Genomic DNA, 57671 nt, shown 5'->3' on the forward strand with positions numbered 1-57671 from the left:
CCATGGATGGGAGGTTAGCGTGTACCCCTTGAGCCGCGAGACAAGCCGCAGGTGTTGCCCATGCGAAGACTGCGAGCGGTATATTTATACAAGCCAATGAATATTAATAACTTTTTGCAGTAGAATCATAAGGTGGTTATGAATATACAAAACGCTGGCAAAGGAAAAAGCGGACGGCCGAAGACCGCCCTTACAATGCCTTGCAGTCGCTATTAAGGTTGCTGCGCCTGATTCCGGAACGACACGGGGGTCGTTCCCTACATACCCTTTAGTCGCTATTAAGTTTGCTGAGCGATATATTTTTACAAGCCAATGAATATTAATAACTTTTTGCAGTTAAATCAAAGATCAATTAAGCGGACATGTTTAGGCTTGATGCTTCACTAGCCCGAAGGCTTTGGAAAATTCCAGGACTAATACCGGAACCAGGGCCAGGCCCAGGGCGTAGAAGTACATAACAGCAGACAACTGCGTCAAGCCAAAGGCGAAGGCCACCGGGGGAAGAAAGGCCACCAGAGCCAGCAAGGCCAGGGAAATAAAGGCAGCGCCATTCAAGTAGCGATTGGTGAAAATGCCGGTTTTAAACAACGAGTGGCTGGAGCGCATGTTGAAGGAATGAATTACCTGCGAAAGCGCCATTACCAGAAACGCCATGCTGCGCCCGGCCACGATATCCCCGGTGCTTTGCCAGACCATAAAGAAGCCAATAAGGGTTAAAAGCGCAAACATGGCCCCCTGCAGTATTATGCGGGTGCCCATACCATGAGCAAAAATACTCTCCTCTTTGGGCTTGGGCTTGCGCTCCATAACATCACTTTCCACCGGTTCCAGGCCCAGTGCAATAGCAGGCAGGCCATCGGTAACCAGGTTAATCAGCAAAAGCTGCATAGCCAGGAATGGTGAGGCTTTCCATAATATCATAGCCATAAAGACAGCCAGTACTTCACCCACATTGGTTCCCAGCAGGAAGCCCACGGTTTTTTTGATATTATCATAAATACCCCGGCCTTCCTTTACCGCATCCACGATGGTGGCGAAATTATCATCCGTCAGTATCATATCGGCGGCGCCTTTGGCTACATCAGTACCGGTAATACCCATGGCACAGCCGATATCTGCGGCTTTTAAAGCCGGAGCATCATTTACCCCATCGCCGGTCATGGACACGATTTCACCCTGATGCTGCCAGGCGCGAACAATGCGGATTTTATCTTCCGGTGAAACCCGGGCATAGACCGAAATCTGCCGCACCTGCTCATCCAGCTCGCTAGCGGATAAATTAGCCAGTTCACTGCCGGTAATGGCCTGGTCTCCCTCAAGCATTATGCCCAGGTCTTTAGCAATGGCAGAAGCGGTTTCTACATGGTCGCCGGTTATCATGACCGGTTTGATTCCGGCCCGCTGGCAGACGGCCACCGCCTCCCGCGCTTCCGGCCGGGGTGGGTCAATCATGCCCAGCAAACCCATGAAAATAAGATCCTTTTCCAGTTCTTCGCTGCTGGCTGTTTCGGGCAGAGTTTCAATTTCTTTATAAGCTACCGCCAGTACGCGCAAAGCCTGCCGGCTCATTTCATTGTTGAATCTTCGTGCTGCTTCCAGGTCTCCGGCTATGCACCTGGCGGCTAAAACATCGAAGGCGCCTTTGACAATTACCATGTATTTGCCATCAATTCGATTAACCGTTGTCATTAACTTGCGCTCAGAATCAAAGGGCAATTCAGCCAATCGCGGGTACAGGCGGTTTAACTCATCCTTGGGCAGGTGGTTTTTATGAGCAGCCAGGACGATGGAGGTCTCGGTAGGGTCACCAATATGGCGTTCCTTGCCATCCTCAAACTCTACCGTACCATCACAGCATAGCGCAGCATATTGCAAGAGTTTTTTAATAACGGCAGAATTGCTTTCACCAATATCCTCCAAAACAGAAGCGCCGTCAGCCAAGGCTTTTACCAGGGTCATTTGGTTTTGGGTCAAGGTACCCGTTTTATCAGAGCAAATAACTGAGGCGCTGCCCAGGGTCTCCACCGCCGGCAATCTTCTGATAATAGCGTTCTTTTTTACCATTCGCTGTACCCCAATGGCCAGAACAATAGTAACAATCGCCGGCAGGCCTTCGGGAATAGCCGAAACAGCCAGTGCCACTGCTATCATGAAGATTTCCATGACTTTCATGCCATCGATTAAACCGATAATAAAAATGACGGCGCATATCCCCAGGGCCAAAAGCCCCAGATATTTACCCAGCACCGCCAGCCGGTGCTGCAAAGGGGTTTGCCTATCATTGGCGGCATCCAGGAGCCTGGCTATTTTACCTATTTCCGTATTCATTCCCGTGGCAGTAATCACCGCCCGGGCATTACCATAGGTAATGCTGCACCCGGCATAAACCATGTTGAAGCGATCGCCTAAAGGCGCGTTGGCTGCTACCTCGGCAGCCGCATCCTTTTCGCTGGGAACCGATTCCCCGGTCAGGGCCGATTCCTCAGACTTTAAACTGTTGGAATGAATAAGTCTGGCATCAGCAGGAACACTGTCTCCCGCTTCTAGTTTAATAATATCCCCCGGCACTAAAAAAGAGGCCTCGATAATGCTTTCCTTGCCATCACGCATGACTCGTGCATTAGGGGCGGAGAGCTCTTGCAAGGACTCCAAGGCTTTTTCCGCTCTGCTTTCCTGAACCACACCCAATATGGCATTAAGTACGACAATCAACAGGATTAAAACCGGTTCATAGAAACCTTCTCCTTCATAGCAAGCAACTACAAATGAAATTGCCGCTGCCAGGATTAAGATTAGAATCATGACATCATAAAACTGCTCCCAGAATCGCTGCAGCATACTTTTCTTCTTTTTCGCCTGTAGTTTGTTTTCACCGTATTCCGCCAGGCGTTTGGAGGCTTCTGTGGAGCTTAAACCCTTATCGGGGTTCACCTGCAAATGATTTAACAATTCTTCATTATTTGCTGTATATGGTATCAAGTTGCGATACTCCTCCGATCTATGTAATAATGCCGGCCGTTCCCAAGCTCCAGAATAGTCCAATGGCCAGTTCCCATAGCTTGTCCCCAACTATCATAAGCTATTATTACCTGCTGAACAGCGCAATAAAGCCCCTAATATATCCCGGGTGAAAAGAATAACCCCGTGCATTTTTATTATATCCCATCTCCATCCGGCAACCTCAGCCCTTGGAGCAGAGCAGGGAGCAATGAAGGCGATAAAAAGCTGGTTAATATTATACCCTATAAACATCCATTTTGTGCCTGCTTATTAATATGGTACGGGAAGCAGGGCTGGGGCAGGGACTCAGCTCCTATTGCGTCTACCTGATTATCAGCGGGCGGTAGTCAGCGGTATGAGCTGCAAACTCACAGCGAGGCATTATCTGTTCCTCGCTTTCCTGCCAGGTATGACTCTCCGGATTCGGGCGTCTTATGCCAACAAAGTTAAAGCGTGATGAAGAATAGATTACGATCCCTTTTTCCATACAGTCCTTTAAGAACCAGAGGTCTTCTCCCACACTAAAATCCCGGAACTTCACCTCTTGAAACACTTCCCGCTTAATTACCAGGCTGGCTCCGGTAAGATATTCTTCGTGGGAATTCTCATGATTAGGGTTGAAAATTGCCAGGATCTGACTGTTTTCAAAGTAGATAAACCAGCTTGATTTCCCCACCACATGTGCACCGCTAACCGGAAACACTTCCATTTGTTCTTGCAAATAGCCCGGGGCATAATAATCGTCATCGTCAAATTTTGCGGCATAGCCCATATTGATATAGTTTAAGGCATAATTCAGACAGGCCCCTTGAGATTGAGATTCATCTACTTGAAACACCCTTACCGCAGGAAAACCTGCCGTCCACATTCTCCATTCCCGCAAGTTCATGCTGTTCGAGTTTAGTATAATTAATAGTTCTTTGGGCGAGAAATCCTGGCGGAAGAAATTAGCCAAAATATTATCTCGGCATTCGGGCCGGTTGGTGCAAGTAATAATGGAGACTCCTTGCTGTCGCATATGTAGTTTATCCCTATTAAGCCGTACGGTATTAGTGGAATAATGCATCTGCAAATGAATCACTCCTTAGCTTTATACTATGCTGCAGCGCTTTCATTGGTTTAGGAAGAAAGGTGAGGAGTGAGGAGGGTGTCAAAAGGACCGTCCCCTTGATACCCTTGGCACCTGCCGTAAGAAAATGTATAAAAGCCATAAGCCTAAAGCAGAATATTAAAAGCAATTTAAAAGGAGGTTATTATTTTGCAGGTGAAAGTATCAGAATTTGTCGGGGAATCAAGAAGAAGCTGGCAGGATGCGGTGGAAAATGCAGTGAGTGAGGCCTCACGGGATGTTAACAATATTTCCGGTGTTGAGGTTGTCAATTGGACAGCCAACTGCGCAGATAACAAGATTGTAGAATACAAAGCCAATATCAGGATAGCCTATTTAGGCTAGCTATCGTGTTGAGGGACGGCCCTTTGCCAAGTTTTCTGAATGTGACTCTGCCGCAAAATCCCTTTTGTTGCATAAGGGTTGCATAAATATACAAAGCGAGCATTGGCGAAGCATGGATGCAGCACCCTTCGGGTACTCCTGGTGTTCCACCCTACGGGTGTCACTATTAAGGTTGCACCGGCGAAGGCGAGCAGGCGAAAGGGAACCGTCCCTTCAATACCCTGCAAAGCTAACATTCGCATAATCTCAGGCCATAAAGTAAATAATACCCTGGCAAGGAGGAAAATTGGTGAATACACCTGATCCGAAGCGATGGAAGAAGATTGAAGTAGAGGAATACGAAAACCTGGTACAGCAGACAAAACCCAAACCTCCCCTCCTTAAGCACTGTATTTGGGCATTTATTGTAGGAGGGCTTATCTGTCTCCTGGCCCAGCTAATAATGAATTATCTTCTCAACCAGGGTATAGGCAAAGTTGATGCTTCTTCTTATACATCGGTAATTATGATATTCCTGGGAGCCTTTCTTACCGGTATCGGAATCTATGATGAACTGGGGAAAAAAGCTGGTGCCGGTTCTATTGTTCCCATTACCGGCTTCGCCAACGCAATAGTAGCTTCAGCTATGGAATTCAAGCGGGAAGGCTACATATTCGGGGTGGGTGCCCGGATTTTTACGGTAGCAGGCCCCACCTTGCTTTTTGGTTTTGTTGTGGCGGTCCTGATAGGTTTAATCAAGGTCTTCCTTAGCAGCTAAACACAAATAGAGGGGGATAATATGCCGGCTAAAAAGAAAAGAGGGGCGCAAACGCTGGTTTTTGACAAGCCCCCGGTTATTACTTCCTGGGCTTCCATAGCAGGACCCAAGGAAGGGCAGGGACCCTGGGGCCAGGATTTTGATTGGAGCATGGAAGATTATCTTTTCGGGGAAGAATCCTGGGAAAAAGCCGAAAACAAGATGCTCCGGGAGACGGTCAAAAAGGCCTTGAACAAAAGGAATTTCGATGAAGCTGATGCGGAAATACTGATGGCGGGAGACCTGCTGAATCAACTGGTTTCCTCCAATTATGCAGCTCGCGAATTGGGGATTCCGTTTTTAGGGCTTTACGGCGCTTGCTCCACTATGGCGGAGGCCCTTTTATTAGCAGCTATTCTAGTGGATGGCGAATTTTTTGAACGGGTGATTGCTGCCGCCTGCAGCCATCATTATACGGCGGAAAGACAATTTCGCTTTCCTACTGAGCAAGGAGTGCAAAAGACCCCCAGCTCTCAATGGACAGCAACTGCTGCCGGAGCAGTACTGCTGGAACCTGTTGGAACCGGTCCCCGTATAACTGCAGTAAGTATAGGAAAAGTTATTGATATGGATCAAAAAGATATCAGCGATATGGGCAGTGCTATGGCCCCGGCGGCCGCCCATACCATAAAGACGCACTTTAATGACCTGAACCGGTCTTCTGATTATTATGACTTGATTGTAACCGGCGACCTGGGAAAAGTAGGGATGGCTATTACCCGGGAGCTATTTATAAAAGACGGGCTGCAGCCTGAGCCCAACTACAGTGACTGTGGCGTTTTGCTTTATGATGATTTTCAGGAAGTAAATGCCGGGGGCAGCGGCTGCGGTTGTTCCGCCTGTATCTTGTGCGGTCCTTTACTAAAAAAAATGACAGCCGGGGAGATAAATAAACTGCTTTTTGTCGCTACTGGCGCTCTTATGAGTCCGATCACCAGTTTTCAGGGTGAAAGTATTCCCGCGATTGCTCATGCCGTGGCTATAGAAAACTAACGCTGGAGGGGCAAATATGGTACCGCTATATATGGCGTTTCTTATCGGAGGTCTTCTTTGTCTTCTGGGACAGCTAATAATGGATCTGACCAGGGCCAGTATAACCCCGGGGCATATACTGGTAGGTTATATTTCCGGTGGGGCCGTTCTCAGCGGGCTAGGGCTGTACGAGCCTTTGGTAAAAATCGGAGGGGCCGGGGCTACTATACCCTTATCCGGTTTTGGCCATCTCCTGACCCAGGGAACTCTGAAAGCCGTGGAACAAAAGGGATTGCTGGGAGCTTTCAGCGGGGGAGTAGAAGCTGCTGCTGCCGGGATCACAGCGGCCGTAGTTTTCGGCTACCTGGCCGCAGTTTTATTTAACCCGAAGGGATGATTTTTGTTTGTTTAAAAAAGGTCCCCATCTTTATTTGGGTAAAGATTATGATATAAACCTGGATATTATGAAGAAGGAACTGGCCGAAGGGGAGAATTTTGACCTGATCGTGCGGGAAGTACGGGTGGGAGGCAGGAAAGCTGCCTTCATATGCCTGGACGGTTTTGTCAAGGACGACATCATGACGGAATGCATGAAATCTTTGTTAGCCCTGAAGAAAGAAGTATTTCTTTCCAGTACGGTGAAGAGCATTTTGGAAAAAGGTGTTCCCTATGTGGAACTGACTACGGAGAACAAAATAGATGAACTGCTTTATTCGGTATTATCCGGTTCAGTTCTCTTCATTATAGATGGCAGTGAAGAAGCATTTATTATAGACCCTCGCACCTACCCGGCCCGCAACCCCGAAGAACCGGACATAGAAAGGGTTGTTAGAGGTTCCCGGGATGGCTTTACCGAGACGATTGTCTTTAATACCGCCCTCTTGCGGCGGCGGGTGAGGGACCCCAAACTGCGGATTGAACTGCTGCAGGCGGGTAAAAGGTCCAAGACCGATATCTGCGTCTGCTATTTAAAAGATGTGGCTGACCCGGCCCTGGTAGAAGATATCAAGTCCAAAATATCCGGCATTGCCATTGATGCCCTGCCCATGGCGGAGAAATCGGTGGAAGAACTGATTATGCCCGGCAACTGGTGGAATCCCTTCCCCAAGGTCCGCTATACGGAAAGGCCGGATGTAGCCGCAGTGCATTTATTGGAAGGCCATGTACTGGTAATGGTGGACACCTCTCCCAGTGTTATGATTCTTCCCGTAACTTTTTTTCACCACCTGCAACATGCCGAAGAATACCGGCAAAGCCCCAGTGTAGGCGTATACATAAGGTGGGTGCGTTTTATAGCGGTGCTGGCTTCCATAATTATTACCCCGTTGTGGCTTTTACTGGCCCTGTCTCCCGAGATTCTGCCCGCTTCATTGAAGTTTATCGGGCCCAAAGAAGTGGGGAATGTCCCCATCTTCCTGCAATTTGTTATAGCTGAAATCAGCCTGGATATGATGCGGATGGCTGCCATACACACCCCCTCGCCTCTGGCTACGGCTCTGGGGGTCATTGCCGCTTTATTAATCGGAGATGTGGCAGTAAAAATTGGCCTCCTGGTACCGGAAGTAATACTTTATACCGCTATGGTAGCGGTTGGCTCTTATTGCACTCCCAGCTATGAAATGGCTATGGCCAACCGTTTAGCGAGGTTTTTTATCCTTCTGGGAACCGGATTTTTCCGTTTGCCCGGCTTTATCGTTGCCAGCATTTTGGTAATACTCCTGGCTGCTTTTACTAAATCACTTAAGGTACCCTATTTATGGCCCTTAATTCCCTTTAACTACCGGGCTCTAAAAGGTATTTTGGTGCGTTCCCCGGTTCCCATCCAGAACCTGCGCCCGGAAATTTTAAATACCCAGGACCAGAGCCGGCAACCCAGCCCGGCTTTTAAAAGGAGGAGAGAAGAAAAATGAGCAGGGTGGGTATACCCCGCAGTTTATTTTATTACTATTACTATCCCCTGTGGAAAAGCTTTTTTTTGGATTTGGGAGTCGAAGTACTTACTTCCTCACCCAGCAACCGGAATACGGTAGAACGAGGAATTGAGCTGGCTGTAGATGAAACCTGCTTCCCTATCAAGGTCTACCTGGGCCATGTGGCGGAATTATGCCGGGAAGAACCGGATTATCTCTTTGTACCCCGGCTGGTCAGTGTGGAAGCCCGCAGCTATATCTGCCCCAAATTCATGGGTTTGCCGGATATGGTAAGGGCCTTGATAAAGGATACCCCTCCCCTGATAGATATAACGGTTGACTTGAGCCGTGATGAAAAATGCTTTAAGAAGGACATAATCCGAGTGGGCCGTCTCTTTACCCGCCAGGTGCCTAAAATCCAACTGGCTTACCAGCACGGCTGCGAGGAGCTGCGTTTATGTCGTTCTCTGGCCAGCCAGGGATTCACCATGGAGGAGGCCATCAAGATTTGGGAGGGGGGAGCAATGGAGGCAGAGCGGGAAACAGACCTGAATATAGGGGTTTTAGGACATGGTTATTCGCTTTATGACGAGCGTATCAGCATGAACCTGGTTAAACGCTTGCGGGCTATGAACTGCAAAGTTCTCCTGCCCGAGCATTTGGGCAGCCAGGAGGTGGAAGCAGAAGCGGCCACGGTACCGAAAAGGGTTTTCTGGACCCTGGGGCGCAAAATGCTGGGAAGTGCTCTGCACCTGAGCCAAAGAGAGGATGTTGACGGAATTATTTACCTGGCTTGTTTTGGCTGTGGTCCCGATTCTCTCGTTGGGGAAATAATTGAACGCAAAATCCGGGATAAGAAGCCCTTCATTCTTCTTACCGTTGATGAGCATAGCGGGGAAGCTGGAATTATAACCAGACTGGAGGCTTTTTGCGATATGTTGCGGCGAAGGAGGAACTGCGGGAGTGAAAGTAAGCTTTCCCCATATGGGGCATCTCTACATTCCTTTGAAAACACTGTTTAAAGGCTTGAAGCTGGAGGTAATAGCACCGCCGCCGATAAGCCAGAAGACCATGGAACTGGGAGTGAAATACTCGCCGGAATTTGCCTGCCTGCCGCTGAAGATTAATATGGGCAATTTTATTGAAGCTCTGGAACAGGGAGCTGATACCATTGTTATGGCCGGAGGCTGGGGACCTTGCCGCTTTGGCTATTATGCCCAGGTGGAAAGAGAGATTCTGCAGGAGTTAGGTTATGATTTTAAAATGGTTGTCCTGGAAGCCCCTGATTCGCGTATTTCTGAATTATTGCTGCAGTTAAAAGCCCTGGGGGAGAAGGCTTCAGTCCGGGAAGCCTACAAGGCCATTCGTTTTGCCTGGAAAAAACTCGTTGCTATTGAAAAACTGGAAAAAACCTTGGAATACTGCCTGCCCCGGGCTATAGATAAAAATTATATGGAAACAGTATTTGAACGGGCTCTGCAGGCGATCGATGAGGCGGAGAGCCAGCAGGAGGTGGAGAAAATCGCCCAGGAAAGCTTAAGGGAAATGGAAAAGAGCCCCTGCAAAGGCGCCGAGGTATTAAAGATTGGCCTGGTAGGTGAAATATATACTATTCTGGAACCGGCCAGCAACTGCCATGTGGCTCGTTGCCTGGGACGGCTGGATGCGCAGGTTAGCCGCTCCATCTATGTTAGCGATTGGGTTAATGATCATCTTTTTGGAGGTTACTTACGCAAATCCAATCATAAACAGATTATTCAGTCTTCCCGTCCTTATTTAAACTATGAAGTTGGAGGCCATGGGCGGGAAACAGTTGGTTCTACGGTAGATTTTGCCCGCCGGGACTATAACGGCATAATTCAGATAGCCCCCTTGACCTGTATGCCGGAGATTGTAGCCCAATCCATACTGGGAAAGGTCAGTGAAGAACTTGAAATACCCTGTATGACGCTGTATTTTGACGAGCATTCGGGAGCAGCCGGGGTATATACGAGGTTGGAAGCCTTTGTAGATATGCTGCAAAGAAAGAAGAATTTATCGTCAAGCCCCCTGTTATTAGAAGCTCGGGCATAATAATTTAGAAAGAAGGGAAGATGGATTGAACCTTTATCTGGGTGTGGATATCGGCTCCGTCAGCAGCAATTTTATTCTGCTGGATCAGAACGGCAGGCTATACCGAAAACTCTATTTGCGAACCCTGGGCAATCCGGTGAAGGCCTTGAAAGATGGCTATGCCAGCATCAGCGATGGTTTAGATAAGCAGCACGGAAAAATAAGAGCGGTAGGCAGCACCGGCAGCGGTCGTCACCTGGCCGCCGTTTTGCTGGGGGCCGATGTGGTAAAAAACGAAATAACCGCCCATGCGGTAGCGGCATCCCATCTTTTTCCCGGTGCTAAAACTATTATTGAAATAGGGGGACAAGACTCCAAGATAATAATCTTGCGCAACAACATTGTACATGACTTTGCTATGAATACCGTATGTGCTGCCGGTACCGGCTCGTTTTTAGACCAACAATCAGCCCGCCTCAATATTCCCATTCAGGAGTTCGGTGATTATGCGGTAAAATCCGGCCATCCGGTAAGAATTGCCGGTCGCTGCGGAGTTTTTGCCGAATCGGATATGATTCACAAACAACAAATGGGTTTTCCCGTAGAAGACATTATAATGGGCCTTTGTGAAGCCCTGGTAAGAAATTACCTGAACAATGTCGGCAAAGGCAAAAAAATTGAGGAACCGGTGGTATTCCAGGGCGGAGTCGCGGCCAACCGTGGTTTGGCCAAAGCCTTTGAAAAAATACTGGGCTTGAAAATAAATGTACCTGCTCATTATGAAGTTATGGGAGCCATAGGAGCGGCTATCCTGGCCCGGGAACAGATTGAGCTAAGCCATAGCCCCACCCGCTTCCGGGGGGACAATTTTGTCCTGGAAGGCAATTTTACTTCCAACAGTCATGAGTGCTCGGGCTGTCCCAATCTCTGTGAAGTGGTTTGTATTAAACGAGACAATGAGGTCTTGGCTTACTGGGGTGATCGCTGCAAAAAATGGGAAAGCTCCATAAAACAACCCCGCGAAAAATTGAAAGTAGTATAATAATGGTGCCAGGCACTTAAGTTGTTAACTTATTGAGAGTAGCCATTGACAAGGGGCCGGGGTTGTTCAAACACGATCCCTTTAGGTGCTATTAAGGTCTTTACTCCTCACTTCTCTTACTAACCCCCATGGCCCAGGGGCAAAAACACCGATGAAAAGTGAGTTAGTAGAGGCTTGAATAGTAAGATGTCATAAAATAAATTAACCCCTCACTCCTCACTTTTCTCACTAAGTATTGCCCAGATGGCAAAGCCGGATGCGGGAAAAGGGATTAGCTGCCGCCGGGATTATGTTTCTGGTATCAAAAACTAAAGGAGTTCGCATGTCTGCGGCCAGCTCATCATAATCCAAATGGCGAAATTCATCATGTTCAGTTAATATTAGAATCAAATCGCTGTCTTTAACTGCTGCTGGCGCTGAGTTTTCCCCGGAAACACTTCTTACATGGGGGTCAAAGACCTTGATAGAATAACCTTCCTGCCTTAATGCCTTAACGATCTCCCAAGCTGGACTTTCCCTTAAATCTCCTATATTACCCTTGTAACTCAGGCCAAAAACCGCAATATGCGGCTTATCCATGCCAGCAACCAGGTTTTGGACCTTTTCTACTATGAAAGCAGGCATACTGGCATTGACTTCTCGGGCAGTTTTGATTAGCGGAGTTAGTGAGGGAGCTTTTTCCACAATAAAATAGGGGTCCACTGCCAGGCAATGGCCTCCTACACCGGGACCAGGTTGCAGCAGCTTGACCCGGGGATGTTTATTGGCCAGGCGAATCACCTCCAAGACATCAATACCCAGGTGGCTGCATATCCGGGTCATTTCGTTGACCAGTGCTATATTGACATCGCGGAAAGTGTTTTCCAGTAATTTAGTCATTTCGGCCGTTTTCAGGTCGCTCAAAGATATCTCGCCCTGGAGAAAACTGCCGTAAAACTTGGCTGCCTCCTGGGCGCATCGGCGGGTAAAGCCCCCAATAACCCGATTGTTCACCAGCAACTCCCGCACTATATCCCCGGGTAAAACCCGTTCAGGACAAAAGGCCAGAAAAAGATTTTCCCCCACTTTATGACCGGCCTCTTCCAGCAACGGTTTTATAATTTCTTCACAGCTCAAGGGTGGAATAGTGGACTCAATAATAAGCAGGTTGCCCGTTTGCAGCTGGGGTAGAATACTTTCTACTGCCTGCAGAACATTAGTCATATCACAGCTTTTGTCCGCCCGGGCCGGAGTAGGAACTGCAATTATGAATATATCGGCATTTTCCGGCTGGGGAGAGAAGCGAAGCTTTTTTTCGCTGCGAACTTGCTGAAACAACAGATTCAGATTAGGCTCCTCAATATGGATTTTTCCCTGTTCCAGCTCCTGCAAAAGCTTAATATCCCGGTCCACACCCGTAACCCGGTAAGCGTTTGCCGCCAGAATTACGGCGGTGGGCAGCCCGATGTAACCCAATCCCATTACTATTACTTGTTTCACATCTCTTCTCTCCTGTCGATAAAAACAAAACCGCATCTTACCATATAATTTATTCATTTCCGCTCCGGCGAGTTACCAAATTGAGGGCTAACGTATAAATTCATCCCTCTAATCCTCCAGGGTGCGGAAGATAAGTTTTAAGACCACCTTATAAATTTTCATAAAAATGACTCCACTGCAAAAACCCCTTTTTTTGCATAGGGTTGCATAAATATGCAAAGAGAGCGTTGGCGAAGCATGGATGCAACACCAGGCGAAGGCGAGCAGGCGAAAGGGGGCGAGCGACAGGACGTCGCGAGAGCGCTACTGACCAGGATGGGAGATTAGCGCGGCACCCCTTGAGCCGCGAGACAAGCCGCAGGTGTTGCCCATGCGAAGACTGCGAGCGGTATATTTATGCAAGCTAATGCATATTTATAACTTTTTGCAGTGACATCAAAAATAAGCCTATCTGTTTTAATAGGCTGTTATGCTAGAATTATAGTGGTTGTTGGTGAAGACCCTCGATTCCTGGTGTAGATGCCGGGAGAGGGGGTGAAAGGATTGAACACAGTAGAATTACTGTTGCTTCTCTCTTTAATCGTCTCGATTATCGCAGTAACGAAGAAAGACTGATGCCCCACATCAGCCTTTCCGAATAGAACACTTCAGAACATATTCGCACCAGGAATTGTATTACTTTTCCCGATGGCCGGAGAGGTTTTCAAGTGACCGCTTGAGAACCTCTCATTTATTATTATATACATATTTTCGGAAAATACCAGTAGATTAAATATTGTCTTATTGAACATATTTCTAAAGCCTTTAATGATTCACTGCCTAATCTATAAGGTGGTTCCATTTATCTTGCTTTCATTTACTCACCCTGGTGAAATTGAACTCATATAATAAAAAGGCAAAAAGTATTCACGCAAAATCAAGAGTAGGGAATTGCGGAGGTGCATTGCATGAAAATCCTGGTTACCGGAGGCAAGGGCGTAGTAGGCTCCAGCCTGGTTCGTGAACTGCGGGCCCAGGGGGAGCAGGTCTGGGCCTGTGATCTTTTTCACAGTCATGAAAACAACTATTATCGTTGCGATATAAGCAAGTTTCGGCAATTGCAGATTCTGTTCGAGCAAGAGGAATTTGACCTGGTCTATCACCTGGCGGCTGAATTTGGCCGCTGGAATGGGGAGGACTATTATGAACAAATGTGGACAAGCAACGCTGTTGGCACCAAGAACCTTTTGCGACTGCAAGAACAGTTCGGCTTTAGAATGATCTTTAGCAGCAGCTCCGAAGTATATGGTGACTACGATGGGATAATGGCCGAAGAAGTCATGAACGAAGTGGCGATTAAACAGATGAATGATTATGCCATCTCCAAGTGGGCCAATGAAATGCAGATTCTCAACTCGGCCCTGATGGCAGGGACGCAAACGGTCAGAGTCAGGTTGTTCAACACCTATGGACCGGGCGAATTCTATGCTCCTTACCGCAGCGCCCTTTGCGTTTTTATCTATCGTGCCCTGCATTCCTTGCCTTATACCGTATACCGCCAGCACCAGAGGACTTCCCTGTATATAGATGATTGTATTCGTGCCCTGGCCAGTATCCCGGACAATTTCCAAGCCGGGGAGGTATACAATATTGCCGGAATTGAGCTGCATGATATGAAGAGCGTTTCCGATATGATACTGGATTACCTGGGGCAGGATGATAGCCTGGTCACCTATAAAGATGAGGAAAATTTTACTACCCGGGTTAAAAAACCGGATATAAGCAAGGCGGTAAAGGAGTTAAACTACCAGCCCAAAACCCTGTTGGAGGAGGGCATCCCGGCCACTATCCAATGGATGCGGGAAACCTATCGATTGGGAAAATAGAGAGGAGGAATGGGGAGCTTGAAAGCCTTGGTTTCCATAATCATACCCAGTTTGCTCCGGGCAGATCTCTTAAAATGGAATCTTTTTTCGCTGGCGCAACAGAAAATACCCTATCCTTTTGAAACTATCGTTCTCAATGACGGCATCCCGGATGATACCGAACGGGTTTGCCGGGAATACGAACAAAGCCTGAACCTCAAATATTTTTTCAGCGGAAAAAGAAATCTGGATGGAAATATCAAGTGGCGGGGTCAGGGATTTGCCATGAATATAGGGGCCCGTATCGCTGCTGGCAGCATTTTGATACTCTGTGACGCGGAAATGTACCATTTGAATGATACCGTGTTTTATCTGGCGGAACCATTGCTGCAGAAGCCTAATCTTATTGCTATACCAGGGTTAGGCAAGAATGATTGGAGTGGAGAATTTTTACGCCATATTGAGGAACGGCAAGGAAAATATGAGCCTCAAGCATTGGAGCTTTGTGATGATTTGCGTATTAGACTCCCTTTTTTGATGGCGGTCAGCCGGAGTGAATTCTATTCCATAGGCGGTTTCGATGAGGACTTTGTAGGGGTTTGGTATGAAGACGATGACCTGGTGGGGCGCTTGCAGATGAACGCTTGTTCCTATTTTGAAACCGGGGCGGAAACGGTGCATCTATTCCATCCCCGGGACAAGGGCAAAGGAGTAGAAGAGCGCATTGCCCTAAATGAAAAACTATACTTTGAAAAGATGTCTCAAATCGTCCGCAACCAGGGCCGCGAATGGGGGAAACTGGAATAAGACTCAAGAATCCCCTCAACCATCTCCAGCAATTGCGCTGCGCGCCGGGTGCTAGAGTGTTTTTCGCGCACCATCTCATAGCCCTGCCGGGCTATTTCCTTCCGCTCCTTCTCATGTTTCAGGTAATACTCAGCCTTCTCTTCGAAATTCAGCTCATCAATCTCCACAAAATGAACCCCGGGGACGAAGCCTAAATCCAGAAGTTCCGGTGAGGAGGGGGCCAGTAACAATGTGTTGCAGGCTAAAACCTCAAAATATTTCAAAAGCGGGTATTTATAGACGGAGTCACAGCTTAAAAATAGCTTGGCCCGGTTTATTTCCCGGGCATAGTTGGGGCCGACAAAGAGTTTTTTCATCTCCGCCGGGGAGAAATGCTTGTAGCCGGGGTGTTCATGATAGACGAATCCCGGCTTTTCCGTCATTTTCTCCCGGATTTTATAGCGCAAGGAGTAAATATATTCATGCAGCGCCCCCATCATAAGGTAATCGATAGTTTTGGGCAAGTGATAATCTTTGAAAATATTGCTGTCAATATGATGAGGAAGCCAGCTCATTCTATTTTGCCATTCCGGATACCAGTCCCGAAATCTATCCCGGTAGCGCGTGAAAACCCAGCATAATTTTTTATCCTGCAAGGCTTCCTTACAAGAATCATGATGCAGATCATGCAGGTAGACAGCATAAGGTATAGAAAGTGAAGAAAGTTCATCAATGACCGGGCTATTTATTTCGCCGGGCTCATTCAGCAGTACAAAATCAGGGGTTGAAGGCAATAGGGGCAGGATATCTTTTATAGACCCGCTCTCATGCCATAAGTAAAGTTCCAGTAAATCGGCCAGAGCAGTCATTAAGGAATGAAAGCTGGAATCGAGGTATTGCCGGAAATCGCCGCTTATGACCAGAAGTTTCATCTGCACCACCAGCCCCCTTTATCTGATTCACCAAAATGGGAGGTACCAGTTAATTATTGAAGCTCTGGCCTGAAAGTATTGGTTCCAGGTATTTCTTTTACTTCTATAATATGTTCTGGTCCGCTTCCAGGTTCCAAGTAAGCAGGCAGACCGGAAAAATCGTTTTATATTGATTAGTAAGAAAAGTAAGGAGTAGGGGCTAAGGTGTCAAAAGGACCGTCCCCTTGACACCGGAAGAAAAAGATAGCTCAATTTGGAAGATAATGATATAATACTTTATTAGAGCTGAATACTAGACGCTGGGGGAGCTTTGCCCGGGCAAAGCTGAGATAGGGGGACAGCCTCTGACCCTTTGCACCTGAACTGGATAATGCCAGCGGAGGGAAGCGTTTACCTGGAGACTTGACAGGTTGACCTTTTTTGCTGGTTAACCTGTATTTTTATTTCATGGCCCAGGGGGGCACAACTACCGATGAAAGAAGAGTCGGTAGGGGCTCGAATAGTAAAATGCGGCAGGAAATATCCCCTTCTAATCACTGACGCCTGATGACCGACAACTATTCTTACTAAGGAGGTACTTTTTTGCGCAAAATTCTAACTATAGCGGGCTCTGATTCCTGTGCCGGGGCAGGAATTCAAGCGGACATCAAAACCATTCAAGCCCTGGGAGCTTATGCCCTGTCGGTGATTACGGCAGTAACCGCCCAGAATACCCGGCAGGTAACGGCTGTTCAGGAAATCGAAGCCCAGGTAATAGAAAAACAACTGGAAGCCATTTTTTCTGATATTCGCCTGGATGGAATCAAAATAGGCATGCTGGGAAGTGCTGGAACTGTTCAGGTAGTAAGCAAGTTTTTGGCTTCTTTCTTCCAGGCGGGAGCTTTCCGGGAAAAACAACTGAAGAACTCCCTTCCTCTGGTGGTTGACCCGGTGATGATAGCCAAGAGTGGTGACCGCTTGCTGGAGGAGGAAGCGGTGGAATCACTAAAAAAGAACCTCCTGCCTCTGGCCAGTGTAATCACCCCTAATCTTATGGAAGCCGGGGCCTTGTTAGGACGGGAGGTTAGCAGCTTGGAGGGGATGAAAGAAGCAGGTAGGGAACTCCTGGAATTCGGTTGCGAGTGGGCCATCGTCAAGGGAGGGCATCTAAAGGGAGAACCGGTGGATGTCCTGGCCAATAAAGACTCGCTTTATTGGCTAAGAGGCCGGCGGGTTGATACTGACTGCAATCATGGCACCGGCTGCACCTTTTCTGCGGCCCTGGCCACCTTGATGGGACAAGGTTGGGAAGTACCGGCAGCAGCCAAACGAGCCAAAGCCTATATAGAATATTGTTTAGAGCATGGTTTTGCCATAGGCGAAGGGGTGGGCATACCTCACCATTTTGCCGCTCAGCGCCCCTGGGAACCGGAAGCTTTGAATGACGGCAGCGATGCTTCGATAAAGGAGGAAGTTTAATGCTCAAGTATTGTGCGGAAATATGGGACGAAGTCAGAAGCAAGAGACCGCTGGTACACTGTATTACCAATTATGTAACCGTAAATGATGTAGCCAACATTATTCTGGCATCGGGTGCATCACCGGCCATGGTGGAATACCCGGCTGAAGCCAGTGGATTTGCCCCCCTGGCCTCGGCTCTTTACTTTAATCTGGGTACCCTTACCGGGGAGCAGGAAGCGGCCATGCTGGAAGCCAGTTGGGCCGCTGCCTCCCGCGGCGTTCCCATAATTCTCGATCCGGTGGCCTGTGGAGTGATTGGGCGCAAGGTGGATTTGATAGAAAGAATAAAGTCACTATGCAAGATACAGGTATTGAAAGGAAACGCGGCGGAGATTAAAAGCCTGGCCGGTTTAGCCGGACAGGCTCAGGGCGTTGACTCTCTGGATACGGGTGAAGGTTTGGCAGAAGCCTGCCTGCAATTGGCGGCTGAGGATAAGTTAATTGCGGCCGCCACCGGAGAAGTTGATATTGTGGCCGAGGAAAACCGTTATGCTTGTATATTAAATGGTACACCCCTGTTCCAAAGCATTACTGGCGCCGGTTGTATGGCTGGCGGGGTAATAGCCGCTTGTTTGGGTGCAGCGCCCGAAGAAGCCTGGCTGGCCAGCATTACCGGTTTGTTAGCCTTTAATTTGGCCGGGGAAAGAGCCGCCAGCCAGGCGGGAAACCGCCCGGGGACTTTCCGGACCCTTCTTTTTGATGAGCTTTTTGTTTTGAGGGGAGAAGAGCTGGTGAAAGAAGGACGATTGGAATGATAAACTCGGATTATTCCCTGTATCTGGTCACCGACCGCGGCCTGCTTCAGGGTCGGAGCCTTCTGGAGGAGGTAAGGAAGGCGGTAAAGGGTGGTGTAAGCATGGTCCAATTGCGGGAAAAAGAGGCCGGCAGCAGAGAATTCTATGAGCTGGCCCAGGCTCTCCAAACCGAATTAAGAGATTTGGGCGTACCCTTGCTCATTAATGATCGCCTGGACATTGCTCTGGCGGTGGATGCCGATGGCTTGCACCTGGGGCAGGAAGACCTGCCTTTACCGGTAGCCCGCTCCCTGTTGGGAAGAGAAAAAATAATCGGCCTGTCCATCAATAAACGGGAAGAGGCCTGGGAAGGAGAGAAGATGGGAGCCGACTACCTGGGGGTATCCCCGGTGTTTGCCACCCCGACCAAAGCTGATGCTCCCCCGGCCACCGGTTTGGAGTTCCTGGCCAGCTTAAGACAGGAAATCAAGATTCCTTTGGTAGCCATCGGCGGAATCAATAAAGAAAACCTGAAGATGATAAAGGAAACGGGAGCGGATGGCGCGGCCGTAATATCAGCTCTTATGGGAGCAAGCGATATTGAGGGGGAAGCCAGGAAGCTGAGGCAAATATGGGAGAGAAGTTAATAATTTTTATGGATTTCGATGGCACCATTTCCCGGGAGGATGTCTGCAATAAGATGGCAGCCAGGTATGCCGGCCGGGACTGGGAGGAAATAAACCGCCTCTGGGAAGAAGGAGTGATTACTACTGGAGAGTGTGCCAGTCGCATTCTTTCATCAATGGAGGTAGGGGCAGCCGAATTGGAGGCCTTTTTTCAGGCTCAGGAAGTAGACCCCGGGTTTTCCTCTTTCCTGGACTGGGTGCGAAAAAAGCAGCACCTCCCTATTATATTGAGCGATGGCTATGACCGCTATATAAAAAGCATATTACGGGGCCAGGGCTGGGAAATCGAGTTTTATGCCAATAAATTGTACTGGAATGATGGCTGGCGGATGGAATCACCCTACCTGGATGAAGTATGCCCCCAATGTGGGGTATGCAAGAGCAAGATAATCCGGGAAAGAAGTTTGCCCGGCTATCTCACAGTATATATCGGAGATGGCTACTCCGATTTCTGCCCGGCGGCCTGTTGTGATATCGTTTTTGCCAAAAATGAACTGGCCGGCTACTGCCGGAAAGAGGGTTTAACTTACTACCCCTACCGGGATTTTCATGATATTCTCCAGCAACTGCCGGGGATTATAAGAAATAAAGTCTGAAGGGAGAAAAATATGAACTACAAGACCCAGAAGGAAGCTGCCCGCAAAGGTATAGTGACTCCGGAAATGAAAAAGGTGGCGGAAAAAGAAGGAGTGGAGCTCAAATACCTGCAAGAGGGTTTGGCCGCCGGGAAGATAGCCCTACCCGCCAACCGCAACCACCTGTCATTACAGGCTGCAGCTATCGGAGCCGGTCTCAAAACCAAGATAAATGTTAATCTGGGTATTTCGCGCGACTGCAGCAATATGGCAGAAGAAATGCGTAAGGTAGAAAAGGCCCTGGAAATGCAGGCTGATGCTATTATGGACCTCAGTTGTCATGGAAAAACCCAGGAATTCAGAAAAGCCCTGTTGGCAATATCCCCGGCCATGATAGGAACCGTACCGGTTTATGATGCTATGGGTTTTCTGGAAAAAGAATTGTCGGAAATAACTGTGGCCGAGTTCCTTCAAGTGGTGGAAACCCATGCCCGTGACGGGGTTGACTTTATGACCATACATGCCGGCATTAGAAGGAGTACCCTGGAACGCTTGCGCCAAGCTCCACGCCTGACCAGTATTGTTTCCCGGGGCGGAGCCCTTTTGTGCACCTGGATGGAGCGCAATAAAGCCGAAAACCCGTTTTACCAGTATTTTGATGAAGTCTTGGACATCTGCCGTGAATACGATGTGGCCCTGAGCCTGGGTGATGCCTGCCGGCCCGGTTCCATCAATGATGCCAGTGATGCCTGCCAGCTTGAAGAACTGATTACTTTGGGAGATCTAACCTTGCGGGCCTGGGAAAAGGAGGTGCAGGTTATCATTGAAGGGCCGGGACATATGCCTTTAAACGAGATAGAGGCCAATGTGCTGCTGCAAAAAAAGCTTTGCCACTCCGCCCCATTTTATGTACTGGGGCCGCTGGTCAGCGATATAGCTCCCGGTTATGACCATATTACCAGTGCCATAGGAGGAGCTATAGCCGCCGCGGCTGGGGCTGACTTTCTCTGCTATGTAACCCCGGCGGAACACTTGCGCCTGCCCAGCCTGGAGGATATGGCGGAAGGTATTATAGCTGCCCGTATTGCCGCTCATGCCGCTGATATCGCCAAAGGCCTTCCGGGAGCCAGCGAATGGGACTGGCAAATGAGCAAGGCTAGGGCTGAACTGGACTGGGAAAGCATGTTCAAGCTTGCCATAGACCCGGAAAAGGCGCGCCGTTACCGGGCGGAATCCAGCCCGGAGCTGGAAGATAGCTGTACTATGTGTGGCCAGAGCTGCGCCCTGAGAAACATGAAAAACCTGTAGAGTGCTTCTTTTAGTTACTTGTGAAACAATGGTTTACTGTGCTAAAATGTACCCATGACTCCACTGCGAAAACCCCTTTTGTTGCATAAGGGTTGCATAAATATACAAAGCGAGCGTTGGCGAAGCATGGTTGCAACGCCCGGCGAAGGCGAGCAGGCGAAAGGGGGCGAGCGACAGGACGTCGCGAGAGCGCTATACGACCATGGATGGGAGGTTAGCGTGTACCCCTTGAGCCGCGAGACAAGCCGCAGGTGTTGCCCATGCGAAGACTGCGAGCGGTATATTTATACAAGCCAATGAATATTAATAACTTTTTGCAGTAGAATCAATCATATATTTTAAAAAAACAAATATTTGAGAGGAGAGATTAGTTGAGATGAGTAGAGATGAGCTAACCAAGATTATTCTGCCCGAGGATAAGATCCCCAAGTTTTGGTATAATGTCCAGGCGGATATGCCCAATCCCCTGGAACCGGGATTGCACCCGCAAACCCATCAACCCCTCACCCCACCCGATTTGGAACCCATTTTTGCCCGGGAGCTGATTCTCCAGGAAGTCTCCAGTGAAAGGTTTATTGAGATACCCCGGGAGATCCGGGAGCTTTATAAACAGTACCGGCCCTCCCCGCTCTTCAGAGCTCGCCGGCTGGAAGCAGCACTGCAGAGCAACTGCCGGATTTATTATAAATATGAAGGGGTAAGCCCGGTGGGAAGCCATAAGCTTAACACGGCCCTGCCTCAGGTTTATTACAATAAGGTGCAGGGCATCAAGAGGGTAAGTACTGAAACAGGTGCAGGCCAGTGGGGTACAGCTCTGTCTTTAGCCTGCAAACACTTTGGGCTGGAAGCCATGGTTTATATGGTTAAGGTTAGTTTTTACCAGAAGCCCTACCGGCGCTCTATCATGGAACTATACGGAGGGCGTTGCATACCCAGCCCCAGCAATCTTACTGAGAGCGGGCGCCAGGCTCTGGCTAAGGACCCGGAAACCCCGGGAAGCCTGGCTATTGCCATTAGTGAAGCGGTAGAAGATGCGGTAACCCGGGATGATACCAACTACTCCCTGGGTAGTGTCTTAAACCATGTTTGCTTGCATCAGAGCATTATCGGCCAGGAAGTGAAGATGCAGATGGAAATGGTGGATGATTACCCGGATATAATTATCGGCTGTTGCGGTGGGGGCAGCAATTTTGCCGGAATAGCCTTCCCTTTCATCCCGGATAAACTGGCCGGGAAGAATATTCGTCTGATAGCGGTTGAGCCTACGGCCTGTCCGACCCTAACCCAAGGGGTTTATGCCTATGATTATGGTGATGTGGCCGGTTTCACCCCGCTTATGAAGATGTATACCTTAGGTCATGATTTTATCCCCTCGGGAATCCACGCGGGCGGTCTGCGTTATCATGGGGAATCCCCCCTGGTCAGCCGTCTTTATCACGATAAACTTATTGAAGCAGTAGCGGTTAAGCAAAACCCGACCTTCGAAGCCGCGGTGCTTTTTGCCCAGACCGAGAGCATAGTGCCGGCTCCAGAGTCAGCTCATGCTATACGGGTAGCCATAGACGAGGCCCTGAAAGCCAGAGAAGAAGGGGTTTCCCGTACTATTGTCTTTAATTTGAGCGGACATGGCCATCTCGACCTCTTCTCCTATGATAAATATCTGTCCGGAGAAACGGAAGATGTTGAATTTTCTGATGCTGAATTGCAGGAGAGCTTGAGAAACCTGCCCCAGATCTAAAGCCAAGTAAAGCCTGGGAGTGACTGGAAGCAACGGCCACCCCCAGCTTTTTATTTTCTGAAACTCCTGACGCTCGACGCTTATTTCGCTTTCCGCCTTCTGTCTTCTGATGACTTTTCTTACTAACTTCTAATCACCGGCATCTGGCGAGCATTCCGTCTTCCGTCTCCCGACGTCTGACGGCCAATTACTACCCCGCCATTGCAGGGATGCTGCATTTTGTATATATTCTAATTAGAAAAGTTAGGGATGAGGGAAATCCCCTTCTTCCTTGGAAAGGATGAGTATGCCCAATAAGCGTTTACTGGCTATAAGCGATAGTGTAATCAGGGGGAAGGCGGCGGCGGATATTGGCGCTGATCATGGTTTGCTGGCCTGCTTTCTGCTGGAAAAAGATATAGTACCTCGGGTGATTGCCAGCGAAATAAAAGAGGGACCTTTTGAGCGGCTAAGAAAGGCGGTGGAGAAGAGTCCCTTCGGTGAGCGCATGGAACTGCGGTTGGGGAACGGCCTGGAGGTTTTGCGGCCGGGGGAGGTTGCTACGGTCATTATTGCAGGCATGGGTGGAGATAATATAGCGGAAATACTGTCGCGGAAATGGTCTCACTCAGCCAGCTACAGAAAATTTATTTTTCAACCCATGACTAAAGCGGGAGTTTTGCGCCGGGAGCTTTCCCAGCAAGGCTGGCCTATTTTGGAGGAAAAGCTGGTGGAAGAGCAGCAGCGAATTTATTTGATTCTAAGCTCTTGTCCCGGTGATAATCCTTATGAACTTACCTCCTTGGAGTTGGATTTGGGGCCCATTATACTAAGATGTGACAACCCATTAAAGAAGCGTCTTCTGGAAGACAGTTTGAGGAAATATCGCCGGGTTTACCAGGGGCTGTTGCAATCCAAGGGTATCATTCAAGCCAATAGTTTAGAGGAATATGAGAAAAAAATTAAAACATTGGAGGAGATAATCCATGCAAGCTAGAGTTAAGGATATTATCAGCATTATGGAAGAACATTTTCCACCCTGGCTGGCCGAAGCCTGGGACAATAGTGGTCTGCAGCTGGGTTCGACCAACAAAGCGGTTAAGAAAGTGGCAGTGGCTCTGGATTTGGATGAAAGCATCCTCAATCAGGCCCTGGAATTACAGGTTGCTATGATAATCACCCATCACCCGCTTTTTTTCAAGCCCCTTAAGCAGATCAATTATGAATCACCCGTCGGCTGTCTAATCCAGAGAATAGTCAAAGCCGGAATTAGCGTATATGCTGCCCACAGCAACCTGGACGCTGCCGAAAAAGGCCTCAATCAAATTCTGGCTGAACTGCTGGGCTTGCAGGATATTGATACTCTGGGGAATTCCCAAAAAGAGGAATTATACAAGCTGGTGGTTTTTGTCCCCGTCAGCCATTGCGAGGAAGTTCGCCAGGCTATAAATGGAGCCGGGGCCGGTTTTATCGGTAACTACTCTGATTGCAGTTTCCGGGTGCGGGGAACCGGTACTTTTCGCCCGGGTGCCGGAACCCAGCCGTTCCTTGGACAAGAGGGAGAATTAGAAGAAGCTGACGAATTCAGGCTGGAAACTGTCGTCAGGAAGCGGGAACTCGCTCAAGTGCTGCAAGCCATGCAGGAGGCCCATCCTTACGAAGAAGCAGCCTTTGATATTTTTCGCCTGGAGCAAGCAGGGAAAGGCTACAGTATGGGAAGATGCGGTTTATTGCCTGAGGAGACAAAGCTAGGGGACTATGCCCGCCAGGTAAAAGAGACTCTGGGACTGGAAGCAGTCCGGGTGGTGGGTGATTTGAATAAAGTAATAAGAAAAGTGGCAATAGTCAGTGGTTCCGGAGCCAGTCTGATTCCGGGAATAAGCCGGCAAGGAGTAGAGCTCCTGGTAACTGGTGACCTCAAATATCATGAAGCCCGGGATGCTGAGGCTTTGGGTTTATCTATTATTGATGCCGGTCACCAGGGAACAGAGGAGATTATTTCGGCTCATCTCAGCCGCTTTCTACAAAAGGAATGCCAGAAGCGCGGAATGAAGGTAGAATTCATACCCCTTTATTCCGGCCCTTGTTTCAAATACTTATAATGTTAATTCTGACTCCGCACTCCGCACTTTTTCTAATTAAAAATGTTCCTGAAAAAAGGGATTCAGGGCTAATGTGTAGAATAGAAAGGAGACATTAAAAAAGGAAAGGATTTCAATTAGAGGGGACTTGGGATGCTTAAGATTAAGACAAGTAATTTGAAGCCGGGAATAAAGCTGGGGAAGGATATATATTCATATGATTCCCAGCTTCTGTTGACCAATGGCAGCACCATTACCCAAGAACATCTCGATAACTTTGCCCGGAGAAATATCGAAGAAGTATTCATTTTGGATGAATCTCCCCGCATAAAACCGGAGCGCGAGTTTGAAGATGTTTATCAGGATGCCCTGGAAGTCGTTAAATCGTTTATGGTTGGGGCTATGTTGGGAAGTCCTCTGGATTTCCAGGAAATAGATAAGACAGTGGACTTCTTGAGAGAACAGGCCTTTGATGCAATTGACCTTTTCCGGCAGATGCGCTTGATGAAGGATAAGGGAGAATATCTCTTTACCCATTCGATAAATGTTTCTCTTATCTGCATGTTATTGGGACGTTGGCTGAAATGCGATCAGAACACCATCAGAGAACTGGGAATAGCCGGTCTTTTACATGATCTGGGTAAGGTTTTTATTGAAAACGATATTCTTAATAAACGCGGGAAATTAACGGAACAGGAGTATGAGGAGATAAAAAAGCATACGATACGGGGATACAATTTTATCAGCGGGAACCCAGCTTTGAACATTGAAGTAGCCAATGCTGCCTTGATGCATCATGAAAGGTTAGATGGCTCCGGTTATCCTTCGGGGTTAAAGGGTCAAATAAATTTCTATGCTGCGGTGGTAGCTGTAGCAGATGTTTATGATGCCATTACTTCGGCTCATTCCTATGCCGATAAGAGATCTCCCTATTCCGCGGCTGAAATACTGTGGCAGGAGTCATTTGGCAAGTTGGATGCCAGGATTACCAAAGTCTTTTATGATAAAATCACTAATTTCTATGTAGGCAACAAAGTTTTGTTGAGCAATAAGAAAGAGGGAATAGTAATTTATGTAGATCCTTCTCAACCCACCCGTCCCATAGTAATGGTGGATGATGAGTTCTACAACCTGGCCATTGATCGTTCAATTACTATTCAGGACATAATTGATTAGATAAAACTTCCAAAGACCTGTATAATGGCTTTTTATGAATAAAAGTTGCTGATAAATGGAAGAATGAAAATACCTATTTAAGCCATATAAAAAGAAAAAATAAAAAAAAGTGATTCAATAGCAGGAATTACCGTTTTTTTGAGGAATGAGTGTAAAATATGGATAAAAAATTTTAAAGGGAGGACTATGTCGTGAACAAATCGGAACTGGTTAAATCTCTGGCTGAAAAAGCGGAAATCACCCAAAAAGATGCTGCAAAAGTTTTGGATGCATTGGTCGACAGTATTCAGCAAGCCCTGGCCGGTGGAGACAAAGTGCAGATTATTGGCTTCGGTAGTTTTGAGGTCCGTGACCGTAAGGAAAGAAAAGTCATTAGCCCGGCAACGGGAAAAGAAATCACGGTTCCTGCTACCAAAGTTCCAGCATTTAAACCCGGCAAATCACTTAAAGAAGCAGTAGCTGTTAAGAAGAAAGCCGCCCCGGCAAAGGCCGGCGGCAAGAAAAAGACAGCCAAGAAGAAATAAGTTGCACAGATATACGTAGATGTAATGAATAAAGATAAATATCCGGAAGAATAAAGAGGCATATAAATATGCCTCTTTTTCCTGGGTAAGTTTATCCTCTCTTACCCCTCACTTTTTGATTAAAAAAGTAAGTAAATCTATAAGCGGAGTTCTGTATTAGATAGTCATCTATCTGGGATAACAGTCGCCTGCTACCTCTAGCGACCTAACCCGGGAACAAGACGGGCCGCCTCATTGTTCCCCTATTCGGTCTTGCTCCAGGTGGGGTTTGCCGAGCCATTCAGTCGCCTGAACGCTGGTGAGCTCTTACCTCACCTTTCCACCCTTGCCGAAAACGGAGACCAGAACCCGGAATTTCCATCTTCCGACATCCGTCTTCCGCTCTGGTCTCCATTTCCGGCGGTTTCTTTCTGTGGCACTTTCCTTGGGGTCACCCCCACTGGATGTTATCCAGCACCCTGCCCTGCGGAGCTCCGACTTTCCTCAGGCAATAAATGCCTGCGACTATCTGATTTACTTACTTTATCTGCAAAACTGCAAGGTTTATTATAATAGCTGTAGGGCTAATTGTAAAGTTCCCACGAAATTGCGGAGAATTTGAAAAAACTTTTTTAAAAAGCAGGAAATACTTATTCTTTATAGAATAATTTTAGATAGATCAAAACGGGGAGTAACGAATAATAAGGTCAAATATTTTGTTTCCTTGTGTTACTCAGCTTAAAGTATTAAAATATTAGGTAAAAGAAAATTAAGAGGAGGTGAAAAGGTGTTAGCAATATTTGGATCAGCGGGCGCAGGACACGGAATTTGGGCGAATCCCCTGGTAGTACTTGCAATAGTAGTAGTTTCCATCTATATTTTCTTGAAATTCTGTAGTTGGGCAAAAAGTAAACAGCTATCAGCCGGAGTCAAGAAATGGGTATTCATTATTACCGGTTTGGGTCTGGTAGTGTTTAATGTATTATATGCCAGAGGCAATGCAATGGTCCACGAAAGTGGTGATTGGAGCGGAGCTACCACCGCATTATTAGCGTCTTTGGTATGGGTTTTCATTTTCGCTTATGCCTTGATGACGGAGACTAAAGCGGAATAATAAAAGGATGGATAGGCGGCTGAGGGCCGCCTTTTTCTTTTATCTAAGTATGATTCCGCTGCAAAAAGTAATAATTATGCATTTGCTTGCATAAATATTCCGCTCCAGCGTCCTTAATAGCGACCGCAGGGAGCATCAGTTGTGCCCGACAGGGCGCTACGCATGAGCAACACCTACGGCTTGTCTCGCGGCTCAAGGGGTACCGCGCCAATCTCCCGTCCATGGGAGGTGGCGCTCCCGCGACATCCTGTCGCTCGCCCCCTTTCGCCTGCTCGTCTTCGCCGGGTGTTGCATCCATGCTTCGCCAACGCTCGCTTTGCATATTTATGCAACCCTTATGCAACAAAAAGGGGTTTTTGCAGTAGAACCAAGTATCAAAGTGTAACGGCAATTCTTATGGATGGTGGGTGTCTGACTGATGGCGGAAAGGATAAAAATCACATTAAAATGCCCTGACAGGCCGCCTATGGAGTTTTGGACCCTGACAGGTAAAAACCTCTGGGATAGCATAATGACGAGCGGAATGGCCGCCACGGGGGCCTGTGGCGGTAAAGGAAATTGTGGGCAGTGCAAGGTCAGGCTGGAAGGAGAGATTAATGAAATCAGCGATAGCGAACGGCAGCATCTCCTTCCGGAAGAATTAAGAACCGGCACCCGGCTGGCTTGTTTTTGCCGGGTTAAAGCGCCCTTAACGGTTTATCTTGATCCTCTGGCCCTGGCTATACAGGATCAAGCCTGGCTAAAGAGCGATTCCCCTGTAGCTTTTTCCGCTCCGGTGAAGAATCGCCAGATACTGATTCCGGGAATGGAGAAGGATTCTCCGGTTCCGCTTCTTACCCGCCTGGCCCGGGCCTTGCCCGGCATAAAGTTGGAATTGAGCGTTGACAATTTAAACCGGCTGGCACAAATCGACCGTATTGGGAGACCGGCCTTGGAACTGCAGGCCCTGGTATTTAAGGAGCAGGCAGTAAAATATATCGGGCGCAAAAAAGAAAAGGCCTGCGGCCTGGCCCTGGATATAGGCAGTACCAGCCTTTTTGCCGCCATGTTAAATCTGGAGGACGGGGAGCATTTGGCCATTTCCACCAAACCCAACATGCAGAGGGTATACGGTGCAGACATACTATCCCGTGTGCTTCACTGTCTGGAAAATCCGGATGGTTTGGAACGATTGCAGCAGATACTGCTGAATAACCTGTCCAGTATGATTGAGGAAATGCTGGAAGAGACCGGAACTTCACCGGAGCATATATACTACCTGGTATTGGTGGGCAACCCGGTTATGCTGCACTTTTTACTCGGGTTAAATCCGGCAGGATTTGCCCAGGCACCATATGCCGGTATTTTTTGTGATGAATTCACTTACCCGGCAGCCGCTCTGGGGCTTCCGGTAAACCCGGAGGCGGAGATCCTGCTCCTTCCTCAAGTAGGGGGCTTTGTGGGCGCGGATACCGTGGCCGCTGTTTTAAGCCTGCCCGACTGGCGGAGCAGCAGTTTTTTACTGGTCGATATCGGCACCAACGGCGAAGTTGTAGTGGGAAACCGGGGAAAACTATGGGCGGCTTCAGCTGCTGCCGGTCCTGCTTTTGAAGGTGGCGGAATAAGCAGTGGAATGATTGCTGGAGATGGCGCTATCGACAAGATATGCCTTAACCCGGAAGGGGGACTGGAATACAATCTTATTGGAGATAGCCCGGCCCGGGGGCTGTGCGGTTCGGCTATTATTGATATAACAGCCTGCCTGTGCCAGGGAGCTTACATAGATAGTTGCGGTATAATCACTGAGCTGGCCAGGGAGAAACTGAGAGTACGCCAGGGGGAAAGGGGAGCAGAAATAATCCTGGTAGAAGAAAACGAATCTTTCCGGGGTGCTCCGGTAGTCTTTAATCAGGAGGATATAAGGCAGGTGCAGCTGGCCAAGGCAGCCTTAAGGACAGCTATTGATGTATTGATGGAAGAGGCGGGATTAGAGTATAAGAAGCTGGAAAGGGTTTACCTGGCCGGGGCTTTTGGCAATTACCTGAATCCCCATAATGCGGTTGATATAGGCATGATTCCCCCGATAAAAACGGACACAATAAGGAATATTGGTAATGCCGCTGCTGCCGGAGCTATTGCGGCATTATTATCCCCGGATAAACAGCGGGAAGCCCGCGAAATAAAGGAACAAGTACGTTATGTGGAACTCGCCCTATATCCCGATTTCCAGTCCCTCTACCTCAATAAATTGAATTTTGACCCGACTGCAAAATAGCCTTTTGATAGAAGCATATTAATATTTTTAGAGGAATTTCAATAATTTCTCAGAATTATTAAAGAATTAGAGATAAATAAGGGGGTAGAAAAGTGGAATATCAGAATATCATTTTTAGCAAAGAAAACAAGATCGGAATAGTTCAGATTAACCGCCCGGAATTCATGAATGCCTTGACCATGGAATTGCTGGCAGAACTGGCCCATGTCTTTGAGGAGATGGAAAAAGACGAAGAGATTAATGCCGTAGTGCTAACCGGGGTAGAGAAAGCCTTTTCCGCCGGTTTCGACATGCCCAGCGTGATGAGCCTGGGAGAGAACAAAAGCGCAGGCCTGAAGATAATCGAAGAATCCTTTTTGAACATACTCAAGTTCCCCCTGCCGGTCATTGCCGCGGTCAGCGGCCCGGCTCTGGCTGCCGGCTTCGACCTGATGGTTATGGCTGACATCCGGGTAATGTCGGAAACAGCCAAAGTAGGGCAACCGGAAATACGCTGGGCCCTGACACCCTTAAGCGATCCCCTGTGGAAAATAATCGGTATGGGCCGGGCCAAGGAAGTTACCATGACCGGACGGATTTATGGGGCCGAGGAAGCCAGGGAAATGGGCCTGGCCAATTATGTTTATCCCCGGGAAAGCTATCTGGAAGAAGCCAAAAAACTGGCGGGGCGCATTGCCGCATTTGAACGAGAAGCCTTAAAAGCCAACAAGGAGCAGACCAACCGGGTACCGGGAATGGAAGTACAGTCCGCCATTCGCACCCAGCTCTGGACTTTCCGCAATTTCGTTGGTAGTGAGGCCATGTGCAGCCGGATGCAAGCCTTTTTGGAAAGCAACAAGAACAAAGGCTAGGCAGAGAGGGGGAGAAGAGATGAAGCTGAAAGGGAAAGTAGCTGTAATTACCGGAGGAGGTACCGGTATTGGAAGAGCAGCAGCTATTGCTCTGGCCGGTGAGGGAGCCCGGGTGGCAGTCATGGGGCGGCGGCCCGGACCATTGAATGAAACCGTGGACATAATCAGGGAAGCAGGAGGGGAAGGGCTGGCCATTCCTTCTGATGTTACTGTAATCGAGGATATTGAAAAGGCCCGGGATAAAGTACGGGAGACTTATGGCCGCCTGGACATCCTGGTAAACAATGCCGGCTCGGCCTTGTTCAAACCTTTTATGAAAACCAGTCTGGAGGATTTCGACCGGATTTACCAGGTTGACCTGCGCAGCGTTTTTGCGGTTTCCCAGCAAATGCTGCCCTTGATGCTCGAAGGCGGCGAAGGAAGCATAATAAATATATCTTCCATATTGGGAGTACTGGGGGGGAAAAGCAGCAGCGCCTATTGTGCCATGAAAGGCGGAGTAGTGCAGCTTACCCGGGCCCTGGCTGCCGAGCTGGGACCGGAGGTACGGGTTAACTGCCTCTGCCCGTCCCATATAATCACACCCATGATGGAAGATGAATTGAGCCGCATAGAAACCAAAGGAAAGATGGATAAGTTGACCAAAATGTTTCCTATGAAAAGGCTGGCTTATCCCGAAGATATGACCGGGAGCATTCTGTTTTATGCCTCAGATGATTCCAAATGGCTCACCGGCAATATTCTTATGATCGATGGCGGGCTGTCCTGCTACATATGAACATGAACAGGCAAGGGGACGGTTCTTTTGCCTGCCAGAGCCGTCCCTTGTCCCGCGAGGTGACAGTTCTCAACTATCGGGTAATAGTAGAAAGTTAGCCTTAGTCATAACCACGCGCAATAATTTTAGATTGCCCGAAGAATGAAGTCGCTGGGTGACAAAAGGACCGTCCGAGACCACTGAAAAAGTATCATAAATATCATCCTGAGGAGCTGCAGGCGACGAAGGATCTCTTTTGGAAGTCCGTAATATTGGGACTTTAGCTAACGAGATTCTTCGCTATCGCTCAGAATGACACGCAAAAGAGCACTTTTTCAGCAGTCTCGGACCGTCCCCTTGTCACCTCATTTTATTTATTATAAGCCCGGTAATTAATTTAGGGTAAAAATAGGTTGACTTCTGGGGCATCTTGTCTCGGGCCTGAGCTACGGCAATTATTTCTTCCACCCGGGTGGGGTTGAGAAGAAAGCCCAATTGGTAATTGCGGTTGTCGATCTGTTCCATTAACCACTCTTCACTGCGAGTGTAAGCCAGGTTTTCCTGACTGCGGCGCTTTTGCTCGTTAATGCCCAGCAATTGATCCAGAATAATGTTATCCAGCAATGCAACGTCCAGTTTTTCCCAGGCAGCTGACTTGTTGTCTGGAAGCAATTTACTGGCCTGTTCAGGATTCTTAAGCTCCAAAAAGAAGATGTCTTTGCCGCTGTACATGCCAAAAACTCTATGCTTTTTGCCTTTGCTTTCCAGTTCCTGCATGAAAGCGCCGATATTCTTATCTTTATATAGCTCTATTTCAAATAAGTCGGCCAGGCGATTCATAAAAGCGTCCAATTTGAAGCCCGGGATATTCCCTACCAGCCGGTGAGTGGGGAGAACTACCAGCCCTTCATCGAAAACATTGACCAGGGTAGCCATTACATAATCATAACCTTGCAGCCCTTGTTCCTTCATTTCGTGGTAGTATTCCAGAGCAGTTTCATAACGATGGTGTCCATCAGCGATATAAACCGGGCGGTCAGCAAGCAAAGCCACGATCCGCTCAATTAGCTCTTCATTTTTTATCACCCAGATTTTATGAGTCTCACCAGCCTCATCGATTATATTGATATCGGGAGCCTGCTCTTTGACTTCCGCGAGCAGAAGCTGCTCTGCTTCTTTTTGCTCATCTGAGTATAGCCCAAAAATGGAACTGAAATTGGAATTGGTGGCCCTCATTAATTGCAAGCGGTCTGCCTTTGGTTTGGACAGGGTTTCCTCATGGGGCAGAATATTGCCCTTTTCATAAGGTTCCAGTTTAAGGCCACAAACAAAGCCGGTTCTGACGACCTTTTCTCCCCGGAAATTAAATTCTTGTTGGTAGAGATACAGGGCCGCCTTCTCCTCCGCCAGCAGGGTTTGGTCCTCCTGCCATTTTTCCAGGTATTGTGCTGCTCTGGTATAGCGGTTATTGGAACTGCTATCTTGAGGAAATATGAGTCCCAGTTCCAGGCGGATTACATTGGCGGGATTTTCTGCATAATATCGGGCTTGAGCCGATTCATCTATAATATCATACGGTGGGGTGACTACCGAAGCCAGGTTGCTAATTTTTTCGGGATTATAACGGAGTCCCCTAAATGGGATTATATCTGCCATTTATGAAATAAACCTCCTTCTTTACTTCCCTTGACAGCTAAAATTGTAGTATATGCATTAACTTAATGCAATTCCTTTTTACCGGACTTTCTACGCTTGAGCTTTGTTTTAACATCTTAGCGTGAGAGATAGGCATATTTCCAGCGGTATTTCTTGATTTTTGCAGTACATAGTGTTTAAATGAATTACTGAGGAAACTCTTTAAGGAATTCTATCGGAGGACGGGAAATGTTGCTTGATTATCATATTCATGCATTGGCCCACGGGGAATACGATTATAGCGAATCCTGGCTCCGGCTTTTTGCGGAAAATGCTCGCCGGAAAAGACTTGCGGAAATCGGATTCAGCGAACATGATGAATACCTGCCTCGAATTAAACCGGACAAGCTTAAAAGGCTTCAGGAAGACTTCCCGGAGCTTAAAATTAAATTAGGACTGGAAGTTGATTATCATCCCGGACGGGAAGGAGAAATCCAGCGAATGCTGGTCAACTCGAATTTTGATTATGATTACATAATTGGCTCGGTGCATTTCATCGATGGGTGGGGTTTCGACCATCCCGATTTTAAAGACCAGTTTGCCACCCGGGACATCGATGATATCTATGCTGATTATTTTACTTTGCTAAACCAGGCGGTAAAGTCGCGCCTTTTCGATATAGTCGGTCATCTGGATTTAATAAAAATCTGGGGACACCGTCCGCTTAAAAAACCCATTTCAGCCTATGTTGAACCGGTTTTAAATACTATTAAAGCGGCGGGAATGGTAGTAGAGATAAACAGTAGCGGTTTGCGTAAAGCGGTGGGGGAAATATACCCGGCACGGCAAATCCTGGAACTGATGCTGGCCCTTAACATACCCATAACGCTGGGTTCTGATGCCCACCACCCCTCGCAATTGGGAGAAGGCCTGGAGGAAGCAGCCGGCCTGGCCCAGGAGGTGGGTTACAGGCAGCTGGTCACATTTTCCGGCCGCAAGAGGCAGCTGGTAGAGATTTGATACTAAATGAAAAATGACTCTACTGCAAGCCGCAGGTGTTGCCCATGCATAGATTGCGAGCGGTATATTTATACAAGAATAATATTTTTACTTTTTGCAGTAACACCAAATGCAAGTAGGAGTGAATCATGAGCAGTATTGGAATATTGATTTTAAGCCTGGGCATTATTTTACTGGGAGCGGAAGTTTTCGTTAACGGTGTAGAATGGCTGGGAGAGAAACTGAATCTCTCCGAAGGAGCGGTAGGCAGCGTGCTGGCGGCAGTAGGCACCGCCCTGCCGGAGACTCTGATTCCCGTAATAGCCATAGTTTTCGGTCATGGCAAAGAGGGCCATGATATAGGAATAGGAGCCATATTGGGAGCACCTTTGATGCTCTCCACCCTGGCCATGTTTGTTACGGGTTTAGCAGTAGTTTTTTTTAGCCGGCGCAGGATCAAAGGTAGCAAGGTGCAGGCGGATTATTCCAGCATGACCCGTGATTTGAGCTTTTTTATTATCGTCTTCGCTGCTGCCATAATAACCGGAACCATGCCCCCGGCCTTGCGCCACTGGCAGCTGATAATTGCCGGCTTCATGGTCTTATCCTATTTTCTCTATGTTTATGTAATGATCAGTGAGGAAAGGGATTTGGACTCCAGTTATGAATTGCCATCTTGCTATTTTGCGCGCAAAGAGAAATCTCCCCGCTTATCCCTGGTAATTGGCCAGGTTTTATTCGCCCTGCTCTTAATCATCATAGGAGCCGATATGTTTGTCGGAGCGGTTAAAGAAGTCGCGGTCATGTATCAGGTTCCGGCTTTTGTGCTGGCTTTGATTATAACCCCAATTGCCACCGAGTTGCCGGAGAAATTCAACAGCGTTATCTGGATATCGCGGGAGAAGGACAGCCTGGCCCTGGGTAATATAACCGGAGCCATGGTTTTTCAAAGCTCACTTATACCGGCCCTGGGAATATTCCTTACCGATTGGCAGCTTTCCGGGGGGGCTTTTTTGTCCGCCCTTCTTGCCCTGGCGGCAGCAGGCATTTTATATATCGAATTGCTTCGCAAAAAACATATAACAGCGGGAACTCTGTTGTTAATGGGAGTATTCTATGGTATTTTCCTGGTAGGCGTCTTTGAGGGAATTATTAGGTAACTCCACTGCAAAAACCCCTTTTTGTTGCATAAGGGTTGCATAAATATACAAAGCGAGCGTTGGCGAAGCATAGATGCAGCACCCTGCGGGTACCCCTTGAGCCGCGAGACAAGCCGCAAGTGTTGCCCATGCGTAGCGCCCTGTCGGGCACAACTGATGCTCCCTTCGGTCGCAATTAAGGGAGCTGAGCGGTATATTTATACAAGCCAATGAGTATTAAGATAAAGTATGAAATTAGGAGTGATTTTAGTTATGAGTAATGTGAACAGCTATGACAAAGCCCACGAATTGGCCCGGGTCATCACCAAGAGTGAACCCTATCTGAACTATTGCCAGGCCAAAAAGGAAGTAGAAAAAAAACCGGAGTGGACATCCAAGCTGCTGGAACTACGACAGCGGCAAGCCGAGTTTAACCGGGCGCAGATTTTAGGAAATGATGTACCAAAGGAAACAGTACAGGAACTAAGCCTGGAATTTGCTCGCATTAACCAGATTAAAGAAATAGCCGAATTCTTGCGTGCTGAAACCGCTTTTGTGCAGATGTTTAATGATATACAGGAAATTATCAACAAGGCTATTAAAAGCGGTCTGGAGGCATAGCCTATGTTTCCCTGGCCCGGCGCCGTCTAATACCGTGAGATCCATCCCCTGCTTTCGCACCCGGCGGAAACAGGGGTCTTTATTTGCAAGTATACAGAATATCTTGCCCGGGAGTATTTACAAAACGATTAAAAGGCTTAAGAATTATATATGTCCCCCGCTTCTTAAGTAATCGTTTTCCAATTAACAAAACAGGCGGCGGGTTCTAATCCCTGCCTCGTTGTAGCGCTGTGTTGAAACTGCTTCGCAGTTTCTTCCGATGCTTAAATATTATCTGTGCAATAAAGGAGGTCGTCTGGTGCATTTCTGTAGTAAAAATAAGCGACCGGAGGAGAAGAGCATGCTTGATGCCCAGCTTGACCTGAGCCCGGTGCTAAAAATAATCGAGGAAAAACGGCACGAAAAAGGCAGCTTGATTGCGATTTTGCAACAAGCCCAGGAGATATATGGCTACCTGCCCCTGAGCGTATTAAAATGCATTGCCCGGGAACTCGGAATAAAACCAGCCAAGGTTTACGGGATTGCCACCTTCTATACCCAGTTCCGGCTTCAGCCGACAGGCAAATACCAGATTATGCTTTGCCAGGGAACCGCCTGCCACGTCAATGGTTCCGAGCGAATTGAAAGCACTATCTGTCAGGAGTTGAAAATAAAGAGGGGCGAAACTACCCCGGATGGATTGTTCAGCCTGGAAAGCGCCGCATGTCTGGGTTGTTGCAGCCTGGCTCCGGTAATGATGATAAACGGGCAGGCCTATGGTCCGCTTAGCGCGGAAAAAGCAGTTGCCATAATTCGCAAGATAAAGGCAGCGGAATCATTATCTTTGGTCGGAGGTGAGGCCCAATGAAAGTGAGATTGGGTCTGGGGAGCTGTGGTATAGCCGCCGGCGGCCTGCAGGTACTGGAAGCATTGCAGAAGGAGATGGAAAGCCGGGGACTAAAACTGGAAATACAGAAAAGCGGCTGTATCGGCCTCTGTCATCATGAGCCTTTGCTGGACTGGATAGAGGATGATGGGCAGGTATTCACCTATGGCGCAGTAAATGCCGGGCGCAGTGTGGAAATTCTGGAAGCCCACCTGGCCGGGCGCGGCCCGCTGGAAGCCTACCTGGTATCCAGCAGCGATGAGCCGGCTGAATTCCTGCAGCAGCAGCTGCGGATAGTACTAAAAAACTGTGGTCGGATAGACCCGGAGTCTATAGACGATTACCGCCGGCAGGACGGTTACAGTGCCCTGCAAAAGGCGCTTGCGGGAATGAGCCCGGAAGAAGTAATAAAGGAGATCGAAGTTTCGGCTTTGCGAGGACGGGGAGGAGCGGGGTTTCCCACCGGGCTGAAATGGAAAGCAACTCGTGAAGCTGCCGGTTTTTATCGCTATATTATATGCAATGCCGACGAAGGCGATCCCGGCGCCTTTATGGATCGCAGCATATTGGAAGGCGACCCCCACGCGGTTTTGGAGGGTATGATAATAGCGGCTTATGCCATTGGTGCGGAACAAGGAATCATATATTGCCGGGCGGAATACCCCCTGGCGGTGAAACGGCTGGAGATAGCCATAGCTCAGGATCGGGAAAACGGGCTGCTGGGGCGGAGGATTCTCGGTTCTGATTTTTCTTTCGATATAAGTATACAACAAGGTGCCGGAGCCTTCGTTTGCGGGGAAGAGACTGCCCTCATAGCCTCCCTGGAAGGGGAGCGGGGCATGCCCCGGCTGAAGCCGCCCTATCCCTCAGAAAGCGGTTTATGGGGATATCCCAGCAGCATTAATAATGTGGAGACACTGGCCAATGTTCCCTGGATAATCCGGAATGGGGGGGAAGCCTTTGCCGCTCTGGGTAGTAGAGAGAGCAAAGGCACCAAGGTTTTTGCCCTGGCCGGTAAGATAAAAAGAGGCGGTTTGGTAGAAGTACCCATGGGAACCACCTTGCGTGAAATAATATATGGTATTGGGGGAGGAGTAAAAGCCGGTCGAAGAATCAAGGCTGTGCAGATGGGAGGGCCATCCGGCGGCTGCATTCCGGCAGAACTGCTGGACATCCCGGTGGATTATCAATCCCTCAATAATACCGGTGCCATTATGGGGTCAGGCGGAATGGTAGTGCTTGATGAAAGCAGCTGTATGGTTGATTTAGCTCGTTTCTTCCTGGACTTTACCCAGAAGGAATCCTGCGGCAAGTGTGTTCAATGCCGTATAGGCACCAAACGGATGCTGGAAATCCTGGAGCGGATTTGCCGGGGCGCGGGGCGGGAGGGAGATATTGAACTCCTGGAGGAATTATCCGCCCATATAAGTGAAAATTCTCTCTGCGGGCTGGGACAGAGTGCTCCCAATCCCGTGCTTACCACTATCCGCTATTTTCGTGATGAATACGAAGCCCATATCCGGGAGAAAAGGTGCCCGGCCAAACAATGCCAGGAATTATTAAAGTATACTATAGATCCGGATAGATGCATGGGCTGTGGCCTTTGTGTCTATGCTTGCCCGGCGGATTGCATAAAAGGCGGAGAAAACAACCAGCCTTATTATATTGAGCAGGAGAACTGCAGCAAATGCGGTGCCTGCCTGGATATTTGCCCCGAGCGTTTTGCTGCGGTTAGGGTGCCAGGCACTTAAGTTGTTAAGTTATGTAATGCTGATGTCATTGCCAAACTTCGTTTGTTGTGCATACTCCTGAAGTCATGAGACAAGCAGATGTTGCCCATGCGAAGCGTCCTGCGGGCACAAATGATGCTCCCTCTGGTCGCTATTAAGGAAGCTGCGAGCGGTATATTTATACAAGCCAGTGAATATTAATACTTTTTGCCAGTGACAACAAGGCTGGATGGAAGAGGTGATTCAAGTCCATGATTACGCTTACAATAAATGACAGGGAAATCAAGGCTGCTGCCGGTCAGACTATTTTACAGGCAGCCCGGGGGAATGGTATAGAAATACCTACCCTTTGCTACGATGAGCGGGTAAAGCCTTTTGCCTCCTGCGGGATTTGTGTGGTGGAAGTGGCCGGCAGTAAAAAACTTTTACGCTCTTGTGCCACCGAGGTACAGGAGGGAATGCAAGTGCAAACGGAAAGCCCCCGCGTAAGACAATCCCGCAAACTTACCCTGGAGATGCTTTTATCCGATCACCGTGGGGATTGTTGTGCCCCCTGCAGGCAGGCCTGCCCGGCGGATACCGATTGCCAGGCTTATGTGGGCTTGATTGCCAACGGGCAATTTAAGGAAGCTATGGCCGTTTTAAAAGAATACTATCCCCTTCCGGCCAGCATAGGTTTGATATGTCCTCATCCCTGCGAAAGCGCCTGCCGCCGGGGCCTGGTGGAAGAACCGGTATCCATGGCCGCTCTCAAGGCTTTTGTAGGCCGTTATTATTTAGAGGAACAGAAGCAGGAAAATGATGATGAAAGCGGAGCGGATTCCAGCATGGCCGAAATCAAAGCCCCCTCAGGGAAGAAAGTGGCCGTAGTAGGGGCAGGACCGGCTGGTTTAACCGTAGCTTATTTCCTGGCCCGAGAAGGCCACCAGATAGAGGTTTTTGAAGCCATGCCTGCGGCGGGAGGGATGCTGCGTTATGGAATTCCTGATTACCGCTTGCCTAAAAAACTGCTGGAGCAGGAAATAGACCTGATAGCCCGACTGGGAGTAAAATTTTTTTTCAACACCCGGCTGGGGCAAGACATTTTTTTGGAGCAGCTGCGGGAGAACTATGATGCGGTTTTTCTGGGGATTGGAGCCTGGGTATCCTCAAAAATCGGCTGTGCCGGCGAGGAAACCAGGGGGGTACTGGGCGGAATTGAATTTTTGCGTGCGGTTGCTTCGCGAGAACCGGTATTAATGGGTGAAAGGATAGCAATTATCGGTGGTGGCAATACTGCCATGGATGCAGCTCGAACCGCAATAAGACTTGGTGCCGCCGAGGTAATGGTGCTATACCGGCGCAGCCGGGCGGAAATGCCCGCTGATGAAAGTGAAATAGTCGAAGCCGAGGAAGAAGGCATAATCTTCAAATTCCTCCTGGCTCCCAAAGAAATAATAGAGGAAGACGGGCGGGTGGCCGCCATCCGAATGCAGAAGATGCAGCTGGGCGAAGCGGATGCTTCCGGGCGCAGGCGGCCGGAGCCTACCGGAGAAGAGGAAATAATCGCCGTTGATACCGTCATCGCCGCCATCGGCCAGCAGGTTGACCTTGGCGGTTTGGAAAAGCTGGAGCTCAGCCGCTGGAATACCATAGCCAGCAATCCCCTTTCTTTTATGAGCAGTATGGAAGGGATATTTGCCGGCGGAGATGGGGTAACCGGGCCCGGTATCGCCATTGAAGCCATAGCCCAGGGGCGCAAAGCCGCCCAGGCTATGAACGCCTACCTGCAGGGGGAAAAGCTGCCGGATAATAATTCCCCCTACCGGATGAGCAGGGAAGTGCGGGCGGAAGACCTGGCCGGAATAAAGAAAGAAGCGCGAATTGAACCTCCTTCCACCAGCCCGGAAAGGCGGCTGCGTAGTTTTGCCGAAGTAAAAGCCGTTTTCACTCCGGAGGAAGCGCTCCGGGAAGCCGGGCGCTGCCTGGAATGCGGCTGTACTGCCTTTTATGAGTGCAAGCTTCTGAGCTATGCCGGAAGATATGAAGTAAAACCTCAGCGCCTGGCCGGTGAAACACACCATCATTCCAGTGAATACCATCATCCCTTTCTTGATTGGGATACGGACAAATGCATACTCTGCGGTCTCTGTGTGCGCATCTGCGATGAAGTAATGGGGATTACCGCCCTGGGTTTAGTAAACCGGGGTTTTGGCACCGTGGTTATGCCCGAATGGGAATGGGGGAATGACTTGGAAAATAGCCTATGCAATTGCTGCGGGGAATGTGCGGCCGTCTGCCCTACCGGTGCCTTAAGCCAAAGAAAGAGATGTTTGTATTGAATAATATTCCCTTATGCTATAATAAGCCTGAAATAGTCTTAAGGAGGATTAAAGTTTGAAAGAAATCTTTCATGACGTTTTGTGCCTCAAGAAAGGAATGGGTATAAGTCTGAAAGAAATTCTTTCATGACGTTTTGTGCCTCAAGAAAGGAATGGTTAAATTTATGAAAAAAACTAAGCTGGCAATGCTGGTGATACTGGGCTTATTGTTATTATTACCGGGTTGTAATGATAAGAAAGCTTCCCCGAGCATAGCCGAAGTAAACAGCGAAATAATTACTCAGGAGCAATATGATAAAGCTTGCCAGAACATTAAACAGGCATTTGAAAAGCAGAATCCCACCCAGTCCGGAGACAAAGCCGACAGCAGCGGCAAAATTGACCCCGAGATGGAGAAACGCTTGCAGGAACAGGCCTTTGATAGCCTGGTTATGCAGGCTCTGCTGCGGCAAGATGCCGAAAAACGGGGTATAAAGATTAAGGAAAAAGAAATTGATGTAACTATTGACAGCTTTAAAGCCAACCTGGCGGCAGAAGGAAAAGATGCTTACCAGAAGTTTTTGCAGGAAAACAATCTCAGTGAAAAAGAACTCCGTGAGGAAGCCCGGATGCAGTTGCTGGTTAATCAACTTCAAAAAAAGATAAGTTTTTCTATCGCCATAGAGGAAGGGGAACTACAGCAATACTACCAGGAGAATATTGCCAGCTACCAGGAAGCAGCCGGCATGCAAATATCCCATATATTGGTAGAGACGGAGAAGGACGCCCGGGAATTGCTGAGCAAGTTGCAGCAAGGAGCCGACTTTGCCCAGTTGGCCCAGGAACATTCCAGTTGTGCCAGCAAGGCCCAGGGGGGTTATCTCGGGGTTGTAAACGAGAACAGTAATTATGTGCCCGAATTCAAAACCGCGGCTTTAAAACTCAAAGCCGGAGAGATCACCCAGGAGCCGGTAAAAAGCGATTTCGGCTACCACATTATTAAGGCCGGTCAGCTCCAACCAACCACTACCAAGTCTTTTGACGAAGTAAAGAACCAGATACGGATGCAGCTGGAAAAAGAAAAGGAAAATACTCTTTTCAGCCAGTACATGGAGGACTTGCGTCAGCAGGCTCAAATTAAAGACCATCGCAAGTCATAGAATTGGCCCCAGAGTCACTATTGATTTCCTCACTTTTTTATTAATATGCAAGTTTATCTGCTTGCCAAACTCATGGGCAGGCCTTAAAATAGAGATGATAATGATTATCAGTGATATAGGAGTGAGGTAGTGTTTGGCAAAAGCATCAATAATAAATTAAAAGATAATGATTACCGGTTAACCGGACAGAGGACGGCTATTTTGGAAGTAATGATGGACAATCAGGGCCGGCACCTCAGCGCGGAAGAAGTACTGGTTCAGGCCCGGGAAAAGCAACCCAACATTGGTATTGCCACCGTATACCGGACTCTGGAGAAGCTAGCCGCTATCGACATACTCTACAAGAGCATGTTCAATGATGATAAATATCGTTATGAGATTAAAGATGACCATAGCGAACACCATCACCACCATATTGTTTGTTTGGCTTGCGGCAAGATTGCCGAGTTGGAGGATGACCTCTTATGTTCGCTGGAAGGGCAACTGGAAACACAGGGTTTTGAGGTAGTGGACCACGAATTAAAATTCTTTGTTTACTGTCCGGTCTGCAGGGAAAAAAAGAACAAATAGCAAGAAGGTATTAAGGGGAGGATTCTCTAACGCTAAGAAATAATAACTCACTTTTCTTAATAACCACCCATAGCCGGGGGAGCACAACACGATGAAAACAGGAGGAGTTCTTTTTTTGTATTGATGGGATATCAATATAGGTTAACGCCCCTATTTTTTCATTAATCTGTATCCACTGTGCATGAGCACTAAGAAAGATTATCAATATCACTGCCAGGGGGGGTTGATAGAAATGGCTATAGTGATAATTGGCAATCCCAATGTGGGCAAGAGTGCGGTTCTTAACCGTTTAAGCGGTAGCAATATACTGGTTTCCAATTATCCCGGAACCTCTACCGAAATATCCGCCAATCCGGTCAAGATTGGGAAAAAAGAGATAACAATATTTGATACTCCAGGCATTTATTCTATTTTTTCCGAAGGAGAAGAGCAAAAAGCCATCCGTGATTTATTCGAGCGGGAAGAAATTGACCTTATCCTGAATATTGTTGATGCCAGCAACCTGGAGAGAAATCTGGTACTAAGCTATGAGTTGATGGATTTGGCTCTCCCGGTTTTGATGTTGCTTAACCAGATTGACCGGGCCCGTGCGCTGGGAATCAGGATAAACGAAAAACTTTTGAGCGAACTATTAAAAATACCGGTGATTCCTTTTTCCGCTACCACTGGCGAGGGCTTGCAAGAGGTATGGGAAATCATGGAGAGCTCCTCCCCGGAAAAGAAAGATAAAGCTATAAAAGAAGAAGGTCAGAGAAATAAAGAAAACTTGAGCCGAGGAAAAAAACCGCTCCAGGAATGCTCTCTTAACGAGCTAAGAATGGGGCAGTGCAACGGGCATTGCGCTCTCTGTTCCATTCCCGCTGATACCTGTATGAGTTATGCTGATTGGAGACGGGTGGAAAAGGCACGAACTACAGCTGATATGGTTAGCAGCAGCCTGGGAGAGAGACAAAGGATTCTGCTGGAAAAAACGCAGGCATTTTTCGATAGTTCTCTATTAGGCACTCCCGTTCTTTTATTGCTGGCCTATCTGGCTTTTGTGCTTCTATTAAAATTTGTAGCTATAAGCGAAGGCCCCATTACGGCATTATTGGAACCTTTAAACCAGACAATTGAAAGCTTTTTGAGCAATATCCTGCCTCCAGGAATGTTAAATACGATTTTATCTAAAGCTGTTCCTGAAGGTTTAATTATCCCCTTTTCCATAATAATGCCGGCCATGTTGATGGTTGCTTGTATTATGTCCCTGTTGGAAGATAGCGGATTATTACCCCGTTACTCGGTAGCTCTGGAAAGAGCAGGAAGCTTTTTTGGCATTTCCGGTGAGGCTATAATCCCGTTATCATTAGGGTTTGGCTGCCGGACCCCGGCCATTATGGCCAGCAGGATAATGCCTACCGCTTCCCAGCGCTTTATTGTAATAACCCTTTTGAGTATAGTAGTGCCCTGTGCCGCTACTCTGGGGATATTAGCTTCAGTAATTGCTGCCTTTCAGGCCTCATTGCCGGTAATAGCAGGAACAATGTTTGCGGTTTTGATGCTGATGGGATTTATCCTGAGCCGTCTGATGCCGCGTGAGGACGCTTTTATCTATGAACTTCCTCCTCTGCGGTTTCCCTTGTGGAGCAATGTGGGGAAAAAGGTAAAAATGCGTTTCTCCGGCTTTTTTACCGAAGTGCTGCCCCTGCTCTTGATTATGAGTATTGCGGTACGAGCCTTGCTGGAATCTGGTTTTTTGGAAATTTTCCGTACTATGGAGGCTTTTACTCGTTTCCTCTTCGGTATCCCGGCAGAGGCTTTCATAGCGGTTCTGGTAACAATTTTCCAGCGTTACCTGGCCCCTCTGGTCCTGCTTAACCTGGATCTTACGCCGAGGGAGGCTACCATTGCCATCAGCATGATTGCCCTTTCCCTGCCTTGCCTGCCGGCTATGGTTATGACCGTACGGGAGATAGGCTGGAGTGGGCTGACAAAAATACTGGGTTTAGGATTTTTAACCTCCTGTTCCGTTGGAATTATGCTCAATTTGATACTGTAATTGAACGCTAAAAGGAACCGTAGTTATGAGCAAATGGCCACCACATCTCTGACATAATGACTTATTTGAATGAATAAATGGAAGAAGTGACAGCCATGACTATTAATGATATGAAACCGGGACAGAGTGCCCGAATACTTAAGTTGAATCGAGGCCTGCAAGCGGGGCGAAGGCTTTTCGAAATGGGACTGGTACCCGGAGCCAGGGTCAAGCTGGTATCCAGGCACCCCTTCAAAGGACCGGTGCTTTTACAGATAGCGAACACGCAGATAGCATTGGGCAGGAAAATGGCTAATTCAGTTGAGATTGAGATTCAAGAATAAGAAAATTTCCTCCACAACTTTTAAAAGGAGATTTTAAAAGGAGATTTTAAAAGGATGTTCCTAAGAACATCCGCTTTTTTGTGAGTACTTAAGACAATTTTGTTTGGATAAATTATAATATGGTATTATAACAAATAATAATGTTATTATTATCCGAGTATTTAGGAAACTAATCGGAATATTGAACTAGAAGGAGACGAGGATGCTCAAAATCTTCAAGAAAAAAAAAGAGGAATCAAAACCTAAAAAGGAAGAAGGAGCAGTAACGGAGACGCCAACGGCAACAGCAACTACGGAGGATAACAGCGATGCCGGGCCTTCCGCACAGATAGGGCAGCGCAATGACATTAAACGGGTAATAGCCGTTATAAGCGGTAAAGGCGGAGTGGGAAAGTCCACTGTCAGCAGTTTGCTGGCCTCTGCTTTATTGGCCCATGGTTATAAGGTTGGGCTCTTGGATGCAGATATTACCGGTCCCAGTATTCCGCGGGTATTCGGTGTTAGTGGAGGCTCGATGGGGAAGAATGATTATGGTATAATTCCTCGCCGCAGCCGGAAAGGCCTTAAAATAATGTCATTAAATCTTTTCCTGGCCGATGAGGAACTACCGGTTATCTGGCGGGGGCCCAGAATCGGCGGGGCGGTCAAAGAGTTCTACAGCCAGGTGGACTGGGGAACATTGGATTTTCTAATATTGGACATGCCTCCGGGTACCGGGGATATAGCTATAACCGTTCTGCAGAGTATAGAACTGGATGCCGCAGTGGTGGTCAGCACCCCCCAGGATTTGGCTTTTACTATAGTCAGGAAAGCTTGGCACATGCTGAATAAACATGAGGTTCCCATACTGGGTGTGGTGGAAAACCTGACTTCAGGCGTTTGCCCCCATTGCCAACATGAGGTGGAGCTTTTCAGCGGGGGCGGGATAAGGCAATGGTGTGAAGAGAAACAGGTAAATTATCTGGGCTCTATTCCCTGGGATGCAGCTCTGTCTTATTGCGCGGACCGAGGGCAGATTGACAACTATTACCCGGAGGCAGTGGGCCAGATGGTTGAAGCATTTTTAGCCGCTCTGCCGGCCATTGAAGATAATTAATAATAGACCCGCGAGCGGTATATTTATACAAGCATCTAACGAGATTTATTTAAGGAGGTTATGGCGATGCTGAAATTAGAGAATATAAGCCTCGCAGTCAACGGACAGAATGGCGCCAACAAAGAAATAATCCGGGGAATAGACCTGGAATTCCACCCCAATCGCCTTTATGCCATTACCGGTCCCAATGGCGGAGGAAAAACCTCTATTGCCAAAATAATTATGGGCATTTATAAGCAAAGCGGCGGGAATATTTATCTTGATGGGGAAAACATCAATGATTTAAGCGTCAGCGAGCGCGCTCGCAAAGGCATCGCCTATGCCTTTCAACAGCCCCCTCGTTTTAAGGGACTGACCGTAAGCGACCTGATGCAAATAGCCCGCCCCGGCTTGGATGGCATGAACCTCAGAACCAGTCTGCGTGATGTAGGCCTTTGTCCCGAAGATTATCTTGACCGGGATATCGGCCCGGGCTTGAGCGGGGGAGAAATCAAACGGATTGAAATCGCTCAGTTGCTGGCAAGAGATGCCAAAATCAGCATTTTTGATGAACCGGAAGCCGGAGTTGACCTGTGGACCATACAAAAACTTATTGCCATAATAATGAGCAAATTCCGGAGTAAGCAAGGCGAAACTGCCGTAATTATCACCCATAATGAAAATGTCCTGCATATCGTTGACGAAATAATAATGGTAGAAGAAGGCCAAATCAAGGATAGGGGAACCCCGGATGAGATCTGGCCCTTAATTCGTCATGAAGTTGAATGCAAAATGAAAGAGCAGTGCAGAGGAGAAATGGTATATGAAATTTGAGCAGTTGGATATGGATTTATTGCAGGCAGTAGCGGATATTAAAGGCATTCCCAGCGGAGCGGTAAACATCAGGCGCAATGGAGAAGCCGTTTTCCGGCATTCTTCTCCCAACATAATTATCGCCACCAATCCGGAAAACAAGGGCCTAATAGTTGAGGTAAAAGCCGGAACCAAAGGGGAGACCGTTCATGTTCCGGTAATACTTACCGATTCCGGCTTCCACGATCGGGTTTACAACACTTTTAAAATTGCTGAGGACGCTGAGGTTACCATTATTGCCGGTTGCGGGATTCACAATGATAGCCATAGCGATTCCAGCCATAACGGTATCCATGAGATAATCGTGGGACCGCGGGCTCATGTAAAATACCTGGAAAAACACTATGGAGAGGGCAGGGGGGAAGGAAAAAGGATTTTGAATCCCACCACCGTTGTGCGGGTGGAAAATGGCGGAAGTATAGAGATGGAAATGCTGCAAATAAAAGGCGTGGATGATACCATCCGTACCACCACTGCTTATGTGCAGGAAAAGGGAAATCTAAAAGTGGTAGAAAGACTATTAACTCATGGCCGGCAAAAAGCCGAATCAGATATCCGGGTTGAAATTGAAGGCCAAGGGGCAGCCGCCCAGATTCTATCCCGCTCGGTGGCCCAGGACGATTCTTACCAGCTCTTTAAGGCCGCGCTGGTTGGTAAAAACGAGTGTACCGGTCATGTAGAATGTGATGCCATCCTTATGGATAAAGCCCGGATCAAATCCATACCCCAGCTGGAAGCCGAAGATGCCAACGCGGTACTTACCCACGAGGCAGCCATCGGTAAAATAGCCGGTGAGCAGTTGATAAAGCTTATGTCGTTGGGTTTGAGCGAGCAAGAAGCTATTGATACAATATTAGAAGGATTTCTCCGTTGATAATCTCCCGTGTACAAGACAGGAGTTTGAAGCCTGTTTGACAAATATTATAGAATGGTGTGATTAGAATGAACCTGAATCTATTTAAGACCTATGTGCGCGTAGTGGAGACCAAAAATTTGTCAAAAACCGCTGAAGAATTCGGGCTTTCGCAACCTGCAGTGACCAAGCAGATTCAATCGCTGGAAGATTATTATGGAGTTCTTCTTCTGGAAAGAGCCGGACGGCGCTTGAAACCGACTGAAGCAGGCGAAACCCTCTATCAATACGCGCGGGAAATAATAAAACTCCTGGAAAAAACAGATAATATCATGGAGACCGTAGTGGAAAGCAAAAAAGGCAATCTTTATTTAGGAGCCAGTACCATTCCCGGGCAATATATATTGCCGGATTATATCAAGAGGTTCTCCGACAGCTTCCCTTATATAAACATCACTCTCGACATTGGCGATACGGAAAAAATATTTAAAAAAGTGGCTGAACGGGAACTGGATATAGGATTAGTCGGTGGTTGGCTATCCAACCGCAAGGTGGAAGGCTTTCAGTGGCTGCAGGATGAACTTCTCCTCGTTGTACCGGAGAATCATCACTTGATGGGGCGAGATGAAGTGAGCATAGAAGAATTACTGCATGAGAAATGGATATTCCGGGAAAAGGGTTCAGGTACCCGCAAAGCTACTGAAGAATTGCTCAACAACCACGGCATAAAAAAAGAAGATTTACATGTTGGTATGGAAGCAGGAAGTACCGAAGCCGTATTGGCTTCAGTAGAGTCAGGCATGGGTATTTCTATTGTCTCCAACTGGGCCATTAAGAAGACAGACCCGCACCGCCGAATTCGCAGCTTAAAGATAGATGACCCCGGAGCTACCCGTTTCTTTTACATAATTTACCCCCGCCAAAAATCCCGCCGTAAAGCGGTGGAAAGTTTTCTTGATTTCATCAAGGAAGAATAAAGGCAAGGGACACAAGGGGACGTTTATTTTGTGCTCCCTGGAGCAGAAAAGAACAGTCCCCTTTTTCTTTGTTTGACTCTGCTGCAAAAACCATGTTTACTTTTTCAACGATTTATATATAATGAATCTGTTGCCCAAATAAGACTGGAGGTGTTCATTGTGCTACCATTACCAAAAAAATATTTTCTAACCGCTGCCTCCTGTGAAGGAGAAACCGAACTTACTGCTTTTGATAGAGCACTATTAGAAGCCGGAGTGGGTAATACTAACCTGCTAAGAGTTAGCAGCATTCTTCCTCCGGGCTGTGAATATGAACCTGGCCTTATCATACCACCTGGTTCATTACTGCCCATTGCCTATGGAACCATTACCAGCTGCGAGCCCGGAGCCCGAATTGCTGCCGCGGTTGCAGTAGGAATAAAAAAAGACAGCTTTGGAGTAATAATGGAATATGAAGGATATTGCGGTAAGGCCGAAGCTGAAGAAATGGTTGTAAAAATGTGCCAGGAAGCCTTTCGAGTAAGAGGCCTGGAACTGGATGAAATAAAAATCGCCGCTACTGAACACCTGATAGAGAAAATCGGCTGCGCTTTCGCCGCAGTGCCATTATGGTATTAAAAGAAGTGAGGAGGAGTTGGATTGGATCTCTGGGTTACCGAATATCAAACCCCGTCTTTAGGATTTTCCTGCAAGGTTAGAGAAACTTTGCGTTATGAGAAAACGGAATTTCAGGAGCTTTCCGTAGTGGAAACCGAGCAATTCGGTAAAATGCTGCTGTTGGACGGAATGGTTCAGACCACGGAACAGGATGAATTTGTTTATCACGAAATGATTACCCTGGTAGCCCTTAACTCCCATCGCAATCCGGAGAAAGTCCTAATTATTGGAGGCGGTGATGGAGGAACTTTGCGCGAAGTTGTAAAGCACCCTGCTGTAAGCCAGGCTACTCTGGTGGAAATTGATGAACGGGTGGTAATTGCCTCCAAGGATTTCTTCCCGGATTTAGCCTGTGCCTTCAGCAAGCCTAAAGCAGAAGTTCTGATTGCTGACGGCATAGATTATGTAAAACAGCAGCATCAGAGCTTTGATTTAATTATTGTTGACTCTACCGAGCCGGTAGGCCCGGCAATTCAATTATTTTCCCGCGAATTTTACCAGAGCGTGTATGATGCCCTGAAAGATGATGGAATGCTCGTAGTTCAGAGCGAATCTCCATTTTATAACCAGAATGTTATTAAAATGGCATTTGGCGGTATTAATCAGGTATTTCCCCTGACCAGGTTATACCTGGCTAATATCCCGACCTATCCCAGCGGCTTATGGAGTTTTACGGTAGGTTCCAAATTATATGATCCCCAGCTGCCTTCTTGCTCCTACAGCCAGGGATGCAAGTACTACACGCCGGAGATTCACCAGGCGGCATTTCAGCTTCCGGCCTTTGTAAGCAGGATAATAGAATAGCACTGAGGAACTGGGATAAGGGGACAGGTCTCTTGTCCCAGTGAACTCCTCGCTTTTCACGGCCAGGGGGTCACAACCACCGGTGAAAATAGGAGTATATCACCAGGCTCGTCCCCGTGATATATAGAAACGGAGGTATAGCCTTGTTATCTGAAATTGCTGATCTTCTGGAGCAAAAAGCCTTTTTTATGGGAAGCTCGCGGGATTTAGGAGCTTGCGATCGGGTGCTATTAGGACTCCCCCTGGACTCCACTACCAGTTTTCGCCCCGGAACCCGCCTGGCTCCCTACCGCATCCGGGAAGTTTCCGAAGCGGTGGAGGAATACAGCGTTTACCTGGACAAATCCCTGGAAGAAATCAATTTTTATGATGCCGGGGATATAGTAATACCTTTTGGCAATGTGCCTCAAAGCCTGAAGAACATTGAAGCAACCGCCCGCTATTTTTTGAAGCAGGAGAAAAAGCTTTTCTCCATAGGAGGAGAACACCTGGTTTCCCTTCCGCTTATAAAGGCTTATCATGACTTTTATCCGGATATGGTCGTAATACAGATGGATGCCCACGCCGATCTCCGAGCTGATTATCTGGGAGAGAAACTTTCCCATGCCAGCGTTATGAGGCGGGTGGCGGAAATTATTGGAACGAAGAAGCTGTTTCAGCTAGGTATACGCTCCGCCACCCGGGAAGAGTTGGATTATGCCCGGCAGCACAGCCAGCTTTATTTAGACCGATTTTTAACAGCACTGGAGGATGTAAAAGAGAAGATCGGTCAGCGACCGGTATACATAAGCCTGGACATTGATGTCCTGGATCCCGCTTTCGCTCCCGGTACGGGAACACCGGAGGCGGGAGGATTTTCCTCCCGGGATTTACTACAGATGCTGCACGAATTAAGAGAATTGGATGTTGTGGGCTTTGACCTGGTGGAAATATCCCCCCCCTGTGAACAAGGAGACAATACCTCCATATTGGGAGCCAAGATACTGCGTGAAGCCCTCCTGGCTTACTAAGGTGCCAGGCACTTAAGTTGTTAAGTTATTGCAATAAGTCCGAGGGACGTCCTCGGACTTATTATCATATTGTTTAATAATTTTCGGCCATTACCTCATAATAGCTCTGTGGATGGGCACAGGCCGGGCATTCCTCCGGGGCCTCCGTACCTTCATGTACATAACCGCAGTTACGGCATCTCCATTTAACCGGCTTATCTTTCTTAAACACCGTATTATTTTTCACATTCTCCAGCAATTTCCGGTAGCGTTTTTCGTGTTCCTCTTCTACTTCGGCGATTTCTTTGAATATATCGGCGATTTCGTTAAAGCCTTCTTCCCGGGCGACTTTTTCAAATTCAGGATACATGCTGGTATGTTCTTCGTTTTCGCCTTCAGCCGATGCCAAGAGGTTTTCGGCTGTAGCTGGAACTGCTCCTCCCATTAAGAATTTAAACAGGCGTTTGGCATGTTCCTTCTCATTATCAGCAGTTTCCAGAAAGATGGCAGCAATCTGCTTAAAGCCCTCTTTATCAGCTTGACTGGCAAAGAAGCTATACTTGTTCCTGGCCTGGGATTCACCCGCAAAAGCTGCCCACAGGTTTTGTTCAGTCTTAGATCCTTTTAAATCCATATTTTTATTCCTCCTTTTTCAATTGTAGTTTCCACTCCTTGGGGATACAAACAGCGATAAAGTGAGTAAAGTAGCCGCAGCTGTGGGTAAAACGTCAGGAAATAGCCCCCCTCACCCCTTACTCCTCTCACTTTTTTAAGTTACAATTTTGTCAGGATAAACATATATGGAGTTGCTGTTTCCCTTACGTTTAAAGGTCAGCATTTCCTCCAGGAGTTCCAGAACCTGTTCCATTTCCTCCGGGGAATCTTCTGCACCTTCATCCAGCCTGATGCTGAATTCTGCAACGGGAACTTCCATCCAATTAAGCAGTTTCAACTCCTGCAGGCCTTCACCGATAAATTCCATTTCTACTGCCGGGATGGAGAATGGAGTCTTGGATTTGCTCTTTATGTGTTCTTCCAGAAGAGCAATAAATTCCTTAAGTCGTTCTTCCTTTTCCGGAGTAATCACATATTGGAACAAGATATCGTAAAGGCTTTGGGTTAGAACGATAGAGGTTACACGAGGTAAGAGATAGTGATTCTCAAGTTTAATAAAATCCAGCCCGAATTTAACTGTTTCTTTCAAATAGCCATCACTCCTTATCTTGCTTTAATAGGATTTTACCGGTTTATTAATATCTTCACAAGCGTTAAAATCAAAAATATAGCTTAGTTATACCCGGAAAAGCACTATTTTATTGTTGTTTACGAGGAATAAGAGAATATAGTGAAAGGGGGGCCATAATGCCTGAAAATAGAGATACTAAAAAAAAGAGGGTTCGTATTGATGACCCTGAGGAATTAAAGAAGATTGAACAGACCAGGCTAAAGAATAATTTAATAGGAATCGCTATTCTGCTATTTATGCTTGTAGTTGGTCTATTTTATCGGGGTTGCTAAATGCGGACAAAAGGGGACAAGGGACCGGTCCCCTTGTCCCGTCTGACTACCCGAAGTAGTTAATTTTCATAGCGGAGCGGACATCAAGCATAGTCTCTTTGGCTACAGCATGAGCTCTTCTGGTTCCTTCCTGCAGGATATCCTTGACCAGCTCAGGTTGCTCAAGATAAGATTGTCTTCTTTCCCGCATGGGCTCCAGTAATTCATTGAGTTTAGCAGTGAGTTTTTTCTTGCACTGCACACAACCAATCCTGCCCTGGCGGCAGTCAGCTTCCACTTCCTCAATTTCCGCCTTGTTAAAAACCTGGTGATAGGCATAGACCGTACATACTTCCGGATGTCCCAGGTCGGTCTTTCTAATCCGGGCCGGGTCAGTAACAGCATCCCATACCTTCTGCTTCACCTCGTCAGCACTGTCGGCCAGGAAAATAGCGTTATTAAGACTCTTGCTCATCTTGTCCTTCCCATCCAGCCCTATCAGGCGAGGAACATCTCCTACCAGAACCTGCGGCTCAACCAGAACCGGTTCATAGAGTTCATTAAAACGCCGTACTATCTTGCGGCTTAATTCAATATGAGGAATCTGGTCTTCGCCTACCGGTACCAGATCCGCCTTGAAAATAGTTATATCTGCTGCCTGGCTAACCGGATAACCCAGGAAACCATAGGGCATATCGCTGAGGCCGTGCTGCGCCGCTTCCGTTTTTATTGTAGGGTTGTGGCGCAACACATTAACTGTGGTAAACATGGAGTAATACATGGTTAATTCATGTATCTCCGGAATCATACTCTGAATAAAAATGGTTGATATCTCGGGTTTAATTCCTGCCGCCAGGTAATCGGTAGCAATTTGAAAAACATCGCGGCTCAGGTTCTCGTCCTTTTCCCAATGGGTGGTTAAGGCCTGTACATCCGCTATAATAATATAGCTGTCATATTCATCCTGCAGTTTAACCCGGTTGGCCAAACTCCCCACATAATGCCCCAGGTGCAGGCTGCCGGTAGGCCTATCTCCAGTCAGTATTCTTTTCTTCTTATTATTATTCATCCGCATTATCTCCCTACTATAATAAATTAACATAATAATGTTTTTTCCACTGAAAAGTAAGTTAGTACGAAAAGTGGAGTAAGGGGTAAGGGGTTGCGGTGATAAAAGGACCGTCCCCTTGACACCCCACCTCTTTACATTTTTAAGTCCCTAAAATACCATTATATTTTGAAACCATCGTTAGTTCAAGCCTGCTTCTCGCTCCGGGCCGGTTCCAGGCCCAGGGAATAGATGAAAAGAACAGCGAAGTAAAGAGACATGCTGGCCGCCGAGGTGATCCCCGAGTCATTAAAGAGAATTGCCACCATGGATGAAAGCAGTATTCCCCGCAGTCCCTGAAGTATCAGCGGTTGTCTTTCACTGTAGGCCTTTATCCGGCGGCGGGGCCGGAAAAGCAAAAAACTGACCAGCAGCATGCCGGCCAGGAGAATCCATCCCCAACCCCCGTAGCTGATTACCCTGAGTTGCATTTGCACTTTACGGCTAATGATATTTATAATCTCTACCCAACCCCCGTTCATAATGAGCGCAATGCTATGCCCCAGGTGAGATTGCACTTCCAGCGGCTGCCTCAGGTCAATGAGGGCCATAAGCAGCAAGAGCAGAGCTGTCAGAACCAGAATGAACACTATCTTTTTCCAGCTAATCCTGATATAGCCCCGGCTTAAAGCCAGGTAACTGTAACCCAGGCCAATACTGGCAGTAATGGCTCCTCCCACATTAATACCGAACAAGGGATAGGCTATCAGGAAAATGATGGCGGCGAAAATAAGAGCAGAGAACAGGCGGTTTTTGGAAGTGAATGATTTGCTGAGTATTAATGTAGCCAGGACAATAGTAGCTCCTATAAGTACCCCCATATATTCATTACCCAGACCGTAATAGCGCGCACCGCTGATAACCCGGTAGCTCATGACTGAATTGGCTATCAAGCTGCCCTTGCTCATCAGATCCCAGGCAATGGTTATAATAGTGGCGGAAATAATTAAAAACAGGGGGTTTAATCTCAAGATTCGAGCCAATAAGAAGCCGGCAATAGTTAAAAAGAGGTTTAATAAGAGCAAGAGCAAAAAAAAATACAGAGGCCGGGTGAAGGTAAACAGGCCGACTAACAGCATAGACCAGGGAAGGCATAGAATGAAGCCCAGAATAGGAAGCCGCAAGGGGTTATCCGGGGAACGAAGCGAGAGCCAGCAGGCCAGCAGCAATAAGAGCAGGATCAAAGCGATGAATGAGGATAAAATAATGGCCTGATATACATAATTAAAGACTTCCCGGTGATTCAGCTTTTTAAGCTGCTGGAAACTATCATTGGCAGCTGTAGCAAAAATGTTCTCTTTTCTCTCCGGATTCAGACAGTTAAGGATGGAATTCTGCAGGCTGGTGGTCAACACTATTCCCGTACGTCGAGTGGAATAGCTGGTAAGAGTCCCCTCAAAACCGGGCTTGATTATTATTACGGGGGTCAATAAAGCGCTGGGGATGTAAGAGTTCCTGGACGGACTGGGGCTTATAATATAAATGAAATTATCCCCGGGAAGCAGTTCCTCCTGGATTTGTCTGATACTGCCATCGATACGCTGCAGGATATTTTTACGCTCCTCCCGGTAGCGAGCCAGGGAAAAGGAAGAATACATGGATTCCAAGCGCGACAGGTCACCGAACTCCAGCAGGATTACATCATTATTATCTCGGAGAATAGAGAATTGCCCACGCATTTTATCATAATCACTTTGCAAGGGAAGCAGGCTTTCATTAAAGCCGCCCGGGCGGCACATTTGGGGGCCAATGGCACCGCTGTCAACTATACCCCGGGAATCCATTAATAGCAGGCAACCCGAGCGGTTGGGATAGCCCGGGCGGTCAGAATTCCCGATAACCGCAGTCTTTAAACCCAGAGCATGAATACTGTCTCCCAGTCTACCTGCCTGCCCCAGGTTTCTCTGGCTATTGTTTTTCTCAATGACATTAATGCTGCTAATCAAAATATTATCTTTTTCAGGAACAATGCCGGTATTGCGGGCGAAAATATCCGCCGCCGGTTCTCCCTCCAGGACTTCTCCGGCTTCATAGTTTAAATGAGCATTGCTGCTGCCCACCGCCAGTTTTCCCGCCGATATAGTACAGCAGCCGTTTATGCTGGTACGCTCCCCACCGGTAATCGTGTTCAGCAGGCCAATTCCCCCTTGCTCTTGCAATTTCCAGAGATAGGGAGTAGTTTGGGGACTCAAATCATTTATACTCAATTTATCAATCATGTAGATGATAACTTGCCTGGGTTCCGGCTTCCTTTCCGTCTCCGCAGCCTGCACGGGTTTGGCACAGCCGAAAACACAAACCAACAGCAATCCCCCTATTATTATCTTTTTAGGAACAGAGGGAGAAGTTTCGCTGCTCCTTGGCATACAAAAGAACCCTCCCCCGGTGTCCCCTCCCTCAGCCAGCAATATTCCCAGGTAGGATAGGAGGTAAAGGAAGATAAGTGCTGCCGCAATTACTCCGGTATCATTGACCAGGAAAACAGTTGCCGCAGCAATAAGGAGGGTATTGCTAATCGGCAGCACCTCGGGTTTTGCTTCTTTCAAAGCCTGAAGTGGCTTTTTGCGCCAGATACAGGCCAGCACAATAATACCCAGCAGTAAAACAATACTCCAGGCGGAATGATAGATGGTGCTGCCCAGAATGCCCAGTTTAGTGCGGATTATGGAAAGGAAGATGCCGGGGTCATTGCTAATCAGAAGTTTAATGGTTTTTCCGGCATGGGAAGGATTGGGATTAAGCCAATTGTCCAGGAAAGCCGTAAGCAATACCCCCAGCACCGCCAATACCCCGATAATCAGCAGTTGTTTAAAGTGCAATCGTTGTTCCAGCAAATATATCACCAGTACACCGGTGGTAACCAGAGCGGTGATAAGCCCGCCCACATTGGCGCCATATGCAGGATGACCTATGGCAAAAGACAGCAACAACAAAGAGGGCAGCGCGATTAGCATCCTGCCTCTGCTGCTCAATCTCAATTTGGCCACGAGCAGGCTCAGGGCAATAACGGAAGAGGCGATTAATATTCCCATGTAATCATTACCTATGCCATAAAACCTTCCTCCTGCTATAGCATCAGAACCCAGAGGAGACAAGAGCATCAGCGGAGAACCCCGGAGGCCGTCCGCCAGGGTCAATAAAGCCACTGCCGCCGTAAGAAAAAGGAAGGCATTAGCCGAAGCCCTGAAAATGAGCTGGAGAAGGAGGGCCAGGAGCATCGAAGCCGCCAATGCTATAATAATACTCCAGCTTATCGAAGGATAGGAAGAATAGCTTAAAAACATAAAAACCAGAGGCATACTGAGGCTGGTATAAAACAAAAAGAGCCAAAAAGACTTCCATTTAGTTCTTATATTACAGGCCAGGCAAGCCACTCCAATAATGCTGAGAAAAGCCAGGGCAATAAAACTATAATGCAGGGGAGATCTAGCCGCCCTCAATCGTACGAAAAAGCCCAGATCCCGCTCCAGTTTCTCCAGGCTGTTATCCGTCGCCGGAACAACTTTCATGCTGCTGTTCTGATAGATGCTCTCAGGATTAAAAAAAGCCAGGATACTGGGCAAAAAGTCAGAACTATTAACCAGACCGCTGCGCCGGGTAGTAGAAGAAGTTAAAAGACCTGCCTCCTTCCCGGGCTGATACATAATAAACGCTGTTAAACCGAAATTACCTGCCAGAACCATATCCTTGTGGGGATTGGGCACCAGAATGACCAGCATAGTTTTTTGCAAGTCCAGCCTGGGCAGCAACCGACCCAATAGTTCATCATTACTTTCTATGGCGTGCTTACGATGTCGGACCAGCACTTCATCAGCACAGTTTGTCCGGCTTTTTTCCACCCGGCTGCTATCACCCAAATCAACAAATATTATATCGGCTTTTTTCAAAGAGTCGTCAATTTTATCAAGAAGGATTTGTTGCCGGCTGCGGACTCCG

The 57671-nt window shown here is 47.8% G+C and carries 51 protein-coding genes, 1 other RNA gene and 1 riboswitch (1 of these 53 running past the window's edge); of the genes, 42 read left to right on the forward strand and 10 right to left on the reverse strand.

Going from position 1 to position 57671, the window contains the following annotated elements; all coding sequences use genetic code 11:
* Window positions 1-366 precede the first annotated feature (366 nt).
* The gene (locus AWB54_RS09890) at window positions 367-2979 is read right to left on the reverse strand and encodes a calcium-translocating P-type ATPase, PMCA-type (RefSeq protein ID WP_061214446.1); all 2613 of its coding nucleotides are present in this window, start codon (window positions 2977-2979) and stop codon (window positions 367-369) included.
* Between the two features lie 343 nt (window positions 2980-3322).
* Window positions 3323-4066, reverse strand: coding sequence for a glycosyltransferase (locus AWB54_RS09900; RefSeq protein ID WP_338064096.1), 744 nt, complete (start codon window positions 4064-4066; stop codon window positions 3323-3325).
* A gap of 198 nt (window positions 4067-4264) precedes the next feature.
* Between AWB54_RS09900 and AWB54_RS09905 the strand changes: the two genes are divergently transcribed.
* The 8 genes from AWB54_RS09905 (at window position 4265) to AWB54_RS09940 (ending at window position 11225) form a co-directional block, all read left to right on the forward strand.
* Entirely contained in the window at window positions 4265-4453 is a 189-nt protein-coding gene (locus AWB54_RS09905) for a dodecin family protein (protein ID WP_338064095.1), read from the forward strand.
* 289 nt (window positions 4454-4742) lie between these two features.
* Window positions 4743-5210 carry a stage V sporulation protein AC gene (gene spoVAC / locus AWB54_RS09910; RefSeq protein ID WP_061214450.1) on the forward strand — a complete coding sequence of 156 codons (468 nt, stop codon included), beginning with the start codon at window positions 4743-4745 and terminating at the stop codon, window positions 5208-5210.
* 21 nt (window positions 5211-5231) lie between these two features.
* Window positions 5232-6242, forward strand: coding sequence for a stage V sporulation protein AD (gene spoVAD / locus AWB54_RS09915; RefSeq protein ID WP_061214451.1), 1011 nt, complete (start codon window positions 5232-5234; stop codon window positions 6240-6242).
* Window positions 6243-6258: 16 nt separating this feature from the next.
* The gene (gene spoVAE, locus AWB54_RS09920; protein ID WP_061214452.1) at window positions 6259-6618 is read left to right on the forward strand and encodes a stage V sporulation protein AE; all 360 of its coding nucleotides are present in this window, start codon (window positions 6259-6261) and stop codon (window positions 6616-6618) included.
* 67 nt (window positions 6619-6685) lie between these two features.
* Complete coding sequence (locus AWB54_RS09925) at window positions 6686-8131, forward strand: spore germination protein (protein WP_394326493.1); 1446 nt, start codon at window positions 6686-6688, stop codon at window positions 8129-8131.
* On the forward strand, window positions 8128-9153 hold the full coding sequence (locus tag AWB54_RS09930; RefSeq protein WP_061214454.1) for an acyl-CoA dehydratase activase-related protein: 1026 nt from the start codon (window positions 8128-8130) through the stop codon (window positions 9151-9153). The genes AWB54_RS09925 and AWB54_RS09930 overlap by 4 nt, the downstream gene beginning before the upstream one ends.
* Window positions 9095-10204 carry a CoA protein activase gene (locus AWB54_RS09935; RefSeq protein ID WP_061214455.1) on the forward strand — a complete coding sequence of 370 codons (1110 nt, stop codon included), beginning with the start codon at window positions 9095-9097 and terminating at the stop codon, window positions 10202-10204. Before AWB54_RS09930 ends, AWB54_RS09935 begins: the two co-directional genes overlap by 59 nt.
* Window positions 10205-10229: 25 nt before the next feature.
* On the forward strand, window positions 10230-11225 hold the full coding sequence (locus AWB54_RS09940; RefSeq protein WP_061214456.1) for an acyl-CoA dehydratase activase: 996 nt from the start codon (window positions 10230-10232) through the stop codon (window positions 11223-11225).
* A 228-nt stretch (window positions 11226-11453) separates the two neighbouring features.
* Here AWB54_RS09940 and AWB54_RS09945 read toward each other — a convergent pair whose 3' ends face one another.
* Window positions 11454-12704: a nucleotide sugar dehydrogenase gene (locus tag AWB54_RS09945; protein ID WP_235811155.1), complete on the reverse strand. Its 1251-nt coding sequence runs from the start codon at window positions 12702-12704 to the stop codon at window positions 11454-11456.
* A 947-nt stretch (window positions 12705-13651) separates the two neighbouring features.
* Here AWB54_RS09945 and AWB54_RS09950 point away from each other — a divergent pair.
* Together AWB54_RS09950 and AWB54_RS09955 are read left to right on the forward strand one after the other, a co-directional pair.
* Complete coding sequence (locus AWB54_RS09950) at window positions 13652-14569, forward strand: NAD-dependent epimerase/dehydratase family protein (RefSeq protein WP_061214457.1); 918 nt, start codon at window positions 13652-13654, stop codon at window positions 14567-14569.
* 18 nt (window positions 14570-14587) lie between these two features.
* A complete protein-coding gene (locus tag AWB54_RS09955) occupies window positions 14588-15355 on the forward strand; it encodes a glycosyltransferase family 2 protein (protein ID WP_061214458.1) in 768 nt (255 codons plus the stop codon).
* Here the strand turns inward: AWB54_RS09955 and AWB54_RS09960 are convergent.
* On the reverse strand, window positions 15310-16266 hold the full coding sequence (locus tag AWB54_RS09960; RefSeq protein ID WP_061214516.1) for a glycosyltransferase: 957 nt from the start codon (window positions 16264-16266) through the stop codon (window positions 15310-15312). The two genes, AWB54_RS09955 and AWB54_RS09960, sit on opposite strands and share 46 nt — an antisense overlap.
* Window positions 16267-16557: 291 nt before the next feature.
* A riboswitch (TPP riboswitch) is annotated at window positions 16558-16668 on the forward strand.
* Between the two features lie 180 nt (window positions 16669-16848).
* Here AWB54_RS09960 and thiD point away from each other — a divergent pair.
* From thiD to AWB54_RS10010, 10 genes are all read left to right on the forward strand, one after another.
* Window positions 16849-17724, forward strand: a complete 876-nt coding sequence (gene thiD / locus AWB54_RS09965) for a bifunctional hydroxymethylpyrimidine kinase/phosphomethylpyrimidine kinase (protein WP_061214459.1) — start codon at window positions 16849-16851, stop codon at window positions 17722-17724.
* Complete coding sequence (gene thiM, locus AWB54_RS09970) at window positions 17724-18521, forward strand: hydroxyethylthiazole kinase (protein WP_061214460.1); 798 nt, start codon at window positions 17724-17726, stop codon at window positions 18519-18521. The genes thiD and thiM overlap by 1 nt, the downstream gene beginning before the upstream one ends.
* Window positions 18521-19147: a thiamine phosphate synthase gene (thiE, locus tag AWB54_RS09975; protein WP_162839415.1), complete on the forward strand. Its 627-nt coding sequence runs from the start codon at window positions 18521-18523 to the stop codon at window positions 19145-19147. The genes thiM and thiE overlap by 1 nt, the downstream gene beginning before the upstream one ends.
* A complete protein-coding gene (locus AWB54_RS09980; protein WP_061214462.1) occupies window positions 19132-19782 on the forward strand; it encodes an MtnX-like HAD-IB family phosphatase in 651 nt (216 codons plus the stop codon). Before thiE ends, AWB54_RS09980 begins: the two co-directional genes overlap by 16 nt.
* Before the next feature lie 12 nt (window positions 19783-19794).
* Window positions 19795-21069, forward strand: a complete 1275-nt coding sequence (thiC, locus tag AWB54_RS09985; RefSeq protein ID WP_061214463.1) for a phosphomethylpyrimidine synthase ThiC — start codon at window positions 19795-19797, stop codon at window positions 21067-21069.
* Between the two features lie 376 nt (window positions 21070-21445).
* A complete protein-coding gene (locus AWB54_RS09990) occupies window positions 21446-22807 on the forward strand; it encodes a TrpB-like pyridoxal phosphate-dependent enzyme (RefSeq protein WP_061214464.1) in 1362 nt (453 codons plus the stop codon).
* Window positions 22808-23093: 286 nt separating this feature from the next.
* Window positions 23094-23783, forward strand: a complete 690-nt coding sequence (locus tag AWB54_RS09995; RefSeq protein ID WP_061214465.1) for a tRNA (adenine(22)-N(1))-methyltransferase — start codon at window positions 23094-23096, stop codon at window positions 23781-23783.
* Entirely contained in the window at window positions 23773-24888 is a 1116-nt protein-coding gene (locus AWB54_RS10000) for a Nif3-like dinuclear metal center hexameric protein (protein ID WP_061214466.1), read from the forward strand. Before AWB54_RS09995 ends, AWB54_RS10000 begins: the two co-directional genes overlap by 11 nt.
* Before the next feature lie 132 nt (window positions 24889-25020).
* Window positions 25021-26043: an HD-GYP domain-containing protein gene (locus tag AWB54_RS10005; RefSeq protein ID WP_061214467.1), complete on the forward strand. Its 1023-nt coding sequence runs from the start codon at window positions 25021-25023 to the stop codon at window positions 26041-26043.
* Between the two features lie 191 nt (window positions 26044-26234).
* Entirely contained in the window at window positions 26235-26567 is a 333-nt protein-coding gene (locus tag AWB54_RS10010) for an HU family DNA-binding protein (RefSeq protein ID WP_061214468.1), read from the forward strand.
* 124 nt (window positions 26568-26691) lie between these two features.
* Here the strand turns inward: AWB54_RS10010 and rnpB are convergent.
* Window positions 26692-27087: RNase P RNA component class A (gene rnpB, locus AWB54_RS10015), an RNA gene on the reverse strand.
* A gap of 246 nt (window positions 27088-27333) precedes the next feature.
* On the opposite strand from rnpB, the gene AWB54_RS10020 reads away from it, so the two are divergent.
* The 4 genes from AWB54_RS10020 to AWB54_RS10035 all read left to right on the forward strand — a co-directional run bounded on the left by AWB54_RS10020 (window position 27334) and on the right by AWB54_RS10035 (window position 31543).
* Window positions 27334-27660: a hypothetical protein gene (locus tag AWB54_RS10020; protein ID WP_041427343.1), complete on the forward strand. Its 327-nt coding sequence runs from the start codon at window positions 27334-27336 to the stop codon at window positions 27658-27660.
* A 418-nt stretch (window positions 27661-28078) separates the two neighbouring features.
* On the forward strand, window positions 28079-29914 hold the full coding sequence (locus tag AWB54_RS10025) for an ASKHA domain-containing protein (protein ID WP_061214469.1): 1836 nt from the start codon (window positions 28079-28081) through the stop codon (window positions 29912-29914).
* Between the two features lie 92 nt (window positions 29915-30006).
* Complete coding sequence (locus AWB54_RS10030) at window positions 30007-30765, forward strand: enoyl-CoA hydratase/isomerase family protein (RefSeq protein ID WP_061214470.1); 759 nt, start codon at window positions 30007-30009, stop codon at window positions 30763-30765.
* 19 nt (window positions 30766-30784) lie between these two features.
* Window positions 30785-31543, forward strand: a complete 759-nt coding sequence (locus AWB54_RS10035) for an SDR family NAD(P)-dependent oxidoreductase (protein WP_061214471.1) — start codon at window positions 30785-30787, stop codon at window positions 31541-31543.
* A gap of 339 nt (window positions 31544-31882) precedes the next feature.
* Here the strand turns inward: AWB54_RS10035 and AWB54_RS10040 are convergent, their stop codons facing one another.
* The gene (locus AWB54_RS10040) at window positions 31883-33178 is read right to left on the reverse strand and encodes a DUF1015 domain-containing protein (RefSeq protein WP_061214472.1); all 1296 of its coding nucleotides are present in this window, start codon (window positions 33176-33178) and stop codon (window positions 31883-31885) included.
* Between the two features lie 228 nt (window positions 33179-33406).
* Here AWB54_RS10040 and AWB54_RS10045 point away from each other — a divergent pair, with 228 nt between their 5' ends.
* The 17 genes from AWB54_RS10045 to speB all read left to right on the forward strand — a co-directional run bounded on the left by AWB54_RS10045 (window position 33407) and on the right by speB (window position 51151).
* Complete coding sequence (locus AWB54_RS10045; RefSeq protein ID WP_061214473.1) at window positions 33407-34177, forward strand: histidinol-phosphatase HisJ family protein; 771 nt, start codon at window positions 33407-33409, stop codon at window positions 34175-34177.
* 128 nt (window positions 34178-34305) lie between these two features.
* Window positions 34306-35316 (forward strand): sodium:calcium antiporter, encoded by a 1011-nt coding sequence (locus tag AWB54_RS10050; protein WP_061214474.1) that lies wholly within the window; start codon window positions 34306-34308, stop codon window positions 35314-35316.
* Window positions 35317-35568: 252 nt separating this feature from the next.
* Window positions 35569-35916: a YlbF family regulator gene (locus AWB54_RS10055; RefSeq protein ID WP_061214475.1), complete on the forward strand. Its 348-nt coding sequence runs from the start codon at window positions 35569-35571 to the stop codon at window positions 35914-35916.
* A gap of 298 nt (window positions 35917-36214) precedes the next feature.
* Window positions 36215-36763 (forward strand): NADH-quinone oxidoreductase subunit NuoE, encoded by a 549-nt coding sequence (gene nuoE / locus AWB54_RS10060; protein WP_235811156.1) that lies wholly within the window; start codon window positions 36215-36217, stop codon window positions 36761-36763.
* Window positions 36760-38532 carry an NADH-ubiquinone oxidoreductase-F iron-sulfur binding region domain-containing protein gene (locus tag AWB54_RS10065; protein ID WP_061214476.1) on the forward strand — a complete coding sequence of 591 codons (1773 nt, stop codon included), beginning with the start codon at window positions 36760-36762 and terminating at the stop codon, window positions 38530-38532. Before nuoE ends, AWB54_RS10065 begins: the two co-directional genes overlap by 4 nt.
* Window positions 38533-38762: 230 nt before the next feature.
* Window positions 38763-40832 (forward strand): FAD-dependent oxidoreductase, encoded by a 2070-nt coding sequence (locus AWB54_RS10070; protein ID WP_061214477.1) that lies wholly within the window; start codon window positions 38763-38765, stop codon window positions 40830-40832.
* A 164-nt stretch (window positions 40833-40996) separates the two neighbouring features.
* A complete protein-coding gene (locus AWB54_RS10075; protein WP_061214478.1) occupies window positions 40997-41971 on the forward strand; it encodes a SurA N-terminal domain-containing protein in 975 nt (324 codons plus the stop codon).
* Between the two features lie 129 nt (window positions 41972-42100).
* Window positions 42101-42541: a Fur family transcriptional regulator gene (locus AWB54_RS10080; RefSeq protein WP_061214479.1), complete on the forward strand. Its 441-nt coding sequence runs from the start codon at window positions 42101-42103 to the stop codon at window positions 42539-42541.
* Between the two features lie 232 nt (window positions 42542-42773).
* A complete protein-coding gene (locus AWB54_RS10085; protein ID WP_061214480.1) occupies window positions 42774-44579 on the forward strand; it encodes a FeoB small GTPase domain-containing protein in 1806 nt (601 codons plus the stop codon).
* 77 nt (window positions 44580-44656) lie between these two features.
* Window positions 44657-44902, forward strand: a complete 246-nt coding sequence (locus AWB54_RS10090) for a FeoA family protein (protein WP_082736151.1) — start codon at window positions 44657-44659, stop codon at window positions 44900-44902.
* Window positions 44903-45104: 202 nt separating this feature from the next.
* Window positions 45105-45998, forward strand: a complete 894-nt coding sequence (locus AWB54_RS10095) for an Mrp/NBP35 family ATP-binding protein (RefSeq protein WP_061214482.1) — start codon at window positions 45105-45107, stop codon at window positions 45996-45998.
* Window positions 45999-46064: 66 nt separating this feature from the next.
* Window positions 46065-46811, forward strand: coding sequence for an ABC transporter ATP-binding protein (locus AWB54_RS10100; RefSeq protein ID WP_061214483.1), 747 nt, complete (start codon window positions 46065-46067; stop codon window positions 46809-46811).
* Window positions 46801-47724 carry a SufB/SufD family protein gene (locus AWB54_RS10105; protein WP_061214484.1) on the forward strand — a complete coding sequence of 308 codons (924 nt, stop codon included), beginning with the start codon at window positions 46801-46803 and terminating at the stop codon, window positions 47722-47724. Before AWB54_RS10100 ends, AWB54_RS10105 begins: the two co-directional genes overlap by 11 nt.
* 68 nt (window positions 47725-47792) lie before the next feature.
* The gene (locus tag AWB54_RS10110; protein WP_061214485.1) at window positions 47793-48680 is read left to right on the forward strand and encodes a selenium metabolism-associated LysR family transcriptional regulator; all 888 of its coding nucleotides are present in this window, start codon (window positions 47793-47795) and stop codon (window positions 48678-48680) included.
* Window positions 48681-48839: 159 nt separating this feature from the next.
* A complete protein-coding gene (locus tag AWB54_RS10115) occupies window positions 48840-49298 on the forward strand; it encodes a pyruvoyl-dependent arginine decarboxylase (protein WP_061214518.1) in 459 nt (152 codons plus the stop codon).
* A gap of 21 nt (window positions 49299-49319) precedes the next feature.
* Window positions 49320-50141 carry a polyamine aminopropyltransferase gene (gene speE / locus AWB54_RS10120; RefSeq protein ID WP_061214486.1) on the forward strand — a complete coding sequence of 274 codons (822 nt, stop codon included), beginning with the start codon at window positions 49320-49322 and terminating at the stop codon, window positions 50139-50141.
* A 143-nt stretch (window positions 50142-50284) separates the two neighbouring features.
* On the forward strand, window positions 50285-51151 hold the full coding sequence (speB, locus tag AWB54_RS10125) for an agmatinase (protein ID WP_082736152.1): 867 nt from the start codon (window positions 50285-50287) through the stop codon (window positions 51149-51151).
* A gap of 73 nt (window positions 51152-51224) precedes the next feature.
* On the opposite strand, the gene rbr is transcribed toward speB, so the two are convergent.
* Both rbr and AWB54_RS10135 read right to left on the reverse strand, forming a co-directional pair.
* Complete coding sequence (rbr, locus tag AWB54_RS10130) at window positions 51225-51764, reverse strand: rubrerythrin (protein ID WP_061214487.1); 540 nt, start codon at window positions 51762-51764, stop codon at window positions 51225-51227.
* Window positions 51765-51899: 135 nt separating this feature from the next.
* Complete coding sequence (locus AWB54_RS10135) at window positions 51900-52334, reverse strand: hypothetical protein (protein ID WP_061214488.1); 435 nt, start codon at window positions 52332-52334, stop codon at window positions 51900-51902.
* A gap of 158 nt (window positions 52335-52492) precedes the next feature.
* Here AWB54_RS10135 and AWB54_RS15945 point away from each other — a divergent pair, with 158 nt between their 5' ends.
* Window positions 52493-52648: a hypothetical protein gene (locus AWB54_RS15945; RefSeq protein WP_160328943.1), complete on the forward strand. Its 156-nt coding sequence runs from the start codon at window positions 52493-52495 to the stop codon at window positions 52646-52648.
* A 46-nt stretch (window positions 52649-52694) separates the two neighbouring features.
* Here AWB54_RS15945 and trpS read toward each other — a convergent pair whose 3' ends face one another.
* Together trpS and AWB54_RS10145 are read right to left on the reverse strand one after the other, a co-directional pair.
* Window positions 52695-53696, reverse strand: coding sequence for a tryptophan--tRNA ligase (gene trpS / locus AWB54_RS10140; protein ID WP_061214489.1), 1002 nt, complete (start codon window positions 53694-53696; stop codon window positions 52695-52697).
* A 185-nt stretch (window positions 53697-53881) separates the two neighbouring features.
* A protein-coding gene (locus tag AWB54_RS10145) for a hypothetical protein (RefSeq protein ID WP_061214490.1) crosses the window boundary here: on the reverse strand, window positions 53882-57671 show its 3' portion. Its footprint extends 653 nt past the window's final position; only the last 3790 of its 4443 coding nucleotides appear in the window; its start codon lies beyond the right edge, outside the window — the gene reads right to left on this strand; it ends in the stop codon at window positions 53882-53884.

Origin of the sequence: Syntrophomonas wolfei subsp. methylbutyratica, assembly GCF_001570625.1 — a bacterium.
Taxonomy (GTDB): Bacteria; Bacillota; Syntrophomonadia; order Syntrophomonadales; family Syntrophomonadaceae; genus Syntrophomonas; species Syntrophomonas methylbutyratica.

What these genes read in the sequence shown, in the direction of transcription:
- AWB54_RS09900 (WP_338064096.1), bottom strand. Translation starts at nt 4,066, where the DNA reads ATGCATTATTCCACTAATACCGTACGGCTTAATAGGGATAAACTACAT.
- spoVAD (WP_061214451.1), top strand. Translation starts at nt 5,232, where the DNA reads ATGCCGGCTAAAAAGAAAAGAGGGGCGCAAACGCTGGTTTTTGACAAG.
- spoVAE (WP_061214452.1), top strand. Translation starts at nt 6,259, where the DNA reads ATGGTACCGCTATATATGGCGTTTCTTATCGGAGGTCTTCTTTGTCTT.
- AWB54_RS09925 (WP_394326493.1), top strand. Translation starts at nt 6,686, where the DNA reads ATGAAGAAGGAACTGGCCGAAGGGGAGAATTTTGACCTGATCGTGCGG.
- AWB54_RS09930 (WP_061214454.1), top strand. Translation starts at nt 8,128, where the DNA reads ATGAGCAGGGTGGGTATACCCCGCAGTTTATTTTATTACTATTACTAT.
- AWB54_RS09950 (WP_061214457.1), top strand. Translation starts at nt 13,652, where the DNA reads ATGAAAATCCTGGTTACCGGAGGCAAGGGCGTAGTAGGCTCCAGCCTG.
- AWB54_RS09960 (WP_061214516.1), bottom strand. Translation starts at nt 16,266, where the DNA reads ATGAAACTTCTGGTCATAAGCGGCGATTTCCGGCAATACCTCGATTCC.
- thiM (WP_061214460.1), top strand. Translation starts at nt 17,724, where the DNA reads ATGCTCAAGTATTGTGCGGAAATATGGGACGAAGTCAGAAGCAAGAGA.
- AWB54_RS09980 (WP_061214462.1), top strand. Translation starts at nt 19,132, where the DNA reads ATGGGAGAGAAGTTAATAATTTTTATGGATTTCGATGGCACCATTTCC.
- thiC (WP_061214463.1), top strand. Translation starts at nt 19,795, where the DNA reads ATGAACTACAAGACCCAGAAGGAAGCTGCCCGCAAAGGTATAGTGACT.
- AWB54_RS09990 (WP_061214464.1), top strand. Translation starts at nt 21,446, where the DNA reads ATGAGTAGAGATGAGCTAACCAAGATTATTCTGCCCGAGGATAAGATC.
- AWB54_RS09995 (WP_061214465.1), top strand. Translation starts at nt 23,094, where the DNA reads ATGCCCAATAAGCGTTTACTGGCTATAAGCGATAGTGTAATCAGGGGG.
- AWB54_RS10000 (WP_061214466.1), top strand. Translation starts at nt 23,773, where the DNA reads ATGCAAGCTAGAGTTAAGGATATTATCAGCATTATGGAAGAACATTTT.
- AWB54_RS10005 (WP_061214467.1), top strand. Translation starts at nt 25,021, where the DNA reads ATGCTTAAGATTAAGACAAGTAATTTGAAGCCGGGAATAAAGCTGGGG.
- AWB54_RS10025 (WP_061214469.1), top strand. Translation starts at nt 28,079, where the DNA reads ATGGCGGAAAGGATAAAAATCACATTAAAATGCCCTGACAGGCCGCCT.
- AWB54_RS10035 (WP_061214471.1), top strand. Translation starts at nt 30,785, where the DNA reads ATGAAGCTGAAAGGGAAAGTAGCTGTAATTACCGGAGGAGGTACCGGT.
- AWB54_RS10040 (WP_061214472.1), bottom strand. Translation starts at nt 33,178, where the DNA reads ATGGCAGATATAATCCCATTTAGGGGACTCCGTTATAATCCCGAAAAA.
- AWB54_RS10045 (WP_061214473.1), top strand. Translation starts at nt 33,407, where the DNA reads ATGTTGCTTGATTATCATATTCATGCATTGGCCCACGGGGAATACGAT.
- AWB54_RS10050 (WP_061214474.1), top strand. Translation starts at nt 34,306, where the DNA reads ATGAGCAGTATTGGAATATTGATTTTAAGCCTGGGCATTATTTTACTG.
- AWB54_RS10055 (WP_061214475.1), top strand. Translation starts at nt 35,569, where the DNA reads ATGAGTAATGTGAACAGCTATGACAAAGCCCACGAATTGGCCCGGGTC.
- AWB54_RS10065 (WP_061214476.1), top strand. Translation starts at nt 36,760, where the DNA reads ATGAAAGTGAGATTGGGTCTGGGGAGCTGTGGTATAGCCGCCGGCGGC.
- AWB54_RS10070 (WP_061214477.1), top strand. Translation starts at nt 38,763, where the DNA reads ATGATTACGCTTACAATAAATGACAGGGAAATCAAGGCTGCTGCCGGT.
- AWB54_RS10075 (WP_061214478.1), top strand. Translation starts at nt 40,997, where the DNA reads ATGAAAAAAACTAAGCTGGCAATGCTGGTGATACTGGGCTTATTGTTA.
- AWB54_RS10085 (WP_061214480.1), top strand. Translation starts at nt 42,774, where the DNA reads ATGGCTATAGTGATAATTGGCAATCCCAATGTGGGCAAGAGTGCGGTT.
- AWB54_RS10090 (WP_082736151.1), top strand. Translation starts at nt 44,657, where the DNA reads ATGGAAGAAGTGACAGCCATGACTATTAATGATATGAAACCGGGACAG.
- AWB54_RS10095 (WP_061214482.1), top strand. Translation starts at nt 45,105, where the DNA reads ATGCTCAAAATCTTCAAGAAAAAAAAAGAGGAATCAAAACCTAAAAAG.
- AWB54_RS10100 (WP_061214483.1), top strand. Translation starts at nt 46,065, where the DNA reads ATGCTGAAATTAGAGAATATAAGCCTCGCAGTCAACGGACAGAATGGC.
- AWB54_RS10105 (WP_061214484.1), top strand. Translation starts at nt 46,801, where the DNA reads ATGAAATTTGAGCAGTTGGATATGGATTTATTGCAGGCAGTAGCGGAT.
- AWB54_RS10110 (WP_061214485.1), top strand. Translation starts at nt 47,793, where the DNA reads ATGAACCTGAATCTATTTAAGACCTATGTGCGCGTAGTGGAGACCAAA.
- rbr (WP_061214487.1), bottom strand. Translation starts at nt 51,764, where the DNA reads ATGGATTTAAAAGGATCTAAGACTGAACAAAACCTGTGGGCAGCTTTT.
- AWB54_RS15945 (WP_160328943.1), top strand. Translation starts at nt 52,493, where the DNA reads ATGCCTGAAAATAGAGATACTAAAAAAAAGAGGGTTCGTATTGATGAC.
- trpS (WP_061214489.1), bottom strand. Translation starts at nt 53,696, where the DNA reads ATGAATAATAATAAGAAGAAAAGAATACTGACTGGAGATAGGCCTACC.